At 66.8% G+C, this 56,187-nt stretch carries 54 protein-coding genes (2 of these 54 running past the window's edge); 29 read left to right on the top strand and 25 right to left on the bottom strand.

What is annotated here, in order from left to right:
- A protein-coding gene (locus ACQVDU_RS09815; protein WP_300591101.1) for a lysophospholipid acyltransferase family protein crosses the window boundary here: on the bottom strand, positions 1 to 379 show its 5' portion. Its footprint begins 338 nt before the window's first position; the window shows 379 of its 717 coding nt (coding positions 1–379); the start codon lies at positions 377 to 379; its stop codon lies beyond the left edge, outside the window.
- A gap of 188 nt (positions 380 to 567) precedes the next feature.
- Between ACQVDU_RS09815 and ACQVDU_RS09810 the strand changes: the two genes are divergently transcribed.
- Together ACQVDU_RS09810 and dxr are read left to right on the top strand one after the other, a co-directional pair.
- Entirely contained in the window at positions 568 to 1,518 is a 951-nt protein-coding gene (locus ACQVDU_RS09810) for an FKBP-type peptidyl-prolyl cis-trans isomerase (protein WP_443477009.1), read from the top strand.
- A 47-nt stretch (positions 1,519 to 1,565) separates the two neighbouring features.
- Complete coding sequence (dxr, locus tag ACQVDU_RS09805) at positions 1,566 to 2,651, top strand: 1-deoxy-D-xylulose-5-phosphate reductoisomerase (protein ID WP_443477008.1); 1,086 nt, start codon at positions 1,566 to 1,568, stop codon at positions 2,649 to 2,651.
- Here dxr and pflA read toward each other — a convergent pair.
- From pflA to ACQVDU_RS09785, 4 genes are all read right to left on the bottom strand, one after another.
- Positions 2,645 to 3,457 (bottom strand): pyruvate formate-lyase-activating protein, encoded by an 813-nt coding sequence (gene pflA, locus ACQVDU_RS09800; protein ID WP_300591475.1) that lies wholly within the window; start codon positions 3,455 to 3,457, stop codon positions 2,645 to 2,647. The genes dxr and pflA overlap by 7 nt on opposite strands.
- Before the next feature lies 1 nt (position 3,458).
- Entirely contained in the window at positions 3,459 to 5,729 is a 2,271-nt protein-coding gene (gene pflB, locus ACQVDU_RS09795) for a formate C-acetyltransferase (protein WP_300591474.1), read from the bottom strand.
- Between the two features lie 184 nt (positions 5,730 to 5,913).
- Positions 5,914 to 6,177, bottom strand: a complete 264-nt coding sequence (locus ACQVDU_RS09790) for a GlsB/YeaQ/YmgE family stress response membrane protein (protein WP_228177678.1) — start codon at positions 6,175 to 6,177, stop codon at positions 5,914 to 5,916.
- A 33-nt stretch (positions 6,178 to 6,210) separates the two neighbouring features.
- Entirely contained in the window at positions 6,211 to 7,857 is a 1,647-nt protein-coding gene (locus tag ACQVDU_RS09785; protein WP_443477007.1) for a Mur ligase family protein, read from the bottom strand.
- A 64-nt stretch (positions 7,858 to 7,921) separates the two neighbouring features.
- Here ACQVDU_RS09785 and ACQVDU_RS09780 point away from each other — a divergent pair, with 64 nt between their 5' ends.
- Entirely contained in the window at positions 7,922 to 9,241 is a 1,320-nt protein-coding gene (locus tag ACQVDU_RS09780; protein WP_443477006.1) for a M50 family metallopeptidase, read from the top strand.
- A 30-nt stretch (positions 9,242 to 9,271) separates the two neighbouring features.
- Here ACQVDU_RS09780 and ACQVDU_RS09775 read toward each other — a convergent pair whose 3' ends face one another.
- Positions 9,272 to 11,197 (bottom strand): anthranilate synthase family protein, encoded by a 1,926-nt coding sequence (locus ACQVDU_RS09775; RefSeq protein ID WP_443477005.1) that lies wholly within the window; start codon positions 11,195 to 11,197, stop codon positions 9,272 to 9,274.
- A 197-nt stretch (positions 11,198 to 11,394) separates the two neighbouring features.
- On the opposite strand from ACQVDU_RS09775, the gene ACQVDU_RS09770 reads away from it, so the two are divergent.
- Positions 11,395 to 11,679, top strand: a complete 285-nt coding sequence (locus ACQVDU_RS09770; RefSeq protein WP_300590312.1) for a 2TM domain-containing protein — start codon at positions 11,395 to 11,397, stop codon at positions 11,677 to 11,679.
- Between the two features lie 80 nt (positions 11,680 to 11,759).
- Positions 11,760 to 12,890, top strand: coding sequence for a flavodoxin-dependent (E)-4-hydroxy-3-methylbut-2-enyl-diphosphate synthase (gene ispG, locus ACQVDU_RS09765; RefSeq protein WP_292712156.1), 1,131 nt, complete (start codon positions 11,760 to 11,762; stop codon positions 12,888 to 12,890).
- An 8-nt stretch (positions 12,891 to 12,898) separates the two neighbouring features.
- Here ispG and ACQVDU_RS09760 read toward each other — a convergent pair whose 3' ends face one another.
- From ACQVDU_RS09760 to ACQVDU_RS09740, 5 genes are all read right to left on the bottom strand, one after another.
- On the bottom strand, positions 12,899 to 14,344 hold the full coding sequence (locus tag ACQVDU_RS09760) for a maltokinase N-terminal cap-like domain-containing protein (RefSeq protein ID WP_300590310.1): 1,446 nt from the start codon (positions 14,342 to 14,344) through the stop codon (positions 12,899 to 12,901).
- Positions 14,341 to 16,107 (bottom strand): maltose alpha-D-glucosyltransferase, encoded by a 1,767-nt coding sequence (treS, locus tag ACQVDU_RS09755; RefSeq protein ID WP_443477004.1) that lies wholly within the window; start codon positions 16,105 to 16,107, stop codon positions 14,341 to 14,343. Before treS ends, ACQVDU_RS09760 begins: the two co-directional genes overlap by 4 nt.
- 101 nt (positions 16,108 to 16,208) lie before the next feature.
- Positions 16,209 to 17,228 (bottom strand): 1-aminocyclopropane-1-carboxylate deaminase, encoded by a 1,020-nt coding sequence (locus ACQVDU_RS09750; protein WP_292711972.1) that lies wholly within the window; start codon positions 17,226 to 17,228, stop codon positions 16,209 to 16,211.
- Positions 17,215 to 17,928 carry a GntR family transcriptional regulator gene (locus tag ACQVDU_RS09745; RefSeq protein WP_300590306.1) on the bottom strand — a complete coding sequence of 238 codons (714 nt, stop codon included), beginning with the start codon at positions 17,926 to 17,928 and terminating at the stop codon, positions 17,215 to 17,217. The genes ACQVDU_RS09750 and ACQVDU_RS09745 overlap by 14 nt, the downstream gene beginning before the upstream one ends.
- A 54-nt stretch (positions 17,929 to 17,982) precedes the next feature.
- Positions 17,983 to 18,621 (bottom strand): pyroglutamyl-peptidase I, encoded by a 639-nt coding sequence (locus ACQVDU_RS09740; protein WP_443477003.1) that lies wholly within the window; start codon positions 18,619 to 18,621, stop codon positions 17,983 to 17,985.
- 104 nt (positions 18,622 to 18,725) lie between these two features.
- Here ACQVDU_RS09740 and gtfA point away from each other — a divergent pair, with 104 nt between their 5' ends.
- Both gtfA and ACQVDU_RS09730 read left to right on the top strand, forming a co-directional pair.
- On the top strand, positions 18,726 to 20,213 hold the full coding sequence (gene gtfA / locus ACQVDU_RS09735; protein WP_292711977.1) for a sucrose phosphorylase: 1,488 nt from the start codon (positions 18,726 to 18,728) through the stop codon (positions 20,211 to 20,213).
- Positions 20,214 to 20,279: 66 nt separating this feature from the next.
- A complete protein-coding gene (locus ACQVDU_RS09730) occupies positions 20,280 to 22,076 on the top strand; it encodes a proline--tRNA ligase (protein WP_443477002.1) in 1,797 nt (598 codons plus the stop codon).
- Positions 22,077 to 22,082: 6 nt separating this feature from the next.
- Here the strand turns inward: ACQVDU_RS09730 and ACQVDU_RS09725 are convergent, their stop codons facing one another.
- From ACQVDU_RS09725 to ACQVDU_RS09715, 3 genes are all read right to left on the bottom strand, one after another.
- Positions 22,083 to 22,586 (bottom strand): pyridoxamine 5'-phosphate oxidase family protein, encoded by a 504-nt coding sequence (locus tag ACQVDU_RS09725; RefSeq protein WP_300593512.1) that lies wholly within the window; start codon positions 22,584 to 22,586, stop codon positions 22,083 to 22,085.
- Positions 22,587 to 22,710: 124 nt separating this feature from the next.
- Positions 22,711 to 23,544, bottom strand: coding sequence for an NADH:ubiquinone oxidoreductase subunit 4 (chain M) (locus ACQVDU_RS09720; protein ID WP_443477001.1), 834 nt, complete (start codon positions 23,542 to 23,544; stop codon positions 22,711 to 22,713).
- Complete coding sequence (locus tag ACQVDU_RS09715) at positions 23,541 to 25,046, bottom strand: alanine/glycine:cation symporter family protein (RefSeq protein WP_443477000.1); 1,506 nt, start codon at positions 25,044 to 25,046, stop codon at positions 23,541 to 23,543. The genes ACQVDU_RS09720 and ACQVDU_RS09715 overlap by 4 nt, the downstream gene beginning before the upstream one ends.
- Positions 25,047 to 25,176: 130 nt before the next feature.
- Here ACQVDU_RS09715 and nusA point away from each other — a divergent pair, with 130 nt between their 5' ends.
- From nusA to rbfA, 4 genes are all read left to right on the top strand, one after another.
- Positions 25,177 to 26,166, top strand: coding sequence for a transcription termination factor NusA (gene nusA, locus ACQVDU_RS09710; RefSeq protein ID WP_341579523.1), 990 nt, complete (start codon positions 25,177 to 25,179; stop codon positions 26,164 to 26,166).
- 45 nt (positions 26,167 to 26,211) lie between these two features.
- The gene (locus ACQVDU_RS09705) at positions 26,212 to 26,499 is read left to right on the top strand and encodes a YlxR family protein (protein ID WP_300594931.1); all 288 of its coding nucleotides are present in this window, start codon (positions 26,212 to 26,214) and stop codon (positions 26,497 to 26,499) included.
- A 57-nt stretch (positions 26,500 to 26,556) separates the two neighbouring features.
- The gene (gene infB, locus ACQVDU_RS09700) at positions 26,557 to 29,340 is read left to right on the top strand and encodes a translation initiation factor IF-2 (RefSeq protein ID WP_443476999.1); all 2,784 of its coding nucleotides are present in this window, start codon (positions 26,557 to 26,559) and stop codon (positions 29,338 to 29,340) included.
- A 92-nt stretch (positions 29,341 to 29,432) separates the two neighbouring features.
- A complete protein-coding gene (gene rbfA / locus ACQVDU_RS09695) occupies positions 29,433 to 29,870 on the top strand; it encodes a 30S ribosome-binding factor RbfA (RefSeq protein WP_300594926.1) in 438 nt (145 codons plus the stop codon).
- Positions 29,871 to 29,889: 19 nt separating this feature from the next.
- Here rbfA and ACQVDU_RS09690 read toward each other — a convergent pair whose 3' ends face one another.
- Complete coding sequence (locus tag ACQVDU_RS09690) at positions 29,890 to 30,399, bottom strand: flavodoxin family protein (protein ID WP_300594923.1); 510 nt, start codon at positions 30,397 to 30,399, stop codon at positions 29,890 to 29,892.
- An 11-nt stretch (positions 30,400 to 30,410) separates the two neighbouring features.
- Positions 30,411 to 31,313: an A/G-specific adenine glycosylase gene (locus ACQVDU_RS09685; protein ID WP_443476998.1), complete on the bottom strand. Its 903-nt coding sequence runs from the start codon at positions 31,311 to 31,313 to the stop codon at positions 30,411 to 30,413.
- A gap of 93 nt (positions 31,314 to 31,406) precedes the next feature.
- Here ACQVDU_RS09685 and ACQVDU_RS09680 point away from each other — a divergent pair, with 93 nt between their 5' ends.
- The 5 genes from ACQVDU_RS09680 to ACQVDU_RS09660 all read left to right on the top strand — a co-directional run bounded on the left by ACQVDU_RS09680 (position 31,407) and on the right by ACQVDU_RS09660 (position 34,848).
- A complete protein-coding gene (locus tag ACQVDU_RS09680) occupies positions 31,407 to 32,081 on the top strand; it encodes a uridine kinase (protein ID WP_443476997.1) in 675 nt (224 codons plus the stop codon).
- Positions 32,078 to 32,983, top strand: coding sequence for a tRNA pseudouridine(55) synthase TruB (gene truB / locus ACQVDU_RS09675; RefSeq protein WP_300594914.1), 906 nt, complete (start codon positions 32,078 to 32,080; stop codon positions 32,981 to 32,983). Before ACQVDU_RS09680 ends, truB begins: the two co-directional genes overlap by 4 nt.
- Positions 32,980 to 33,348 carry a hypothetical protein gene (locus tag ACQVDU_RS09670; protein WP_443476996.1) on the top strand — a complete coding sequence of 123 codons (369 nt, stop codon included), beginning with the start codon at positions 32,980 to 32,982 and terminating at the stop codon, positions 33,346 to 33,348. Before truB ends, ACQVDU_RS09670 begins: the two co-directional genes overlap by 4 nt.
- Positions 33,349 to 33,412: 64 nt before the next feature.
- A complete protein-coding gene (locus tag ACQVDU_RS09665; RefSeq protein ID WP_443476995.1) occupies positions 33,413 to 33,874 on the top strand; it encodes a hypothetical protein in 462 nt (153 codons plus the stop codon).
- Positions 33,871 to 34,848 carry a bifunctional riboflavin kinase/FAD synthetase gene (locus ACQVDU_RS09660; RefSeq protein ID WP_443476994.1) on the top strand — a complete coding sequence of 326 codons (978 nt, stop codon included), beginning with the start codon at positions 33,871 to 33,873 and terminating at the stop codon, positions 34,846 to 34,848. Before ACQVDU_RS09665 ends, ACQVDU_RS09660 begins: the two co-directional genes overlap by 4 nt.
- 16 nt (positions 34,849 to 34,864) lie before the next feature.
- Here the strand turns inward: ACQVDU_RS09660 and deoC are convergent, their stop codons facing one another.
- A complete protein-coding gene (gene deoC / locus ACQVDU_RS09655; RefSeq protein ID WP_443476993.1) occupies positions 34,865 to 35,593 on the bottom strand; it encodes a deoxyribose-phosphate aldolase in 729 nt (242 codons plus the stop codon).
- Between the two features lie 93 nt (positions 35,594 to 35,686).
- Here deoC and ACQVDU_RS09650 point away from each other — a divergent pair, with 93 nt between their 5' ends.
- The 4 genes from ACQVDU_RS09650 (at position 35,687) to ACQVDU_RS09635 (ending at position 40,890) form a co-directional block, all read left to right on the top strand.
- Positions 35,687 to 36,307: a hypothetical protein gene (locus ACQVDU_RS09650; protein ID WP_443476992.1), complete on the top strand. Its 621-nt coding sequence runs from the start codon at positions 35,687 to 35,689 to the stop codon at positions 36,305 to 36,307.
- 186 nt (positions 36,308 to 36,493) lie between these two features.
- On the top strand, positions 36,494 to 38,644 hold the full coding sequence (locus tag ACQVDU_RS09645) for a DEAD/DEAH box helicase (RefSeq protein WP_443476991.1): 2,151 nt from the start codon (positions 36,494 to 36,496) through the stop codon (positions 38,642 to 38,644).
- A 136-nt stretch (positions 38,645 to 38,780) separates the two neighbouring features.
- Positions 38,781 to 39,809: a 6-phosphofructokinase gene (locus tag ACQVDU_RS09640; RefSeq protein WP_292712005.1), complete on the top strand. Its 1,029-nt coding sequence runs from the start codon at positions 38,781 to 38,783 to the stop codon at positions 39,807 to 39,809.
- A gap of 223 nt (positions 39,810 to 40,032) precedes the next feature.
- Positions 40,033 to 40,890 (top strand): DUF559 domain-containing protein, encoded by an 858-nt coding sequence (locus tag ACQVDU_RS09635; RefSeq protein ID WP_300591977.1) that lies wholly within the window; start codon positions 40,033 to 40,035, stop codon positions 40,888 to 40,890.
- A 92-nt stretch (positions 40,891 to 40,982) separates the two neighbouring features.
- Here the strand turns inward: ACQVDU_RS09635 and ACQVDU_RS09630 are convergent, their stop codons facing one another.
- Entirely contained in the window at positions 40,983 to 43,091 is a 2,109-nt protein-coding gene (locus ACQVDU_RS09630; protein ID WP_443476990.1) for a S9 family peptidase, read from the bottom strand.
- A 54-nt stretch (positions 43,092 to 43,145) separates the two neighbouring features.
- Between ACQVDU_RS09630 and ACQVDU_RS09625 the strand changes: the two genes are divergently transcribed.
- The 3 genes from ACQVDU_RS09625 to ACQVDU_RS09615 all read left to right on the top strand — a co-directional run bounded on the left by ACQVDU_RS09625 (position 43,146) and on the right by ACQVDU_RS09615 (position 45,932).
- Positions 43,146 to 44,054: a phosphodiesterase gene (locus ACQVDU_RS09625; protein WP_300591981.1), complete on the top strand. Its 909-nt coding sequence runs from the start codon at positions 43,146 to 43,148 to the stop codon at positions 44,052 to 44,054.
- A gap of 12 nt (positions 44,055 to 44,066) precedes the next feature.
- On the top strand, positions 44,067 to 45,539 hold the full coding sequence (locus ACQVDU_RS09620) for an aspartate ammonia-lyase (protein WP_300591983.1): 1,473 nt from the start codon (positions 44,067 to 44,069) through the stop codon (positions 45,537 to 45,539).
- A gap of 108 nt (positions 45,540 to 45,647) precedes the next feature.
- A complete protein-coding gene (locus ACQVDU_RS09615; protein WP_300591984.1) occupies positions 45,648 to 45,932 on the top strand; it encodes a hypothetical protein in 285 nt (94 codons plus the stop codon).
- Positions 45,933 to 45,958: 26 nt separating this feature from the next.
- Here the strand turns inward: ACQVDU_RS09615 and ACQVDU_RS09610 are convergent, their stop codons facing one another.
- The 5 genes from ACQVDU_RS09610 to ACQVDU_RS09590 all read right to left on the bottom strand — a co-directional run bounded on the left by ACQVDU_RS09610 (position 45,959) and on the right by ACQVDU_RS09590 (position 50,052).
- Positions 45,959 to 46,822 carry a fumarylacetoacetate hydrolase family protein gene (locus ACQVDU_RS09610; protein ID WP_443476989.1) on the bottom strand — a complete coding sequence of 288 codons (864 nt, stop codon included), beginning with the start codon at positions 46,820 to 46,822 and terminating at the stop codon, positions 45,959 to 45,961.
- Between the two features lie 140 nt (positions 46,823 to 46,962).
- Positions 46,963 to 47,682: a cytochrome c biogenesis CcdA family protein gene (locus ACQVDU_RS09605; protein WP_443476988.1), complete on the bottom strand. Its 720-nt coding sequence runs from the start codon at positions 47,680 to 47,682 to the stop codon at positions 46,963 to 46,965.
- Positions 47,683 to 47,690: 8 nt separating this feature from the next.
- Positions 47,691 to 48,203 carry a thioredoxin family protein gene (locus ACQVDU_RS09600; RefSeq protein WP_300590481.1) on the bottom strand — a complete coding sequence of 171 codons (513 nt, stop codon included), beginning with the start codon at positions 48,201 to 48,203 and terminating at the stop codon, positions 47,691 to 47,693.
- A 131-nt stretch (positions 48,204 to 48,334) separates the two neighbouring features.
- Entirely contained in the window at positions 48,335 to 49,354 is a 1,020-nt protein-coding gene (locus ACQVDU_RS09595; RefSeq protein WP_300590480.1) for a sensor histidine kinase, read from the bottom strand.
- Entirely contained in the window at positions 49,351 to 50,052 is a 702-nt protein-coding gene (locus ACQVDU_RS09590) for a response regulator transcription factor (protein WP_443476987.1), read from the bottom strand. Before ACQVDU_RS09590 ends, ACQVDU_RS09595 begins: the two co-directional genes overlap by 4 nt.
- Positions 50,053 to 50,221: 169 nt before the next feature.
- Between ACQVDU_RS09590 and ACQVDU_RS09585 the strand changes: the two genes are divergently transcribed.
- Positions 50,222 to 50,590, top strand: coding sequence for an FKBP-type peptidyl-prolyl cis-trans isomerase (locus ACQVDU_RS09585; protein ID WP_292712016.1), 369 nt, complete (start codon positions 50,222 to 50,224; stop codon positions 50,588 to 50,590).
- A 179-nt stretch (positions 50,591 to 50,769) separates the two neighbouring features.
- On the top strand, positions 50,770 to 51,333 hold the full coding sequence (locus tag ACQVDU_RS09580; protein WP_300590478.1) for a YceI family protein: 564 nt from the start codon (positions 50,770 to 50,772) through the stop codon (positions 51,331 to 51,333).
- Between the two features lie 70 nt (positions 51,334 to 51,403).
- Here ACQVDU_RS09580 and ACQVDU_RS09575 read toward each other — a convergent pair whose 3' ends face one another.
- Both ACQVDU_RS09575 and ACQVDU_RS09570 read right to left on the bottom strand, forming a co-directional pair.
- Positions 51,404 to 52,708, bottom strand: coding sequence for an MFS transporter (locus tag ACQVDU_RS09575; protein ID WP_300590485.1), 1,305 nt, complete (start codon positions 52,706 to 52,708; stop codon positions 51,404 to 51,406).
- Positions 52,708 to 52,929, bottom strand: coding sequence for a DUF167 domain-containing protein (locus ACQVDU_RS09570; protein ID WP_300590477.1), 222 nt, complete (start codon positions 52,927 to 52,929; stop codon positions 52,708 to 52,710). Before ACQVDU_RS09570 ends, ACQVDU_RS09575 begins: the two co-directional genes overlap by 1 nt.
- Before the next feature lie 145 nt (positions 52,930 to 53,074).
- Here ACQVDU_RS09570 and rpsO point away from each other — a divergent pair, with 145 nt between their 5' ends.
- The 4 genes from rpsO to ACQVDU_RS09550 all read left to right on the top strand — a co-directional run.
- Positions 53,075 to 53,344 (top strand): 30S ribosomal protein S15, encoded by a 270-nt coding sequence (gene rpsO / locus ACQVDU_RS09565; RefSeq protein ID WP_228177722.1) that lies wholly within the window; start codon positions 53,075 to 53,077, stop codon positions 53,342 to 53,344.
- A 158-nt stretch (positions 53,345 to 53,502) separates the two neighbouring features.
- Entirely contained in the window at positions 53,503 to 54,474 is a 972-nt protein-coding gene (efeU, locus tag ACQVDU_RS09560) for an iron uptake transporter permease EfeU (protein ID WP_443476986.1), read from the top strand.
- On the top strand, positions 54,455 to 55,687 hold the full coding sequence (efeO, locus tag ACQVDU_RS09555) for an iron uptake system protein EfeO (RefSeq protein ID WP_300591139.1): 1,233 nt from the start codon (positions 54,455 to 54,457) through the stop codon (positions 55,685 to 55,687). The genes efeU and efeO overlap by 20 nt, the downstream gene beginning before the upstream one ends.
- Positions 55,684 to 56,187 carry the 5' end (the start) of a Dyp-type peroxidase gene (locus ACQVDU_RS09550; protein WP_300591140.1) on the top strand. Its footprint extends 780 nt past the window's final position, so the window shows 504 of its 1,284 coding nt (coding positions 1–504); the start codon lies at positions 55,684 to 55,686; its stop codon lies off the right edge, out of view. The genes efeO and ACQVDU_RS09550 overlap by 4 nt, the downstream gene beginning before the upstream one ends.

Genomic DNA, 56,187 nt, shown 5'->3' with positions numbered 1-56,187 from the left:
CGTCGACCGAGCGTGTGCCCTCCGGATACAGCGCGACGGCGCTCCCCGCCTCGAGGAGGGCGCGCTGTTGATCCAGGGCATCGAGGGCGGCTTGACCTGCGCCACGACGAACCGGAATCGCTCCGATCGACGTGAAGAACTGGCGCGATGCCCACCCCGAAAGACCTGAGCCTTCGAAGTAGCTGGACTTCGCGAGGAAGTGAACCCGACGCGGTGCCGCGACCGGGATGGCGATCGAGTCGATGAAGGAGAGATGGTTGCTCGCGAAGATGACGGGTCCGCTCCGGGGTACCAGATGCTTGCCTTCGACGCGCGGTCGATAGATCAGACGTGCAAGCGGCGTGATCACCGTACGTCCGAGTACGTAAGCGACACCCATGCGTCGACGGGTCCGAGTGCCGTCAGACACGGGCTCCTCGGCTGCGGGGGCGGTGGGGTCGACGGTCACCCGTCGAGGCTACCGCCGCTTTCATTCCCCGATCGGAATGGCGCGGAGAGTGCGATTCCCAGCGGAGACAGAGGAATTGTGCGAAAGGATGGGGGATCCGCCCACAGCAGAGGATCATTGTGCGCTCACGCTCCCTTCTCGCCCTGACCGTCGCCGCGACCGCGGCACTACTTCTCGCTGGTTGTACATCGGCTGCCGAAAGCGACCCGACGGCGACAACCGTCGATAACGGTGGACTCTGCGCGGCAGCTGCAGAGTCGGGCCCCGTTTCCGAGTCCGTGACAGTCGAGGGCGAGTTCGGACAGGTCCCCTCCGCCTCGTTCTCGACCCCGATCGCTGTTGAGGCACTGCAGCGGACGGTCGCCATCACCGGCGACGGAACCGCCCTGACCGACGGGGCGTATGTCTCGTACGCCCTTACCGTCTTCGACGGTGACACGGGAGCTCAGGTGGATTCTGCGGGGTATGACGAGGCCGCGCCGCTCGCGCCGATTCCGGTGGAGGTCGGCACGGGTATCGATGAGTTCTTCGGATGCGCAACGGCGGGATCGCGGATCGTTCTGGCAGTTCCTGGCCAGGGCGAGACTGCAGCGCAGGTCTACGTCCTCGATGTGCTCGATGTCACGCCGGCCGATCAGTGGTGCCAGGTCGTGGACGCAGACGCCGCGATGCCGACCGTCACGTTCGACGAGAGCGGTGCACCCGCCATCGCGATCCCCGCATCCGACCCGCCGAGCGGTGTTGTCGTCGACGTTCTCACGGAGGGCGACGGAGCCGTCGTCGAGCCCGGTGACAGCGTTACGGTCAACTACACCGGCGTGAAGTGGAGCGATGGCACCGTCTTCGACTCCAGTTGGGAGAAGGGCTCGCCCGCGACCTTCCAGACCACGCAGGTCGTGTCCGGTTTCCAGCGAGCACTTGAGGGGCAGAAGGTCGGCTCGACCGTCCTCGTTTCGATGTCGCCCCTGTGTGGATACGGCGAAGCATCAGTGACCAACACCAACGCGCTGGCCGGCGAGACTCTCGTCTTCGTCGTGCAGATCATCTCGACCGAGCCCGCGGCGGGCTGAGCACGTCCCGACGCGGCGCAGCGCGAGGCCCTCGATAGGCTGAGGGCATGCGCCGCGTCATCATTCTCGGCTCCAGCGGGTCGATCGGCACGCAGGCACTCGACGTCATTCGGGGTAACCGGGACCGGTTCGAGGTCGTCGGTCTGGCGACCGGGAGTCAGCGCAAGGTCCTCGAGGCGCAGGCCCGCGAGTTCGGTGTTGAGAGCACGGCTGTCGGCATCCGTGAGGCAGAGCAGTTGGTTCGGGATGTCGAGGCTGATGTCGTCCTCAATGGCATCACGGGATCGGTCGGCCTCGGGCCGACCATCGCCGCGCTGGAGGAGGGGCGGACGCTGGCGCTGGCGAACAAAGAGTCGCTCATCGTCGGCGGCGAACTGGTGACAGCGCTCGCGCAGCCGGGGCAGATCGTTCCGGTGGATTCCGAGCACTCTGCGATCGCCCAGGCCCTGCGCTCCGGCGAGCGGGCAGAGGTCCGCCGCTTGGTGCTGACCGCGTCAGGCGGCCCGTTCCGTGGCCGTTCCCGCGAAGCGCTGGAGTCGGTGACGCCCGCCGAGGCGCTGGCGCATCCGACCTGGAACATGGGCCGGGTGGTCACCACGAACTCGGCGACCCTGGTCAACAAGGGCCTCGAGGTGATCGAGGCGCACCTGCTGTTCGACGTGCCCTACGCACAGATCGACGTGGTGGTGCACCCGCAGTCGGTTGTCCACTCGATGGTGGAGTTCAGTGATGGCTCCACGATCGCCCAGGCATCCCCGCCCGATATGCGCCTCCCGATCTCGCTCGGCCTGGACTGGCCGCATCGCATCGCCGGAGTCGGTGCACCTATCGACTGGAGCGTCGCCACCACCTGGAGCTTCGAGCCACTGGATGAGAAAGCCTTTCCTGCCGTCGCGTTGGCAAAGCGCGTGGGGCGCGCAGGCGGAACGTATCCGGCGGTTTTCAATGCTGCAAACGAGGTAGTTGTGGATGCCTTCCACGACGGGGACATCGGATTCCTCGACATCCTCGTGACCGTCGAGCGGGTCGTCGATGCCCATGATGCGCCGTCATCGCTCACCCGCGAGAGCCTCGCGGAGGCCGAACAGTGGGCCCGGCGCAGGGCGGCCGAGCTCGTGCGGTCAGGTCAGTAGGTCGTCAGGCCGCGCGCGCGGAATTGCCGGCGAACGCGTTCGATCAGCTCCGGTTCCGGGGCGCGGGTCTCAGCCAGGCTGTACGCACGCCCCAGGCGGTCCCACTTCGAGGCGCCCATCTGGTGGAACGGGAGAACCTCGACCCGCTCCACGTTCGACCACCGCGCGACGATACCAGCAACGGCGTCGACGTTGTCTTCGGCATCCGTGAGTCCCGGCACGAGAACGAAGCGGATCCACGTGGGAATTCCCCGGGCGGCGAGGCGATCACCGAAGTCGATGGTCGGTTGCAGCTCCCGTCCGGTGACCGTGCGGTAGGTCTCGGGGATGCCGGATTTCACGTCCAGCAGCACGAGGCTGACATCGTCGAGCATCGCGTCGGACGCGTTGCGACCCAGGTAGCCCGAGGTGTCGATGGCGGTGTGGATGCCTTCTGCAGCCGCTTCGTGAAGGATGCGGGCAACGAACGCGGACTGCTGCAGCGGTTCGCCGCCCGAGATCGTCAATCCGCCGCCGGTGGCCCGGAAGACGCCGGCGTAGCGGCGGATGCGGGTGACGATCTCGGCGAGCGTCGTGGGCGTTCCATCCTTCTGGAGCCACGTGTCGGGGTTCTGACAGTACTGGCACCGCAGCGGGCAGCCGGAGAGGAACAGCGTCATTCGGGTACCCGGCCCGTCGACGGCGGTGACGAGCTCCCAGGAGTGGACGCTTCCCACCTCGCCGGCGCGGGCCGCCTCAAGACGCGCGTGGTGCGTCTCAAGGCGGCCCGCGTGGACCGTCGGCTGCGGAAGCGCGACGGCGGTCATGTCACACCCCCGCGTGGAAGGTGCGGCTGATCACGTCGAGCTGCTGCTCGCGGGTGAGCCGGACGAAGTTGACGGCGTAACCCGAGACCCGGATGGTCAACTGGGGGTAGTTCTCCGGGTTCTCCATCGCGTCTTCGAGCGTTTCCCGCGTGAGGACGTTGACGTTCAAGTGGTAACCACCTGCAGCCATCTGGGCATCCAGGAGTCCGACGAGGTTCGCGACCCGCTCATCCTCGGTGCGGCCGAGGCCCGCGGGGACGACAGTCGTGGTCAGCGAGATGCCGTCCTGCGCCTGGTCGAAGGGGATCTTGGCGACCGAGAGGGTGGCTGCCAGCATTCCGTGCGTGTCGCGACCGTTCATCGGGTTCGCACCCGGTGCAAACGGGGCTCCGGCGCGGCGCCCGTCGGGGGTGTTGCCGGTGGCCTTGCCATAGACGACGTTCGAGGTGATCGTCAGCACGGACTGGGTGTGGACGGCGTCCCGGTAGGTCGGGTGCGAGCGCAGCATCTCCATGAACTCGGTCACGAGCTCCCGTGCGATGTCATCGACACGGTCGTCGTCGTTGCCGTAGGTGGGGAACTCGCCCTCCACGACGTAGTCGACCACGAGGCCAGTCTCGTTGCGGACGGGGGACACCCGAGCGAACTTGATGGCCGACAGGGAGTCTGCCGCCACCGAGAGTCCCGCGATACCGCAGGCCATCGTGCGCAGGACCTCCCGGTCATGCAGCGCCATCTCGAGCCGCTCGTATGCGTACTTGTCGTGCATGTAGTGGATGCAGTTCAGCGCGTCGACGTAGGTTGCGGCAAGCCACTCCATGAGCGTGCGGAACTTGCCGCGCACGTCGTCGTAGTCGAGCACGTCGCCGACCACGGCCGGCATCACGGGAGCGACCTGCTTGCCGCTGACCTCGTCGCGGCCGCCGTTGATGGCGTAGAGGAGGGTCTTGGCGAGGTTCACCCGCGCGCCGAAGAACTGCATCTGCTTGCCGACGCTCATGGGCGAGACGCAGCAAGCGATCGCCGCATCGTCTCCGCACAGGCCCCGGATGAGGGCATCCGATTCGTACTGGATGGAGGACGTGTCGATCGACACCTTCGCGCAGAACTCCTTGAACCCGCGGGGGAGGTCGTTCGACCACAGCACCGTCAGGTTCGGCTCGGGCGCTGGGCCCAGGTTGTAGAGAGTTTGCAGGAACCGGAACGCCGTCTTGGTGACGAGCGTCCGCCCGTCAACGCCCGTGCCCCCCAGCGACTCGGTCACCCATGTCGGGTCGCCGGAGAACAGGGCGTCGTACTCGGGCGTGCGCAGGAACCGCACGATCCGAAGCTTGATGACGAGGTCGTCGATGAGTTCTTGCGCTCCCGTTTCGTCGAGGACGCCGGCCTCGAGGTCGCGCTGAATGTAGACATCCAGGAACCCGGTGTTACGGCCGAAGCTCATCGCCGCGCCGTTTTGCTCCTTCACCGCACCGAGGTAGGCGAAGTAGAGCCACTGCAGGGCCTCGCGAGCGTTCGCTGCGGGACGCGCGATGTCGTAGCCGTACGTTGCTGCCATCCGGGTCAGTTCCTGGAGGGCACGGATCTGCTCGGCGTTCTCTTCCCGATCACGGATGATGCTCTCGGTCGAGAAGTGCATGTCGAGCTCGGCGTGCTCGGCCTTCTTGGCATCGATCAGGGCGTCGGTTCCGTAGAGCGCGACCCTGCGGTAGTCACCGATGATGCGGCCGCGGCCATAGGCATCCGGGAGTCCGGTGATGAGGTGACTGCTGCGTGCCCGGCGGACAGCAGGCGGGTAGACGTCGAAGACACCGTCGTTGTGGGTCTTGCGATAGGTCGTGAAGATCTTCTCCAGGTCGGCTGGCACGTCGTAGCCGTACGTCTCCAACGCTCCCTTGACCATGCGCCATCCACCATTGGGCATGATGGCGCGCTTGAGGGGGGCGTCTGTTTGCAGGCCGACGATCAGTTCGTCTTCACGAGCGATGTAGCCCGGTGCGTGCGAGGTGATCGTCGAGGGCGTGGTGGCGTCGACGTCGTACACGCCGCGCTCGCGCTCGGTGGGGAACATCGCGGTCAGCGTCTGCCAGACCCGCTGCGTCCGCTCGGTTGCGCCCGCCAGGAACGAGGCATCACCGCTGTAGGGCGTGTAGTTGCGCTGAATGAAGTCGCGGACGTCAATGGCGTCTTGCCAGGGGCCTGCGACGAATCCGTCCCAGGCCGCGGGGATCGCGTCTGCCTGGTCGACGGGGGTGGGGGTGACGGTGCTCATGGTGACGCATCTCCTTCGTGGGTGTCGAAGTGTGGGTCACTCGTCTCGGCGACGGGTTACGCCGCCGCGGGAGTGCTTCTGACACCGACGCTAGACCTGTGTCGCAGACCCGTCCGAAAGATGCACGAATCGCTACATCCGTGTGGTCTGACCACACAGATGTTTGTGGTCAGACCACAAGGGGTCAGCTGCGCTTGCGACCGAAGATCAGCCCGAACAGCAGCAGCACCACGATCGAGCCGATCAGGGCGAAGACCCAGCCCGAAAAGTTCCAGAACGTCGTGTACACGTCCAGCCCGAACAGCCCCGCGATCCACCCGCCGACCATGGCGCCGAGCAGGCCCAGCAGGATGGCGACGAACCAGCCGCCGACCTGCTTACCGGGAAGGATGATGCGGGCGATGATGCCCGTCAGGATGCCGAGAATGGCGAAGGCAAAGAAACCCACGGGAAGGTCCTTTCGAGTCGGGCGACGCTGTGGTCAGTCGGGGTAGGGGACAGGCCAGCGCGGCTCGGGAACCGGCCAACCGGCGTCCCGCAGAGCCCGACGTGACAGCTCCCGGGCAGAATAGGGGGTTCGCACGCCGCGGATGTCGCGGTAGTCCTGGTGGCCGGGTCCTGCCCACAGGATCGCGTCGCCGTCGCCGACCAGTGCCACGGCCTCGACGATCGCTCGCTCGGGGGGCGAGTATTCATAGATCTCGGCATCCGGTCGCGCGTTCCGAGCCCCCTCCAGCAGGGTCGCCCGAATCGAATCGGGGTCCTCGAACCGCGGGTGGTGGTCCGTGATGACCAGGATGTCGCTGCCCTCGACCGCGGTGCGGCCCATGTCGTGGCGTTTGCTCTTGTCGCGATCGCCGTCGGCGCCGAAGAGCATGAGGACCCGCCCCGGCGTGACGCGGCGGACGGCAGCGAGGGTCTTCTCGAAGGCGTCGGGAGAGTGGCCGAAATCGACGTAGATGGCGGGCCCCGACGGCCCCGACACGAGCTCAGTTCGCCCGGGGAGGTGGGCGCGGATGACCCCGTCGTCGAGGGTCTGGGTTATGCGGGCCCAGTCGTAACCTGCCTCCAAGATCATGACGATCGCCTGGGCTGCGTTGGCTGCCATGTGGCGGCCGATCACCGGGACCGTGGTCGAGAGCGAACGACCCTCGGGCCCCGAGAGGCGGAATCGGGTGCCGTCGGGCAGCTCGTCGAGGATCTCGACCGTCCAGTCGGCGGCTGTCGCGGCATCCGGATCGGCGGCGATCGCCGGGGTGACGATCGTGACGTACGGTACCTCGCAGGCCGCGACGACGTCCGCACCGAACGCGGAGTCCAGGCAGATCACGGCGCGGCGCGAGCGGTCGGGGCGAAACAGCGGCACCTTCGCCTGGAAGTACTCAGCCATGTCGGCATAGTCGTCGAGGTGGTCATGCGAGAGGTTGGTGAACCCGGCCACGTCGAACACGATGCCGTCGACCCGCTGCCGGCTGAGGGCCTGAGCACTGACTTCGATGGCGACGGCCTCGACGCCGCGTTCGCGCATGAGGGCGAGGAGGGCATGCATCTCGTAGGCCTCAGGAGTCGTGAGGCGGGAGACGATGACATCGCCGGCGATGTGGCGCTCGGCTGTCGATGAGAGCCCCGAGGTGACGCCGAGCTGGGTGAGGATGCCTTCCAGCAGATGCGACACGCTCGTCTTGCCATTCGTGCCGGTCGTGCCGAACAGGATCGGAAGTGCGTCGCCAGCCCCGGTCGCATAGACCCAGGCCGACAGGACTCCGAGGATCCCGCGCGGGTCGGGCACGACAATCGTCGGCAGACCGCTTCCCAGGGCGCGTTCGCGACCGGCGGCATCCGTGACGACAGCGACGGCTCCTCGCGCCGCGGCGTCGCCAGCGAACTCCGCGCCGTGGCGCGTCCCGCCTTGGACGGCGACGAAGAGGTCGCCGGGGCGGAGGTCGGCGGTCGCGAGGGTAAGACCGGTGACGGATGCCAAGGCGTCGGCCGCCGCATCCTGAACTCCGCCGTCTCCTCCGCGTCGCTCGATCGAGGCTCCGAGGTGTGCCGCGAGGTCCGCGAGGCGGTGCACGGGGGGGTTCTGCGGCCGGAGCACGGGCGGCAGGTTCGCGGGATCTGTCGTCATGGCGCCTCCATCTTCTCACCCGCGCACTGGGCTGACTCAAAGGCAGAGCCGATAGCGTGGCGGCGTGGATGTGGTCGCCTTCATCGTCGGTGTCGTCGTGCTCGTGGTGGGCCTGGCGATCTCGATTGCGCTGCACGAGATCGGCCACCTCGTTCCTGCGAAGCGATTCGGGGTGCGGGTCGGTCAGTACATGGTCGGTTTCGGACCCACGCTGTGGTCCCGTCGCCGAGGCGAGACCGAGTACGGCGTGAAGGCGATTCCGGTCGGCGGTTACATCTCCATGGCCGGAATGTACCCGCCCTCGCCGGCAGCCCGTGCCGCGGCAGCCGAGGGTGGCGCAGTTTCGGGTCGTGCCGGCGGCGGCTTCTTCGCGACGATGGTGCAGGATGCTCGCGCCGCGAACGACGAGACGCTCGACGGCGCCGACGATGACCGCGTCTTCTATCGACTGCCGGTGTACAAGCGCGTCATCATCATGCTCGGTGGGCCGCTCATGAACCTCGTGTTCGCGATCTTCCTCATGACCATCGTGCTCAGCGGCATCGGTGTGCAGACGGTGACGAACACCGTCGCAACGGTGAGCACGTGTGTTCCCGCCGAGGCTGGCCAAGAGTGCCAGGCCGGCAATCCGCCCTCACCTGCGGCGGCAGCAGGCATCCAACCCGCCGATGTCATCGTGTCGGTCGACGGTCAAGAGGTCTCGGATTTTGCCGCGGCAGCCGCCCTCATCCAGGCCGCTCCGGGTGAGAGCGTACCGATCGTGGTCGATCGCGGCGGTCAGACCCTCTCGCTGTCGGTGACACCTGCCGCCGTGACGCGCGAGGTCGTTGATGAGGATGGTCAGACCGTTGACACCCAGGTCGGCGTGATCGGCGTCACGGGGACTGTCGATTACGTGCGTCAGCCGATCTGGTCGGGCCCCATCGCCGCAGTCGACAACGTCGGCGCAGTCGCCGGAATTATCGTGCAGCTTCCCGTGAAGGTCTACGAAACGGCAGCGTCCCTGGTGACCGGCGCCGAGCGCGATCCGAATGGGCCGCTCAGTATCGTCGGTGCCGGCGCGATCGCGGGTGAAGTGGCAGCAACCGATGCCCCGGTCGTCAATCGCGTCGCGGTCATCCTCTCGCTCTTGGCGTCACTGAACATCGCGCTGTTCGTGTTCAACCTCATCCCGCTACTCCCGCTGGATGGGGGTCACATCGCCGTCGCGCTGTGGGGCGGCATCCGCAGCTGGTGGGCACGCATTCGCGGTCGCGCCGAACCCGCTCCGATTGACGCGACCAAACTCGTGCCTCTCACCTTCGTCGTGGTGATAGCCCTGATCGTGATGGGCGGCATCCTGATCATCGCTGACCTCGTGAACCCCATCTCGCTCTTCGGCTGAGGTGGTCCCGCCGCAATCTTGCCGCGGACATCACTGAGGGTCGAGTGCCCATCCGATCAGCTGGTGCAGCGTCGACATGCCGTCGCGCGAGAGAATCGACTCCAGGTGTCCCTGCACCGAAGCGAACCCCGTGCCGCGCAGGGCATAGACGTCGCCTGTCGCGGGGTCCGCTGCGATCTCCACACCGGCAATCGTGGTCGCTGGAGCGCAGCGCGCCGTGAACGTGTTGTAGAAACCGATCGAGGCGGGCTGGCCAAAGACATCGACGGTCAGCTGCAGGCCCTGGTGGGGCTGCGCCAGCGGAGCGAGTTCGATGCCGAGTTCGCTCGCAAGGATCTGATGGCTCAGGCACACCGCGAGCAGCGGTGCGGATGCCGCGCGGCGTCGCGCGATGATCTCGCGCAGCCGCGCCATCCGTGGCGACGAGGGATCCAGCGGATCACCGGGACCCGGGCCCGAGACGAGCAGCTCCGCAGCGTCAACCGCGTCATCGGTCACGGCATCCCAGGGGACGATCGCGACGCCCAGTCCGAGGTGGCTGAGCTGGTGCGCGAGCATCGTCGTGAAGCGGTCTTCGGCATCGACGACAAGCGCCCGGCGCCCCGCAAACGGCCCCGAGCCCACCGGCTCCTGAGGGTTCAGCCAGAACGGCGCGAGCCTCGAATTCCGGGATTCCAGGAGCGCGGCGATCGTCGGATTATCGGCCAGCCGCCTGGGTTCAGCAGTGGGGGCATCCTCGTCGAGAGTCACGACAGCGGGCTGGGCTTCGCGCGGGATCGCTCCGATCGCGCCCAGCACACCGGCTGCCTTGCCGTGCGTCTCGCTGACCTCGCCGTACGGGTCCGAGTGACGCACGAGCGTGGCGCCGACGGGCACTCGCAGGCGGCCGTCTTCGATGTACGCAGTGCGGATGAGGATCGGGGCGTCGAGGTCGTGGGTGACGACATCGGCTCCCTGACCGGAGGTGGCATCCGTGCGCGGCGTGAACAGCGCGGCGACTCCGGAGTAGTAGCCCCGCGGAGTCGTCTCATGCCGGGTGATGACGGTGCACGCGTTCTGCATGGGGGAGCCGGTGACCGTCGGTGCGAACATCGTCTCGCGCAGGATGTCGCGCGGGTCCAGCCTGCTCGACCCGCGCAGCATGTACTCGGTGTGCGTGAGGCGCGACATCTCTTTCAGGTGAGGGCCGGTGATGCGCCCACCGTCGGTGCACACGGCGCTCATCATCTTGAGCTCTTCGTCGACGACCATGAACAGCTCTTCGGTCTCCTTGGTGGAGCGCAAGAATTCGCTGAGGTTGTCGACGGTCGCCCCTCCCTCGGGATGGCGGAACGTTCCCGAGATCGGATTCATCGTGACGATGCCGGCCTCGGCGCTGACGTGCGCCTCGGGACTCGCTCCGACCGCGACGTGGCCGTCGGTCACCACCGCGAAGGTCCAATAGGCGCCGCGCTCATGCTCCAGCAGAGCCCGGAACCAGGCGAGTGCCGCGACCCGTGGGTCAGCGTCGACATCGGCCGTGAAATCGCGACGGATGACGAAGTTGGCGCCCTCGCCGCGACCGATCTCATCGGCGATGACCCGACGCACGATATCGGCATACGCCTCGTCGTCGATGTCGAACCCGGCGTTTCGGAGCGGAATGTCGTCGTGAGGGAGGGTGGCCAGCGCCTCATCGCGCGGATAGGTGGCACGCTCGGTGATCACCAGACACCGCAGCGGGGCATCGTCATCGTGGCAGGCGAACCCGCGTTCGCGGACCTGTCGGAACGGCACGAGTGCGAGAACCTCGCGGGGCGTCCCATCGGTTGCCAGCAGGGGGATGTCGCGCAACAGCTCGACATCGACGACGTCGCCGGTGAGCACTTCGACGGTGACGGCGTCGCGGGCGAGGATGGCGAACGGCAGGTCGCTGGTGGCGAGCCCGGCAAGCGGGGGAAGGGGAGTCCCGGTCATGGATCGGTCTTTCGTCGTGGGGCGGCCACCCTCACAAAGAAGACCGCCCCGGGGGCGGTCTCAGGATCAACGAGCACACCGCCTCAGACGGTGGGCCACCATGCGGTGCTCGCGAACATGCGCCGAAACTACCACAATGGCGCCAAAGACAGCCGCGCGCTCTAGTGCGGTGATGTCGCGGGCACTAGATTCTGGGCATGACGGACTCTCAAGATCCCACCCGCTCTGACGACCTGCGCCAGCGCGCTGTCGCGAGCCTGCGTGCTAAGCAAGGTTTCTGGTACAGCCTGGCCACCTGGGTTGTGCTCTCTGCGTTCTTCGTGCTGATCTGGGCGCTCACCGGAATGGGTGGCTTCTGGCCCGTATGGCCCATCGCCGGCATCGCCATCGGTGTGGCCTTTGCTGGTATCCGCGCCTACGGGCCCTCGCGTGGTGCCCTCACCGAGAGCAAGATTCAAGACGAGATGCGTCGACTGCAGTAACGCCGACCTACCAGGGCGAGGTCGGCCTGCCACCCAGCCAGAATGCGTAGGCTGGTCCCGTGCCAGCTGTGAACATCGGAATGCCGAAGGTCCCCGAAACCCTCGCTCCGCGCCGCAAGAGCCGTCAGATCAAGGTGGGCAAGGTTCTGGTGGGCGGAGATGCCCCCGTCAGTGTCCAATCGATGACGACGACGCCGACGACCAACATCAACGCGACTCTGCAGCAGATCGCCGAACTCACGGCATCCGGGTGTGAGATCGTGCGGGTGGCAGTGCCGTCCCAGGATGACGCCGACGTGCTGCACATCATCGCGGCCAAGAGTCAGATCCCGGTGATCGCAGACATCCATTTCCAGCCCAAGTACGTCTTTCAGGCGATCGACGCCGGTTGCGCGGCGGTTCGCGTGAATCCCGGCAACATCCGAAAGTTCGACGACCAGGTCGGAGCGATCGCGAAGGCTGCGCAGGCGGCTGGGGTGTCGCTGCGGATCGGCGTCAACGCGGGTTCTCTGGACCGGCGCCTGCTCGAGAAGTACGGCAAGGCGACCCCCGAGGCGCTCATGGAGAGCGCTGTCTGGGAGGCTTCGCTGTTCGAGGAACACGACTTCCACGACTTCAAGATCTCGGTCAAGCACAACGACCCCGTCGTGATGGTGAAGGCTTACCGGCTGCTGGCCGAGCGCGGTGACTGGCCGCTCCACCTCGGTGTTACCGAGGCGGGACCCGCCTTCCAGGGCACGATCAAGTCGGCCACAGCCTTCGGCATCCTCCTCGGCGAGGGGATCGGCGACACCATCCGCGTCTCGCTGTCCGCTCCGCCCGCCGAAGAGGTGAAGGTCGGGCACCAGATCCTGCAGTCGCTGAACCTGCGTGAGCGAAAGCTCGAGATCGTGTCGTGCCCGTCGTGCGGGCGCGCGCAGGTCGACGTGTACTCCCTCGCAGACAACGTCACCGAGGGACTCAAAGACATGACGGTGCCGCTGCGCGTCGCGGTCATGGGCTGTGTCGTGAACGGGCCCGGCGAGGCCCGGGACGCCGACCTCGGCGTTGCCTCGGGTAACGGCAAGGGTCAGATCTTCGTCAAGGGTGAGGTCATCAAGACCGTGCCGGAATCAGAGATCGTTGCCACCCTCATCGAGGAAGCCAACCGGCTCGCCGACGAGATGGGGCCGGACGCGCCGCTCGGCACTGCGCAGGTCGTTACGAGCTAGTCCACGCGCTACGAACCCGCGACCCGTTCCAGTGCCTCAAGCGGGATCGAGACCCAGGTGGGCCGGTTGCGGATCTCGTACATGACTTCGTAGACCGCTTTGTCGGCGACATAGGCGTCAAGCAGCACGCCGTGAGCGCCGGTGAGCTCGGCGCCCGCGTCGTCGACCGGAACATCATCGGATGCCGCAGCAGCGACGTATGCCGCGACGAAGTGTTCGCGAGCTCGGGCCGACCACTCTCGTGCGCGCTCTGCCCGCAGGGCCTGTCCGTCGTCGGTGTCGGCATCCGTCGCCCAGGACATCTCGATCATGGCGGCCGCGTAGTCGAACGAGCGGAGCATTCCGGCAACATCCCGCCAGGGCGAGTCCGGAAGAGAGCGTAGGGCAAAGGGCCTGCCCGGTTCGCCCTCGAAATCAACGATGCGCCACCCGTGCGAGGTGCGCAGCGTCTGACCGAGATGAAGATCGCCGTGCACACGCTGGACCTCGAGACCGTCGAGCGCCGCGACCGCGTCGTAGAGGCGATGCAGTTGCGGGACGTGAGCCTCGAGCCCGGGAACCGACCTGCGAGCTTCGTCGAGTCGCCCGCGCATCGCTCGGGCGAGGTCGGCGGCAGTGTCGCCACCGCGCATCCCGGCGGGAAAGCGATCCCGCATCAGGGCGTGAACCTGCGCGAGGGCTTCGCCCAGACGCGCGGCCTCGCCGGCAAAGTCACCGCCAGAGTCCTCCACGCGCTGCTCCGGATCGGCGAGCAGCGTTCGAACACTCGCGATGGCCAGTTCGAATCCGTCGGTCGCTGTGGCCAGGAACTCCTGCAGCATCGCCGTCTGCAGTAACTGCCCGTCGACCTCGATCTCCACCCAGCCGTACAGCTGCGCGATGTACTCGGAACCGCCGCGGGTGAGTTCCTCGTGGATTTCGATGTCGGGATTGATGCCGGGGCTCACCTTGCGGAAAAGCTTCATGATTGCGGTGTCATCGAACCGCGCCGATGAGTTCGACTGCTCACCGGTCATCGGAGAGGACACAAGCGTGTCATCGAGAGGGTCGCCGCCGGGCATCCGGTGGAAGCGGAGCCGGTCGATCTGAGCGGTTCCCGCCGATTCTGCGGAGATGAAGCCGTCCAACCAGATGCGCATCGCCTCGCGGTCGTGGATGGCGTCGTAGAGGTGCACGGGGTCGCCGTCGGCCTCGATCGCGCCGACATAGGCGTGGCTGATCCGCTCCTCGATATCGGGGTACCCGCTGAGGGGCACCTGATACAGCTCACTGCCGGCATCCTCGTCGCCGTAGGTGACTGTGATGAGGTAGACGGTGAGGGACGGTCTGCCATGCTGGGCGGGAACCTCGGCGATCGTGCGCACATCGTTGACCTCGAACGGGCGCCCCTTGCCCCCGAACCAGCGGGTCCGTACCAGATAGCTCTCCAGGAGAGCGGCGTCGGGAGCGGTCACAGCAGCCCCACCTCCTCGGCATCGTCGGCCGGTGCGTGCAGCTGGAACCAGAAGAACCCGTGACCGCCGAGGGTAAGCAGGTAGGGCAGCTCACCGATCCGGGGGAACGGAACGCCGCCGACGAGCTCGACCGGCACGAGGCCTTCGAAGCGACGGAGGTCGAGTTCGACCGGCTGCGGGAACTGCGACAGATTGTTGACGCAGATGATGACATCCACGGTGCCGTCGTCGTTGGTGTGCTCCCGGGTGTAGGACAGCACAGAGGGGTTCGACCCGCCGAGGTCGTTGAAGCTGCCGAGTCCGAACGCGGGGTGGCGCTTGCGGGCCTGGATCATCTGCCGGGTCCACTGCAGCAGTGACGATCGATTCTCCTGCTGCGCTTCCACGTTCACCGCGAGGTATCCGTGCACCGGGTCCTGCACGATCGGCAGCGCGAGCTTGCCCGGGTTGGCCGTGGAGAACCCGGCGTTGCGGTCCGAGGTCCACTGCATGGGTGTGCGCACGCCGTCGCGGTCGCCGAGCCAGATGTTGTCGCCCATCCCGATCTCGTCGCCGTAATACAGCACCGGTGCGCCGGGCAGGGAGAGAAGCAGCGCCGTGAACAGCTCGATGCGATCGATGTCGTTGTCCAGCAGAGGCGCCAGGCGACGACGGATGCCGATGTTCGCCTTCATGCGCGGATCTTGCGCGTACTCATTCCACATGTAGTCGCGGTCTTCGTCGGTGACCATCTCGAGGGTCAGCTCGTCGTGGTTGCGCAGGAAGATGCCCCACTGACATCCGGCTGGGATCGGAGGAGTCTCGGCGAGGATGTCACTGATGGGGTAGCGGGACTCGCGACGCACTGCCATGAAGATGCGCGGCATGACCGGGAAGTGGAAGCACATGTGGCACTCGTCGCCGCCGACATCCGGGTTTCCGAAGTAGTCGACGACATCGGCAGGCCACTGGTTCGCCTCTGCCAGGAGCACGCGCCCCGGGTACTCGCGATCGACGATGCGGCGCACCTTCTTCAGGAACTCGTGTGTCTCGGGGAGGTTCTCGCCGTTGGTGCCGGGCCGCTCATAGAGATACGGGACGGCATCCAAACGGAACCCATCGAGTCCCATATCGAGCCAGAACCGCATTGCGTCCAGCACCGCGTCGTGGACGCGCGGGTTGTCGAAGTTCAGATCGGGCTGGTGCGAGAAGAACCGGTGCCAGAAGTACTGCTGCCGCACCGGATCCCACGTCCAGTTGCTCGGCTCGGTGTCGACGAAGATGATGCGGGCATCCTCGTAGAGCTCGTCGGTGTCGCTCCACACGTAGAAGTCGCCGTAGGGTCCGTTCGGGTCGCGGCGGCTCTCTTGGAACCACGGATGCTCGTCGCTGGTGTGGTTCATCACGAAGTCGATGATGACCCGCATGCCCCGCTCGTGCGCGGCATTGAGGAACGCCTGGAAGTCTTCGGTCGTTCCCAGGCCCGGCTGGATGCCGGTGTAGTCGGCAACGTCGTAGCCGCCGTCGCGCAGCGGGGAGGGGAAGAAAGGCGGAAGCCACAGGCAGTCGACCCCGAGCCACTCCAGGTAGTCCAGCTTGTCGATGAGGCCCCGAAAGTCTCCGGTTCCGTCGCCGTCACTGTCCTTGAAAGATCGAACCAGGACCTCGTAGAAGACGGCCGTCTTGAACCATTCGGGCTCCGCGCTTCCGGGAGTATCGGGGAACGGCTCCTGCGTCAGGATCGGGATGGAAACGGTATTGGTCGTCGGTTCCGCGGCGGTCATCTGTTCCTCCCGTGGTTCCGGATGTCGGCGGGTGTGGCCTGGTCGTCTGCCTAACCTGCCACACGTGTCTGCACGACGCTATCCCCTTGCGCTCGGGCAGCTCAGTCCCATAGGCGCCAGTAGGCGTTGATGGCGGGCTGCCCGCCGAGATGGGCGTACAGCACAGTCGAGTCTTGTGGAATGTCGCGGCTGCGTACCAGGTCGATGAGCCCCGCCAGCGACTTTCCTTCGTAGACGGGGTCGGTGATCATGGCCTCGAGCTGGGCGCCGAGCGCCATGGCCGCCATCGTCGATTCGACCGGGATGCCGTACAGATCGCCAGCCCATCCTTCGAGCACTTGGATCTCGTCGTCTCGGAGGTCGCGACCCAGTTCGATGAGGCTCGCGGTGTTGCGCGCGATGCGGGCTACCTGGTCGCGCGTCTTCTCGAGCGTCGCTGACGCGTCGATCCCGATGACCCGGCGGCTCACTCCGGTCAGCTCCTCGAGCGCCGCGAAGCCAGCGATCATGCCGGCGTGGGTCGACCCGGTCACGGTGCACACGATGATCGTGTCGAAGAAGACTCCGAGATGCTTCTCCTGCTCAGCGACCTCGAAAGCCCAGTTGGCGAACCCGAGGCCCCCCAGGGGGTGCTCCGAGGCTCCCGCGGGAATCGGATACGGAACGCCTCCGGCGTCCTCGACTTCCTGTAGCGCGCTCTTCCACGAGTCGCGGATACCGATGTCGAACCCCGCGTCGTCGAGGCGGGAGTCTGCTCCCATCATGCGGGAGAGCAGGATGTTGCCGACCTTATCGTTGGTCGGGTCCTCCCACGGCACCCACTTCTCTTGCACGAGCCGGGCCTTCAGCCCGAGATGGGCAGCAACGGCGGCGACCTGTCGCGTGTGGTTGGACTGGTAGCCGCCGATGGATACGAGGGTGTCTGCTCCAGATGCGAGGACGTCCGGGACGATGTACTCGAGCTTTCGGACCTTGTTGCCGCCGTACGCAAGACCGCTCGAGACATCTTCGCGCTTCGCCCAGATCTGTGCGCCGCCCAGGTGCCCGCTCAGGCGTGCGAGGTGGTGGACCGGGCTCGGCCCGAAAGTGAGCGGGTGGCGGGGGAACTCATGAAGCTTCATGCGGGGGCTGTCTCGTTTTCTGCGGTGGCGGGGGTGTGCGGGGTGGGGCAGTGGAGTCGGACTCGGTGACGAGATGGGTCCAGATCGATTCGGCGATCTCGGCGGCTCCGGCAGCATCGCCGCGCGCACATCGTGCGATGAGCTGCTCGTGACGCAGCGTCGAGAGCTCGGCGCGCTCCGACGAGAACTGTGCCCGCTCGGCACGGAGCAGGACCGGTTCGTAGAGGCGCAGGACTGTTCGCACCGCGTCGCTGTCGGCTACCTCGACGAGGACGCCGTGAAACAGCTCATCCGCTGCGATTGCGCCGTCGATGTCCCCCCGGCCGACCGCGGCTCTGAACAGGCGGTTGGCCGCTCGCATCCGTTCAATCGCTTCCCGGTCCAGGCGAGGTACCGCGCCCAGAGCGGCCAATCGGTGCATGGCTGCTACAACGTCGCGGGCGTCGCGAATCGCTCGCGGCTCGATCGGCGAGATGATCGTCGCTCGCCCCGGGGTCGTGTGCACCAATCCGGCGTTGGCCAGTTCGAGCAGCGCTTCGCGCACGGGGGTGCGGCTGACCCCCAGCCAGTGAGCGATATCGCCGTCGCGGACCTGTTCGCCCGGCGCGAGGGTGCCGTCCACGATGGCCGCGCGCAGCCGTGCCTGTACCTCGTCACGCAGGAGGGGGCGGTGGGTGCCCGCTGTCGAGGGGACCGGCATGCAATATATTGCAGGTGACTCGAGCAGGACTTGTCAAGTTCGACCCGGCCCGGCTCAGGCCAGGTGTCCGCCGGGGATGTCGAGATCGCTGGTGTGCGTGAGCGTCGTCCTCATGGCGATCTCGAGCGCGCGCGTGATGTCGGCCCGGGGGAGCGAGGCGGCGCCTGGTGGTGCGCTCTCGGCGTCCCACGGCACATGGATGAAGCCAGCCCGCAGTCCCGGTGTGTTCGCGCTCAAATGAGCAAGCGTGAAGAAGACGTCGTTGCAGACGAACGAGCCAGCCGACAAGGACACGGACGCAGGGATGCCGCCTGCCGCGATGTCGTGGGCGATCGCCTTGACAGGGAGCGAGGATGTGTACGCAAGGGGCGCCCCGGGGATGCTGGGGGTGTCGACGGGTTGGTGTCCCGCGTTATCGGGAATGCGGGCATCGCGCAGATTCACGGCGATGCGCTCCGGAGTGATGGCATCGCGACCGCCGGCCAGGCCCGTGGCAATGACGACGTCGGGGCGGTTGGCGGCGACCAGCTCGATCAGCAGCGCGCTCGCCCGGGTGAAGTCGACAGGAAGTATCGCCGTGACCAGTCGCGCCGGCCCGGTCCACGCTGCGGCCAATCGAACTACCGCGTCGCCTGACGGGTTCGACTGGTCGCCAGCGAACGGTTCGAAGCCGGTCATTAGCACGGTCGACATGCCTTCACGGTACGTGGGGCAGGTCGGTAGAATATGCTGACACGATTTAGCAACGCGGAAGAGGTCGTCAAGACCGAGCCGCAGACGCCCCCGGAGTGCTGCTCATGACCCATCCGATCCAGCTCATCGCATATGCCGACCGCCTGGGAGGGACGATTCCCGCGCTCGGTGAGGTCCTACGCGATCGATTCGCGGGAGCCTTCGGCGGCGTCCACATCCTTCCTTTCTTCACGCCCTTCGACGGCGCCGACGCCGGATTCGACCCCGATGATCACACGACAGTCGACCCTCGGCTGGGCACGTGGGACGACGTCCGCGCCCTCTCTGACGACCTCGATGTCATGGTGGATGTCATCGTCAATCACGTGTCTGCCCGCTCGCCGCAGTTCCGCGACGTCATCCAGAACGGTGACCAGTCGCCGTACGCCCAGATGTTCCTGACGATGGGCACCGTGTTTCCGGAGGGCGCGACAGAAGCCGATCTGCTGCGGATCTATCGCCCCCGACCCGGGCTCCCGTTCACCCCGTACCCGTGGGGCGAGTCGACGCGGCTGGTGTGGACCACCTTCACCGCTGCGCAGGTCGATATCGATGTGCGCAGTGCTGCCGGTTCCGCGTACCTCATCTCAATCCTGGATGCCCTGCGGGATGCCGGCACACGGATGATTCGCCTGGACGCCGTCGGCTATGCGGTGAAGACGCCGGGCACCTCGTCGTTCATGACGCCCGAGACCTTTGCTTTCATCGATGAGCTGACCGCGCTGGCGCACGAGCGTGGGCTTGAGGTCCTCGTCGAGGTCCACTCGTTCTACCGACGCCAGATCGAGATCGCCCAGCGCGTCGACCGTGTGTACGACTTCGCACTTCCGCCCCTGGTGCTGTTCGCTGCCGCGACAGGAGATCACGCGCCGCTGGCGCGCTGGATCGCTGAACGACCCGAGAACGCCGTGACCGTTCTCGACACCCACGACGGCATCGGCATCGTCGACGTCGGTCCCGACCCCGCGACGGGGGAGCCCGGGCTCTTGGATGCCGGCCAGCTCGGCGCATTGGTCGAAGCGATCCACGACGCCACGGGCGGACAAAGCCGGGCGGCAACGGGCGCTGCGGCCTCGAACCTCGACATCTATCAGGTCAACAGCACTTTCTACGACGCGATGCGGCGCGACGATCGGGCGTACCTGGCAGCTCGTGCGGTGCAGTTGTTCGTGCCCGGCATCCATCAGATCTATTACGTAGGTGCCCTCGCCGGAACCAACGACATGGATCTACTCGAACGCACGGGGGTCGGTCGCGACATCAACCGTCACCACTACAGCGACGCCGACCTGGAGCGCGACCTCGAGCGGCCTGTCGTTGCAGCTCTGTTGGATCTGTGCCGATTCCGCTCCGACGCCCCCGGTTTCGACGGGGTGTTCCAGTCCCGGCTCGACGACGACGGATGGCTGCAGATGCGGTGGGAGTCGGCATCCGGGTGGTCCGAGCTGCGGGCGCGGCTGGACCAGGGCCAAGCCGAACTGCGCTGGGCGCGTGCTGACGGGCTCGAGCATGCCACCGCGGACCTGCTCGAGATCCCTCCCACCGATGCGTGAGGCTCGGACGGGTCCAGCGCACGGCTCGCCGCGCTGGTGCGGCGCCGCGGCCTAGACTTGACGCTCGTGGTAACTCGTCTGTCGCACTACTTCCTCCGCACGCTTCGCGAAGACCCCGCCGATGCCGAGGTCACCAGCCACAAGCTCCTGGTGCGCGCCGGCTACATCCGGCGCCAGGCTCCCGGCATCTTCGCCTGGCTGCCGCTCGGCCTGCGCGTGAAGGCAAAGCTCGAGCAGATCATCCGCGACGAGATGGCGGCTGCGGGAGCCTACGAAGTGCATTTCCCGGCGCTGCTGCCCCGTGAGCCCTACGAGTTGTCAGGGCGCTGGGAGTCTTACGGCGACGGTATCTTTCGCCTCCAGGACCGCAAGGGCGCCGACTACCTTCTCGCGCCGACCCATGAGGAGATGTTCACGCTCCTGGTGAAGGACCTCTATTCCTCGTACAAGGATCTGCCGCTGGCGATCTACCAGATCCAGGACAAGTACCGTGACGAGGCTCGGCCGCGCGCGGGGCTCCTGCGTGGGCGCGAGTTCACGATGAAGGATGCCTACTCGTTCGACTACACGGATGCCGGGCTCGAGTCGTCCTACCAGGCCCAGCGTGACGCGTACGAGCGAATCTTCCAGCGGCTCGGGCTGGAGTACGTCATCGTCAACGCCGACAACGGACTCATGGGCGGGGCCCGGAGCGAGGAGTTCCTCCACCCCACACCCGTCGGTGAAGACACCTTCGTGCGCAGCGCCGGGGGATACGCCGCCAACGTCGAGGCGTTCACGACGGTCGTCCCCGCGCCCCTCCCGCTCGCCGGCCTTCCCGATCCGGTGATCTTCGATTCGCCAGGCACCCCGACGATCGCGACGCTGGTCGATCACCTCAACGCGACCGAGGCTGCCCCGGCTCCCGGCATTGCCGGTCCCGCCACGGATGACGACACGACGTGGACGGCAGCACACACGCTCAAGAACGTCGTGCTGGCCCTGACTCACCTCGACGGCACGCGAGAGATCGTCGTGGTCGGCATCCCCGGAGACCGCGACATCGACGACAAGCGCGCCGAGGTGGCGTTTGCCCCCGCCGCCGTGGAGGCGGCGACAGCCGACGATTTCGAGAACAACCCGCTCCTCGTGAAGGGCTACATCGGTCCGTGGTCGCCGACGGGCGCGATCCTCGGCGAAGAGTCGGCGACCGGTATCCGGTATCTCCTCGACCCGCGCGTCGTGGAGGGAACGTCCTGGGTGACGGGCGCGAACATCGACCAGAAGCACGTCCACTCACTCGTGGCGGGCCGGGACTTCAGCGGCGACGGCTTCGTCGAGGTGGCGAACGTTCTGCCGGGCGACCCGGCGCCGGATGGCTCTGGTCCTGTTGAGCTCGCGCGCGGAATGGAGATCGGTCACGTCTTCCAGCTCGGCCGCTTCTTCGCCGAGACGCTGGGTCTGAAGGTTCTCGACGAGAACGGCAAGCTCGTCACCGTGACGATGGGTTCGTACGGCATCGGTGTTACGCGAATCCTCGCGATCATCGCCGAACTCAGCAACGACGAGAAGGGTCTCATCTGGCCGACCGCCGTGGCGCCCTTCGACGTGCACGTCGTCGCTACGGGCAGGGATGCCGTTGCTTTCGATCTTGCGGAGCAGGCCAGCGCCCGTCTCGAGGATGCCGGTCTCGAGGTCGTCTACGACGATCGACCGAAGGTGTCTCCGGGAGTGAAGTTCGGCGATGCGGAACTTATCGGCGTGCCACGCATCCTCGTGGTCGGCCGGGGAGCGGCGACCGGCGAGGTCGAACTCTGGGACCGCCGCACCGGCGATCGCGAGACGATGCTGCTTGACGAGGCCATCGCTCGCCTCGCCGCGTGAGAGGCCCTAGTAGCTGATCTTCGCGTGCCGGACGATGTCGTCGTCCGGTGTGTCGCGGGTCACGAGCGCCTTCAGCATCCCGGCGGCCTGTGCCAGACGGTTTTGTCCGGGTTCCCAGAACTCCACCTCGACCGGTGTGACTCGCAAGAGGGTGATGCCGGGCGTGTCGAGCCCGTCTTCGAACCACACCTCCAGCGACGGCGAATACAGCTCACGCATGAGTGCATCGTCGTGGACGACACCGGCGCGACCTGCGACCGACACATAGCGCATGGCTTTCGGGTCGCAGTACGACAGTCCGACCTCGTCATCTGCTTCGGCCTCGTCGACCTTCTTGGTGTGCTCGGCCGTGAAGAACCAGATGTCGCCGTTCTCGTCCATGCGGCGGGTGCTCATCGGCCGGCTCACGAGGTTGCCGCTGTCATCGCGTGTCGTGAGCATCGTGATGTCGATGTCTTCGACGAGTTCCTTGGCGCGGGCGCGGGCTTCGGTTCCTGTCAGTTCGGTCATGCCAGCAGATTGCGTCGTGGCCGCGGGCACTCGCGAGGGGATTGACAGCGGTCACGGCTCCGCGTAACGACGCGGAAGCCGACTGGGGCGGACCCGTGTCGCTTCCACTCGCGTCACCGTGCGCTCAGAGGCCGAACTCCGCGCGTACGTGGTCCCGCATCTCAACGTACTCCGGCCGATTCCAGAAGAAGAGCAGCTTCTGAGCGATCGTCGTGTCGTTATCGGGCTCAGGCTCCAGGACGAAGGTCATGAAGCTCTCGGCGAAGTCTTCGACCACATTGGTGGCGGCGTAGTCGCTCACGAAATCGTCCTCGTGATCGAGGTAGAACTCGTATGCGAGATCGGCGTCTGCGTTGGCAGGATCGGGTGCATCCGACCCGTACTGGGCCCAGAACTCCTGGTCGAAGGCCCACAGCGCCGAGTCTGGCTCTGCGCATCCTTCGTCCAGCTGAAGGGTGTCGCAGCTCCATGCCTCGGGGTCGGTTTGGCCCGGAGACAGGCTCAGGATGTGGGCGTACTCATGGATCAGGGTGGACAGCAGCAGGTCCTCGTCTGACGCGTAGGCGAGGTTGACCACGAGTGTCCATTGCTCGGGGTCGTCGGTTTGGAGCACGTAGGCGAGCGTGTCGCTGGACTCTGAATCCCCGACGCGGAAGTCGCGGATGACGCTGCCTGCAACCTCGGGGGTCACGATCCGCATGAACATGTCCCAGACCGACTCAGTGGTTTCGTTGCCGGTGGGGGAGAGCGAGGCATCCGGCTCGACGGTGTACACCTCGACGACGCCGAGATCCTCGTCATCCTCGGTGTAGACCTCGCCGTCGTCGTACTGACCGAATCCGTCGCTCTGGTCGACGGTGCCGATGTCGGTGAACGCGGTCAGCGAGCATCCCGACAGTGCCACGACGAGCGCGACGAGGGCGGCTGAGAGGGCGGGTGCGCTCAGGCGGCGTTTCACTGCTGTGCTCCGTGGAGGTGGTCGCGGTGTTTCTGGGACTGCCGCTTCTTGGTGATGAGATCGATTGGACCGGTCACCGTGAGCTCGTCTTCCCAGCACTCGATCCCCGAGACGCCGGGGAGCAGGTCACGGGTGAAGACCGGATCCCGACCCTCTCGGCGCTGGCGTGTGTAGTCGCGCAGCAGTCGGAAGGCGATGCCCGACAGCAGAGCGATCGCGACGAGGTTGATCAACGCCATGACCCCCATGACCCCGTCCGCGAAGCTCCACACCAGGTCGGCGGAGGCGAGCGAGCCGACGAGAACCGCGAGGACGACGGCAACGCGGTAGGCGGGGAGGACGCCACGTCGGGTGGTGATGAACTCGATGTTGGACTGGCCGTAGTAGTAGTTGCCGAGGATCGACGAGAACGCGAGCAGGAAGATGATGATGCTGAGCGCAATGTTCGACCACTCGCCGAGCGTGGAGACGAGCGCCCCCTGCGTGAGTGCGATTCCTCGCGATGCGCCCGCAAGGTCTGGGACCGACACCAGGATGATGAAGGCCGTGATCGAGCAGACGAGGAACGTGTCGAAGTAGACGCCCAGCGACTGCACCAGGCCCTGCTTGACCGGGTGGGTCACGGCGGCGCTCGCGCCCGCGTTTGGAGCCGAACCCAGGCCCGCCTCGTTCGAGAACATGCCGCGACGCACGCCCGTGAGCACGATGTAGCCAAACGTCGCACCCACGACCTCGTTGAAACCCCAGGCCTGGGTGAAGATCTCTGCGAACACGACGGGAAGCTGATCGATGTGGATGGCGACCACGGCAAGGCCCAGCAGCAGGTAGGCAAGTGCCATGAGGGGCACCAGGGTCTGGGTGACCGAAGCGATGCGACGGATGCCTCCGAAGACGACGAGCGCCGTCAACAGCGCCACCACCACCCCGGTGACCGGCCCCACCCATCCGGCATCCGTCCCGAAGCTCGACGAGACAGTGTCGGCGATCGTGTTGGCCTGCAGCGAGGAGAACGCGAAGGGGAAGCAGATCAGCAGGATGACGGCAAAGAGCACGCCCATCCACCGTGCGCGGAGGCCTCGCTGCATGTAATACGCGGGACCGCCACGGAAGCCGCCCTCGGCATCCCGCACCTTGAACAGTTGAGCGAGCGAGGACTCGATGAAGCTCGAGGATGCCCCGATCAGCGCCATGAGCCACATCCAGAAGACGGCACCCGGCCCGCCCAGCGCAATCGCCGTTCCGACCCCCGCGATGTTGCCGACACCTACTCTCGACGCTGCGGAGATCGTGAAGGCCTGGAACGACGACACGGACTGCGGCGCGCCGTCGGTTGTTCGCGGCGTCTTGTCGGTGAGGGTTCGGAACATCTCCGGGAACAGTCGGATCTGCACGACGCCCGAACGAACGGTGAAGTACAGGCCCAGCCCGACGACGATCGGAAGGACGATCCAGGTCCAGATCAGGTCGCCCCACTCGACGATGAGGGAATTGGCGGCATCCACGGCATCAGTATGTCGGTTCGGCGATGGAATGAGCGAGCACACGGGACGAGCGAAGGAGTGATCGGGTAACGTGGGATGATTCCGCGCGGCGTGTGATTCGCGACGGGTAGAGCTGAATAGGGAGGTCACGATGGACATCGATCTGACACTGCTCAGAACGGTCGAGCGCGAGAAGGACATTCCGTTCGACGAACTCGTTCGCATCATCGAGCAGGCGATTCTGACCGCCTATGCCAAGCACACCTCGCCCACCGGTGAGGCCCCGGAGGGTGCGCGCGCTCAGCTGGACCGCAAGACGGGTCATGTCGCGGTCTTCGTCCCACTGCTGGATGACGAGGGCGCAGTCATCGGCGAGGAGGAGACCACTCCCGAAGACTTCGGCCGGATCGCCGCCTTCGCCGCCAAGCAGGTCATCAGTCAGCGCCTGCGTGACATCGCGGACGACGCCGTCCTGGGCGAGTTCCGTGGCAAAGAGGGCGACATCGTCGCGGGTGTCGTCCAGCAGGGGCCGAACCCCCGGATGGTGCACGTGGACCTCGGCACCGTCGAGGCGATTCTGCCGCCCGAAGAGCAGGTGCCTGGTGAGGACTACGCGCACGGCTCCCGCCTGCGGGTCTACGTCACATCCGTCTCCAAGGGGACGAAGGGTCCGTCGATCACGGTTTCGCGCACACACCCGGGTCTGGTGCGCAAGCTCTTCGCCCTGGAGGTTCCCGAGATTCCCGCGGGCCTCGTCGAGATCGTCTCCCTCGCGCGCGAGGCCGGGCACCGCAGCAAGATCGCGGTGAAGGCCAACGATCCGTCGATCAACGCCAAGGGTGCGTGCATCGGGGAGTTGGGCCGGCGCGTACGCGCGGTGACCGAGGAACTCGGCGGCGAGAAGATCGACATCGTCGACTACAGCTCCGACCTCGCGACGTTCGTCGGCAACGCCCTCTCGCCCGCGAAGGTCACGTCGAGCTTCGTACTGGATGCCAAGACCAAGGCTGTACGGGCTTTGGTGCCGGATTACCAGCTGTCTCTTGCCATCGGCAAGGAAGGGCAGAACGCGCGTCTGGCCGCCAAACTCACGGGCGCCAAGATCGACATCCAGCCCGACAGCATCCTCGACGAGTCCTGATCAGCCATCGCCCTGCGTGGGCCGGCCCGGGAGGGCAGGTGTAGGATGGAACCCGTACGAACGTGCGTCGGATGTCGCACGCGTTCTGCCCGATCGGCGCTTCTTCGCGTCGTGGCCATCGAATCCGCACTCGTCTGGGACGAGCGGGCGTCGATGCCGGGGCGGGGGGCGTGGGTTCACCCGACCGGAGAGTGCATTGACGCGGCACTGAAGCGTCGAGCTTTCGTACGCGCGCTACGCGCCCAGGCTCCCCTGGATTCGCAAGCGCTCACGAAACGGCTGAACGAGAAACGGCTGAATGGCAATGGACACAAAGTGAACGGCTCGAAATGAGACCCGTCCGCAACTAGTGGTCCGCCCCTGTCTGGGCGGGCCCCAGACAGGAGAACTGTGGCAAAACCACGCGTGCACGAGATCGCATCCGAACTCGGCATTGACAGCAAGGTCGCTCTCGCAAAGCTGAAGGAGCTCGGCGAGTTCGTCAAGAGCCCTTCCTCGACGATTGAGCCGCCGGTCGCGCGTAAGCTCCGCGCGGCGTTTGAGGGCCAGGCTGCTGGCGCGTCCGCGTCCAGCGGTGCCGCTGCGCCTACGGGCACAGCAGGAGCGCGCCCCGCGCCGCGTCCCAGTGCGGCATCGGGCCGCTCGGGATCGCGCCCTGCAGCTACCCCCGGGGCAGCAACTCCGGGACCACGCCCCGGGCCGAAGCCGGCAGAAGAAACCGTGGCTCCGGCACCGGCTGCATCTGCCGCCCCCGCCGCGCCCACCAAGCCGAGCGCACCGGCATCCGAAAGCGCCCCGGCCGAGGCGGGATCTTCCGCCGCGCCGCCGCCGCAAGCTCCGCGTCCCGGCGGCGCACCGCGCCCCGGTAACAACCCGTTCGCGTCGCAGCAGGGCATGGGTCAGCGCCCGGCGGGACCGCGTCCCGGTAACAACCCGTTCGCGTCGCAGCAGGGCATGGGTCAGCGCCCGACTCCCGCCAACATTCCGCGGCCCCAGGCCCCGCGTCCCGGTTCGCCCGGACGCCCCGGTGGCCCCGGCCGTCCGGGCGGCGCGGGTCGTCCCGGCGGCGCCGGTCGTCCCGGCGCGCCGTTCCAGCAGCGTCCCGGCGGTCCCGGTCGTCCCGGCGGCGCTGGCGGTGGCTTCGCCCGTCCTGGCGCGCCCGCAGGCGGTGGCGGTTTCCCCGCCCGTCCCGGTGGTGGCGGCCGCGGCCGTGGCCCCGGCGGTGGTACCGCTGGTGCGTTCGGTAAGGGCGGCGGCAAGTCCAAGCAGCGCAAGTCGCGTCGGGCAAAGCGTCAAGAATTCGAGATGAGGGATGCCCCACAGGTCGGTGGCGTCAACGTCCAGAAGGGCAACGGCGAGATCATTCGCCTGCGTCGTGGCGCGTCGATCTCGGACTTCGCCGACAAGCTCGAAGCGATCCGCGGCTACACGGTGCAGCCCGGCACGCTCGTGACGATCCTGTTCAACCTCGGTGAGATGGCCACAGCAACCGAGTCGCTGGATGAGGCGACGTTCGAGGTGCTCGGCGCCGAGCTCGGCTACAAGATCCAGATGGTCTCGCCCGAGGACGAGGACAAGGAACTGCTCGAAGGCTTCGGTCTGAACCTCGAGCAGGAGCTGGCCGAAGAGGACGACGAAGACCTCGAGATCCGTCCCCCCGTCGTGACCGTCATGGGTCACGTCGATCACGGTAAGACCCGTCTGCTCGACGCCATCCGTCAGACCAATGTCGTCGCGGGTGAGGCCGGTGGCATCACCCAGCACATCGGTGCCTACCAGGTGTGGACTGAGCACGAAGACATCGAACGGGCCATCACCTTCATCGACACCCCGGGTCACGAGGCGTTCACCGCCATGCGTGCCCGTGGTGCGCAGGTGACCGACCTCGCGATCCTCGTGGTCGCCGCCGACGACGGCATCATGCCCCAGACGGTCGAGGCGCTCAACCACGCACAGGCCGCCGGGGTGCCGATCGTTGTGGCAGTCAACAAGGTCGACAAGCCGGATGCCAACCCGCAGAAGGTCCGCCAGCAGCTGACCGAGTACGGTCTGGTCGCCGAGGAGTACGGCGGCGACGTCATGTTCGTCGACGTGTCGGCGCGCCAGGGGACCGGCATCCGGGATCTGCTCGACGCTGTTCTGCTCACCGCGGATGCCGGCCTCGACCTGCGTGCGAACCCGAACAAGGACGCACGCGGTGTCGCGATCGAAGCCAAGCTCGACAAGGGCCGTGGTTCGGTGGCGACAGTGCTCATCCAGTCCGGAACGCTGCGGGTCGGCGACGCGATCGTCGCTGGCACCGCATATGGCCGTGTTCGCGCGATGGTCGACGAGAACGGTGACCCGGTCGAGGAGGCAGCGCCCTCGCGTCCGGTGCAGGTTCAGGGTCTGAACTCCGTGCCCCGTGCTGGTGACGTGTTCATCGTGACCGACGAAGACCGCATGGCCCGCCAGATCGCCGAGAAGCGTGAGGCGGCCGAGCGCAACGCTCAGCTGGCCAAGGCGCGCAAGCGCATCTCGCTCGAGGACTTCACCCGGGCGCTCGAAGAGGGCAAGGTCGAATCGCTCAACCTCATCATCAAGGGCGACGTGTCCGGTGCCGTCGAGGCGCTGGAAGAGTCGCTGCTCAAGATCGAGGTCGACGATTCAGTGCAGCTGCGCATCATCCACCGCGGTGTCGGTGCGATCACCGAGTCCGACGTGAACCTGGCGACGATCGACAACGCGATCATCCTGGGCTTCAACGTCCGACCGGACTCGAAGGCGCGCGAGCGGGCTGCCCGCGAGGGCGTCGACATCCGGTTCTACTCGGTCATCTACAACGCGATCGACGACGTCGAGCAGTCCCTCAAGGGCCTTCTCAAGCCGGAGTTCGAAGAGGTGCAGTCGGGTGTCGCCGAGATCCGCGAGGTGTTCCGCTCCTCGAAGTTCGGCAACATCGCCGGATGTATCGTCCGCAGCGGCACGATCACCCGCAATGCCAAGGCGCGCGTCATCCGCGAGGGTGTCGTCATCGCCGATGGCCTGGCAATCGAGTCGCTTCGCCGGTTCAAGGATGACGTCACCGAGGTTCGCACCGACTACGAGTGCGGTATCGGCCTCGGCAAGTTCAACGACATCCAGGTCGGCGACGAGATCGAGACGACCGAGCTCGTGGAGAAGCCGCGCGGCTAAGAACCGCTACACGCTGTGATTCAGGATGTCCCGCCCGCTCAGGTCGGGGCATCCTGAATCTCGGTGGTTATGCAAGCGCAAGGAGAGATGACATGACTGGGGAACGTCAGGCACGCATGGCCGACCGGATCAAGGTGCTCGTTGCCGAGCGTCTGGAGAAGGGGCTGCGCGATCCTCGCATGGGGTTCGTCACGATCACTGACGTTCGCGTCACGGGTGACCTGCAGCACGCGTCAGTCTTCTACACAGTCTTGGGCAGCGAGGAGGAGCGGACCTCGACAGCTGACGCGCTGCGAGCCGCGACCGGGATGCTCCGGAGCGAGGTCGGGCGAAAGCTCGGCGTGCGGCTGACCCCGACGCTGGAGTTCATCCACGACGGTCTGGCCGAGGATGCCGGACACATCGAGGACCTGCTTCGTGAGGCGCGCGAACGGGACGACGCCGTTGCGGGCCTTGCTGCATCTGCAACCTACGCGGGCGACGCCGACCCGTACGTGGCGCCGCGCGCTCTCGCCGACGACGAGGACTGAGTTCTCGGCTCCGATCAGTTCAGCCGTGCACCGGGGTGCGCACGGCTGATTGGAGTGAGCGACCCCAGTGGCGAGCTCGCTCTAATTCACCGGCTATGAGCGGCCCCTGGATGTCGGAGACATAGAAGCTCCGTGACGCGACAGGGACGAAGCCGCGCGTTCGGCCCTCCTTGGCCGCAGCCCGACTGGCAGAGCCCGGCACCCACCGCTGCTTGGTGTGCGTGTCAAACGTTGCAAGCGAGACCGGTGTGGTCACGCTGACAGCGCCCAGCCATTCGCGAAGACCGCGGGAGCTGGCTCGCACGGCCCCGCGTGAGACGGCGTCGTACCGCGTTGCTTGGCGCGACATCGAGAACGCGTGAGTCGGGCCACCGGCGACGACGAGCGCGACATCCGTCGGCACCGTCAGCAGCGCGCTGTCGACATCCGTGATCGACACATCCGACCACTCCGCCAGGCCTTCGGCCGTCGCGCGGGCGATATCGCGGGTGTTGCCGAACATCGACTCGTAGATCACCACTGTCTTCACGAGACGTGAGGCTACGGTGTCGCGGGGACCTCGGATAGGGACCTTCGCCCCCGTGGGAGACAGGCGGCACCGTCCTCGAGTTCGATGAGTCCATCGGTGATGAGGGAATCGATCGCCCGGTCGCGCTGCATCCGATCCGGCCAGTCCGGCGCGAGATTCTCGGCTGCGAGGGGGGAGGGCGCGACCTGCCGGAGCGCTCGCAGGACGAGCCCGCGAACCTGGCGGTCGCTTCCCTCGTAGGTGGCCTGTCGCGGGCGTCGGTCTCCGGTGTCGGGGTAGCCGGTAGCCCGCCATGCGCATCTCTGCGCGATCGGACACGCGTCGCACCGCGGACCTCGCGCCGTGCAGACTGTCGCGCCGAGCTCCATCGTCGCGGCGTTGAAGAGTGCAGCATCCGCGCGCTCGTCGGGCAGGAGGGCCGCCATGGCGTCGAGGTCTCGCCGGGACGGGGGCCCCGGCTGGGATCGGGCGTCGATCACGCGCGCGAGGACCCTGCGTGTGTTGGTGTCGACGACCGGATGCCGATCGCCGTACGCGAAGACCGCCACCGCGCGAGCCGTGTAGTCGCCGATGCCGGTCAGAGCCAAGAGGTCGTCCACGTCTCGGGGAACCACGCCTCCGTGTCGTGTGGTGATCTCTTCCGCTGCGCGGTGAAGCCACAGTGCGCGCCGGGGGTATCCCAGGTTCGCCCACTGTGTGACGGCCTCGGCGGGAGACGCCTCGGCAAGGTCGGCCGGTGTCGGCCAGCGCTCTAGCCACGCTTCCAGGTGCGGAATCACGCGGGCGACCGGCGTCTGCTGCAGCATGAACTCGCTGACAAGGATCGCCCACGCGCCGACTCCGGGCCTGCGCCAGGGCAGATCTCTCGCGTTGTGTCGAAACCACTCGTTGAGGTCGGACGCGAGCGGATGCACGACCTCCAGCCTATGCGTCCCGCGCGACGGTCGGAGAGATCGGTTTCGGCCGGGCCGAAGGGGGAGCCTGCGCTCGGAGAATAGGCTGGGAGTATGCGTCTGCCCGCCACACCGCCAGTGACGCTGATGCGTGAACTGGTCAGCGGGCTTCCCCGGCGGCAGCTGGCAGGCCGCTCGATCGTCGCTGTGGACGGGGCCGACGGCGCCGGGAAGACCGTGTTCGCCGACACCCTCGCGGCTGTCATGAACGACGTGGGCATGGTGGCAGTGCGCGCGTCGATCGACGGCTTCCACCGCCCTCGTGCGGAGCGCTACGCGCGCGGCAGGCGCTCGCCCGAGGGGTTCTACCTCGACTCCTATGACTACGCGACCTTCCGCCGGGTGCTGGTCGACCCGTTTCGCGAGGGCGGGCTGACCGGTGCGACCACCGGCTTCCAGGTGGCCGCGTTCGATCCTGAGCGCGACATCCCGGTTGAAGCAGAGTGGACGACAGTGCCGCAGGATGCCGTCCTGGTCGTCGACGGCATTTTTCTGCATCGGCCTGAACTCATCGACATCTGGGATTGGTCGTTCTGGCTGGAGGCACCCGCGGAGGTGCGCTTCGCCCGGATGGCGCAACGCGACGGCACAGACCCCGACCCGGCTGCTGCGTCGAACGAGCGCTATCGCGTGGGCCAGGAGATGTATGTCGAACGCGTCAACCCCGTGGCTCTCGCCGCCGTTCGCATCGACAACTCCGATCCGGCGAACCCGAAGGTGATTCGATGAGCGATCCGAGCGGCATCCTGCTCGTCGACAAGCCAGGCGGCATGACCAGTCATGATGTGGTGGCCCGCGCCCGCCGCGCCCTCGATACGCGCAAGGTCGGCCACGCCGGAACACTGGATCCGATGGCCACGGGACTCCTCGTGCTCGGTGTCGGCGCTTCGACACGCCTGCTGACCTTCATCGTTGGCCTGGACAAGACCTACGAGGCGACGATTCGGCTGGGAGTCTCGACCGCCACCGACGACGCCGAGGGCGAGATCACCGCGGTGGCGTCTGCCCAGGCGGTGACGGATGCAGACATCGGTGCCGGCATCGACGCGCTCACCGGAACGATCGATCAGGTGCCCAGTGCCGTCTCGGCGATCAAGGTCGACGGGCGCCGCGCGTACGACCGCGTCCGCGCGGGGGAGCAGGTCGAGCTCGCGGCGCGTACCGTGACGGTATCGCGATTCGAGGTTCGGCACACGCGCCGGCGCGCGACGGATGCCGACAGCGCGCCGATACCGGTGATCGACCTCGACGTTGTGGTCGATTGCTCCAGCGGAACCTATATCCGTGCCCTCGCTCGAGATCTCGGCGCCTCGCTCGGGGTCGGAGGACACCTGATCGCGTTGCGACGCACCCGCATCGGCCCGTTCCTCGTCGCCGATGGGGCGGGACTCGACGACATAACTGCCGCTCGGCTGCTGGCGCCGGCGGCAGTCGCGACGGCGGTTCTCGGCGCAGTCCCGGTCACCGGGGAGGAAGCGCGCGACCTCCGCCACGGCAAGCGGATCCTCGATGCCGCGGACCGACTGTCCTCAGGGACAGCGGCCATCGGCCCTGACGGGCGGCTGGTCGGCATCCTGGAGCGGCGCGGCAACGATCTGAAGAGTGCGATGAACATGGCGGAGGGTTCATGATCCTGTGGTTCACCTACGTGCAGGTGGCAGTGGCGGTCCTGGGAGGTCTGCTCTGCGTCATCCTGGGTCTTGTCGGGCGTCGCCCGAGCGACTACACGGTCGGGGCTCTCGCACTGCTGGAGCTGCTGCTGGTGGCACAGGTCGTCATCGCGATCGTGGCGCCCTTCGTCGGTAACCTGCCGACCGGGAGCGTGCTCGAGTTCTGGGTCTACCTCGTCTCGGCGGCGCTCCTTCCGCCGGCAGCTGTGATCTGGGCGCTGCTCGAGCGCAGCCGATGGAGCACGGTCATCATGGGGATCGCTGCGCTGTCGGTTGCCGTGATGGTGTGGCGGATGCAGGTCATCTGGACGATCCAGGTCGGTTGAACGCCCCGCGCGGGTCGCTGCTCGCCCCGAGACCGGCTGCGTGGGACGTAGGATGAATGCCGCTATGACTACGCCTTCCCGACCCCGCATGACAGGAATCGGACGGGTACTCGTGATCGTCTACGCGATCATGGCCCTGGCGGCCACCGGTCGCTCGTTCGTTCAGATTGCGCGCGAGTTCGACGAGGCCCCTGTCGCTTACACACTGTCGGCGCTGGCCGCTGTGGTCTACATCGTCGCGACCCTCGCGCTCATCTTCGCCGGACGCCGTGGCTGGTACCTGGTCGCGTGGATCGCGATCTCGTTCGAACTCGCCGGCGTGCTCATCGTGGGGACGCTCAGCTACCTCGTCCCCGAGATCTTCGGGCACCCGTCGGTGTGGTCCTATTTCGGGGGAATCGGCCCGGGCGGGTATATCGGATACGTCTTCGTTCCGCTCATCCTGCCGTTCCTGGGGCTGTGGTGGCTCTGGTCGCACCGGCCTTCCCGCGTTGCCGCTCTCGACGAGGTCGCCGCCGCGTCATGATCGTCTTTCGAGATCCGGCCGAGGTGCCGCCGGGCTTCGGCCCGAGCGTTGTTGTCATCGGCAAGTTCGATGGCGTGCACTCCGGTCACCGCGCAGTGATCGCCCGCGCACGAGTGAAGGCAGTGTCGATGGGTGCCACCGTCGTCGCCGTCACGTTCGACCGGAATCCGCTTGCGCTGCTGGCCCCCGACAAGTGCCCCGAGAACCTCATCGGGGTGAACCAGAAGGTCCGGCTGCTCGCCGACACCGGCGTTGACGCCGTACTGGTGTTGCGCTTCGACGAAGATCTCGCGTCTCTGGAGGCTGACGAGTTCGCGCGCCTCGTGCTCGTTGACACTTTGGCGGCGCAAGCCGTGCTGGTAGGTGCCGACTTCCGCTTCGGGCGCGGCGGCGCAGGCACGGCGGAGTCCCTCACCGCTTTGGGTCTCACTCACGGTTTCGATGTGGATGTCGTCCATGACGTGCGAGCTGCCGACCGAGGCAGGCGCGTCTCGTCGACCTGGATCAGGGAGCTGTTGAGCTCCGGGGACGTCGCGGGCGCCCGCAAGTTGCTCGGGCGCGACCATTCCGTCGTCGGCGAGGTCGTCCACGGGCTCAAGCGCGGACGAGAGATCGGGTATCCGACAGCGAACCTCAGCCCCGACCTCGAGGGGTTCGTCCCGGCTGACGGGGTCTACGCCGGATGGCTGATCGACGAAGCGGATGCCAGTGGTCTGCGCCCCGGCATCCGCTACCCGGCAGCGATCAGCATCGGCACAAACCCGACGTTTGATGACGTCGCATCGCGGCAGGTCGAGGCTTACGTCCTCGACGAGACCGACCTCGACCTCTACGGCCATCACGTCGAAGTGAGGTTCGTTGAGCGCATCCGTGGCATGGGAGCGTTCGAGGGCATCGACGCCCTCGTCGCCCAGATCGCCGACGATGTCGAGCGCACCCGCGAGATTCTCGCGCGGGATCAGTCCACTGACTGATCCCGACGGCTGAGAGCTAGTAGGAGGACTCGTCCACCGCGCCGCTGGCCGTTCCTCCGGCGGCGATTCTCCGAAGCTCGCCAAGGATCGTCGCGCTGCCGCTTGTGCCCAGTCGGGTTGCGCCAGCCTCAAGCATCATCAACGCGTCCTGGAGGCTGCGTACCCCACCGGATGCCTTCACCTGCGTGTCCGGCCCCACGGTGCGCCGCATGAGACTCACCGTTTCGACCGTCGCGCCACCGCCGGCGAAGCCCGTCGAGGTCTTCACGAAGTCGGCTCCCGCCTCTTCTGCAAGGCGGGACCCCCGCTCGATCTGCTCGTCGTCGAGGAGGGATACCTCGAGGATGACCTTGGTGACAGCGCCGCCCGCGGCCTCGACGACGGCACGGATGTCGTCACGGACCACATCGTCGAATCCCGAACGCAGCGCGCCGATGTTGACCACCATGTCGAACTCGGTAGCGCCGTCCGCGGCGGCCTGTCGGGTCTCCGCTACCTTCGCGGCGGTCGAGGTGGTTCCGTGGGGGAAGCCGATGACGGTGCCGACGGCGACGCCGGAGCCGTCGAGGAACTGCACAGCATGGGCGACATCGGAGGGGCGGACGCACACGCTGAAGACCTTCCAGTCCCGGGCGATCGTCAGCTGCGCGTCGACGTCGTCGCGCGTGAACTCGGGCTTCAAGATCGCGTGGTCGATCGTGGCTGCCAGCTGTGCCTCGGTGATCTGGTCGGTGGTGTCGCTCATGCCTTCAGCCTACGCACCGGTCGGCGCGGGGGACAGCAGAACAGGCAAGCGCGGGGTATCGTCGCTCCTGCTGTCGAGCCCAAGGAGAACAGGATGCGTTCGAGATCCCTCGCCGCCGTCGTGCTGATCGCAGGTGTCCTTGTCCTCGCGGGCTGCGATGCGCTGCCGACGGAGACCCCCGAACCGACGGCATCCGAGTCCACGACTCCTCCCGCTCCCAGCGCAAGCTCGACACCCGAACCCTCGCCGACCGCGGACGCGGGGTTCGGGGTGCCGGATTCGTGCGAAGCGCTGTATTCGCCCGCAATGTTCGCCGAGCTGAACGGCACCAACCCGCCACTGAACGACCCCGGCATCACGATCTACGCGACGGAGAACGTCGCAGCCCTGGAGATTCTGAACTCCGGGATTCCGACGTTGCGGTGCTCGTGGGGTGCCGCCGGGGCGCCGGGCCTGGTGACCAACGTCTCGCTCGTCTCAGCTGACCAGTCCGCGGCACTGCTGAACGCCTTCGCCGGCTCAGGTATGGCGTGTGAGGAACTCGGCGCAGGGACGGTGTGCCGCATCGAGCAGCAGGCCATCGACCGCGACGACAACATCGTCACCATCGGCGAGACGCACTATCTGCGCGGCACCGGCTGGGTCGCCACCCACTGGGTGAATTTCGCACCGGAGGGCTACACCGAGGACATCGTCGCCACCCTGTGGCAGTGATGATGCGCCTCGCACTCGCGCTAGACTAGGGGCGACGCCGCGTCAGATTGCACAGCTCGCAGAAGCGAGTGCCCGTGTTCTCGTGAGCCGCAGGCGTCGATGTTCAAGTGAGATCGCGTCTGTTCCAGACGCATATCCGACGCCATGACGGCGGCGGTCACAGATGTATCAACGCTCAGGAGGAGCATGCCGGCTACGGCAACCGCCGCTCAGCGGCGCAAGAGATCCTCGTCCGCGCGCCGCGACGACGAGGCCCCGATCATCCCGATCCTCGCGCGCAAGGTGCGCGAGGTCGAGGCAAAGGCACAGCGCGGCAAGCTCGGGCCCACCAACCGTGTGAAGTTCCAGGTGATCGCGTTCCTGGTTCGTGAGGAGCGTGCCCGCGTGAAGGCCGACTCGTCTATCGCGGATGCCGCGCGCGCCGAGCTGCTCAAGCGTCTTGACGGCGTCGCGACGATCCTCGCCAAGACCGCTGCGCGGGACACGTCCCTCATCCAGCTGCTCGAGGTCGATCAGGCGACATCGCCCGTGGCCCGTCGCATGCGCCGTGACTGGCTGCTCGAATCGGGCGCGGAACTTCCGCCGGACGAACTGATCATCACCGATACCCCGGCTCCCGCGCAGCAGGTCGTGCCCGCTGCGCTCGCCGAGCGCCAGGTGGTGCCGGCCTCGATCGAGGCGCGACAGATGGCTAACCCGTTCCTCGCTCCGGATCTGACAGTCCGGGCTCCTCGGGACACCCCCCGGCGCCGCTTGGACGGGTGGGAGCTCATGGGCCCCTTGTACAAGGCGTTCGAGACCGGTGCCGGAGGTGCGGCGGCATCCATGGAGCTCCCGCCGGTTCCCGAATTCGATCGGCTCTCGCCGCGCGGACTCGAGATCATGCCCCACCAGTCACGCTTCCTGGAATCGGTCCGCGAGGGGCACCGCACGTTCCTCCTAGCCGACGAGCCGGGCCTCGGCAAGACTGCGCAGTCGGTGCTCGCGGCATCCGTCGCCGGCGCCTACCCGCTGCTTGCCGTCGTGCCCAACGTCGTCAAGATGAACTGGGCTCGCGAGGTGGAGCGGTGGACGCCGCACCGCCGCGCAACGGTCATCTCGGGCGACGGTGAGGACCTGGATGCCTTCGCCGACGTCTTCATCGTCAACTACGAGATTCTCGACCGGCACCTGTCATGGCTCGGTTCGATCGGGCTGAAGGGCATGGTCGTTGACGAAGCCCACTTCATCAAGAACCTCACGTCGCAGCGCTCGCAGAACGTGCTCGCGCTGGCCAGTCGCATCAAGGAGCAGGTGCACAATCCGCTGCTGCTCGCGCTGACCGGAACGCCGCTGATCAACGACGTCGAAGACTTCGATGCCATTTGGCGCTTCCTCGGCTGGACGACCGGCGACAAGCCCGGTGCGGAGCTGATGGCCAAGCTCGATGAGACGGGGCTCACCCCGGCAGACAAGGCTTTCTATCCCGAAGCGCGCTCCGCCGTCATCTCGATGGGGATCGTGCGGCGCAAGAAGAAGGATGTCGCCGCAGACCTTCCCGACAAGCTCATCGCCGACCTGCCGGTCGAGCTCGACGACGAGTATGGGCGCTCGATCCGCCAGGCCGAGCGCGAGCTCGGTGAGCGTCTGGCAGCCAAATACCGGCGCATCATCGACGCGCGCGGCGATCGGGGACTTGCCCCCGGCGAGATCGACGGCGACATCGTCCGGCTCGTGGCTGAGGGCGAACTCGAAGAGTCGAAGGCCGCCGGTTCCGGCAGCGAGAACGTCTTCACGATGGTCCGGCGTATCGGCCAGGCCAAGGCCACTGTCGCTGCCGACTACGCAGCGCAATTGCAGCGGTCGGTCGGCAAGGTCGTGTTCTTCGCGAAGCACATCGATGTCATGGATGCTGCCGAGCGCCACTTCGCTCAGGCGGGCCTTCGGACCGTCTCGATCCGCGGCGAGCAGACCACGGCAGCACGGCAACAGGCGATCGACGCTTTCAACGAGGACGCCCATGTCGCGATCGCGGTGTGTTCGCTCACGGCGGCCGGTGTCGGACTGAACCTGCAGGCGGCGTCGAACGTCGTTCTCGCGGAGCTCAGCTGGACGGCTGCCGAGCAGACGCAGGCGATCGACCGCGTGCACCGCATCGGACAGGACGAGCCGGTCACGGCGTGGCGGATCATCGCGGCGCACACGATCGACACGAAGATCGCCGAACTGATCGACACCAAACAGGGTCTCGCGCTGCGTGCCCTCGACGGTGAGGCTGTCGACCCGGCATCGAGCGACTCCGTGCAGCTCGCGGCGCTCATGCACCTGCTGCGGCAGGCGCTGGGCGAGGTCGACTAAACGCCGCGCACCATCCCCACGGGGGCTCGCCGAGTAATCACGGCGGCCCGGGGATGGATGCCGCGGGGCGTGGACGCTAGTGTCGGTGGAGGCAACGTCGCCACCTTGCATCCGGAAACACCAACAGGGACGGCACATGAGAATCGGCATCCTCACCAGCGGCGGCGACTGCCCCGGTCTGAACGCGGTCATCCGCGGCGTGGTCCTCAAGGGCACGACGGCGTACGGGCTCGATTTTGTCGGCATCCGTGACGGATGGCGCGGCGTCGTCGACGGCGACTTCTTCCCCCTCTCGCGCCACGACGTGAAGGGCCTGTCGAAGGTCGGCGGCACGATCCTCGGCACCAGCCGCACCAACCCGTATGAGGGGCCGCGAGGGGGCGCCGAGAACATCGCTCGGACGCTCGAGGATGCCGGTATCGACGGCATCCTGGCGATCGGCGGTGAGGGCACGCTCGCGGCAGCCGACCGCCTCTGGAAGGACGGCATCAACGTCCTGGGTGTCCCGAAGACGATCGACAACGACCTGCGCGCTACCGACTACTCGTTCGGGTTCGATACCGCAGTGAACATCGCCACCGACGCCATGGACCGCCTTCGCACGACCGGCGATTCGCACCAGCGGTGTATGGTCGCCGAGGTCATGGGGCGCCACGTCGGATGGATCGCCCTGCACGCAGGCATCGCGGCGGGGGCGCACGTGATCTGCATCCCCGAGGTGCCGATGTCGATCGACGAGATCTGCCGGCAGGTCACGAGCGCCCACGATCGCGGGCGCGCGCCTCTGGTCGTGGTGTCGGAGGGATTCACCATCACGGGCATGGATGAGGCGCACAGCCACAAGGGCCTGGACGCGTTCAACCGTCCCCGACTGGGCGGTATCGGTGAACTCATCGCCCCCGAGATCGAGCGCATCACGGGAATCGAGACGCGTGCAACGGTGCTTGGCCACATCCAGCGCGGCGGATCGCCCTCCGCGTTCGACCGCGTCCTCGCGACACGCCTCGGTCTGCACGCTGCCGACGCGCTCGTCGACGGTGCGTGGGGTCAGATGGTCGCGATGCGCGGAACCGATATCGTCCGCGTTTCGTTCGAAGAGGCGCTGGGCGAGTTGAACACCGTTCCGCTCTACCGCTACGAGGAAGCCGCCGCCCTCTTCGGCTGATTGGCTGCTCGCGGCATCCGCCTGCGCGCACGACTCCGCTCGCGCACGAGCGTAGGACGTCTTCGGAGCGTAGGACGTGTTGACGTCGATTCGTCCTACCCTGGGGATTTCTCCTGCGTCAGGTTCACGCGCAGCATTCCTCCCCGGCGGGCGTGTCGGGCGCGGCATCCACGGTTGTGCGCATCGGTCCGTTCGCGCCGGGTGCGCGCGCAAGAGTCAACGGATGCGGAGCGTGGATGATGTGGTGCGATGGCTCGACCGACGCGGCGGCGTCGCGCACTCGCGATCGGTCGCCGCGGCAGGCTTTACTGTGCACGTCGTCCGTGTTGCTGTCGCGTCAGGGGCCGTTGAGCGAGTACGTCGGAGCTGGCTCGTGCTCCCGGGCAGTGCCTCGGCTCGACGCGCAGCTGCGACGGCTGGTGGACGTCTCACCTGCCTGAGTGCAGCCTCGGCGTTGGGATTGTGGACTCCGCTCCACGACGAGGTTCATATCGCGGTAGCGCGAACGGCGTCCCGCGTCCGTGTGCCCGGGGTGCGGCTGCACTGGGGCAGCGGCCCCGCACCTACCTCGACGATTCAGACGGACGAGCCGTTGGTCAACGTGCTGTTCCACGTCGCGCGCTGCGTGCCGCTCGCTGACGCGGCAGCGGTGTGGGAGTCGGCGCTGCGCAGCGGCCGCGCGGATCGGCGCGTGCTGGAACGCGTCCAGTGGGGGAGTGAGCGCGCCCGGCGGCTGGCATCGGTCGCTTCACGGCTGTCGGACTCGGGTATCGAAACCCACTTCATCCATCTGATGCGCAACATCGAGGTAACGGTCGCGCAGCAGGTCTGGGTGGACGGGCATCCGTTGGACGGACTGATCGGTGATCGGCTCGCCGTCCAGCTCGACGGGTTCGCCCATCACCAGGCATCCGATCGCCGCCGGGATCTTCGGGCTGACGCCCGACGCGCCCTGCGAGGGTTCACCGTCCTGCGCTTCGACTACCACCAGGTCCTGTTCCAGCCGGAGTACGTGACGGCGACGGTGACGGATGCCATCGCCCAGGGCCTCCACCGGCACCCGCTCGTATCGCGCAGGTAGGAGAAATCACCGAGGTAGGAGGTGTTGGCGTGGAACCGTCCTACGCCGGTGATTTTGCCTACCTGCGTGAGGGGCCGGGGTGTGACGCGGGATCAGTCCTGCGCAACCCCGAGGACGTCGAAGATCCACGCGAGTTCGTAGGCTCGCTCGCGCCACGAGTTGTAGCGTCCACTGACGCCACCGTGCCCCGCCGACATCTCGCACTTCAGCAGCGCATCGGCGCCTACCTCGCGGAGTCGGGCGACCCACTTGGCAGGCTCCACGTACATAACGCGGGTGTCGTTGAGTGAGGTGACCGCAAGGATCCGCGGGTAGTCGACGCCGTCGCGGACGTTCTCGTAGGGCGTGTAACCCTTCATGTACGCGTAGACGTCGGCATCGTCGAGCGGATTGCCCCACTCGTCCCACTCGATCACCGTCAGCGGCAGCGACGGATCGAGGATGGTCGTCAACGCATCGACGAACGGAACGACAGCCAGGATGCCGGCGAACAGCTCCGGAGCGATGTTGGCTACCGCACCCATGAGCAAGCCGCCGGCGCTGCCGCCCTCGGCAACGAGATGATCCGCGTCCGTGTAGCCGTTGTGGACCAGGTGGCGGGCTGCCGCGACAAAATCGGTGAAGGTGTTGCGCTTGCTCAGCAGCTTGCCGTCCTCGTACCAGCTGCGCCCCATCTCGCCGCCGCCGCGCACATGGGCGACAGCGAACACGACGCCGCGGTCGAGCTCCGAGAGTCGCGCGATCGAGAACGCTGGATCGATGGAGTGCTCATACGATCCGTAGCCGTACAGGTGCAGCGGGCGAGGTTTCTCGCCGGGCTCGCCGAACGAGCGTCGCCACACCAGGGATACGGGGATCCGCGTGCCGTCTTTTGCGAGGGCCCAGACGCGGCGCTGACCATAGTCGGCAGGGTCGTAGCCGCCGAGCACCGGCTGTTGCTTGCGGATGCGGCGCTCGTCGGTGGCGACGACGAGGTCGACCACCGTCGAGGGCGTCACGAACGATCCGAACGCGATTCGGATCATCGGCGGTGCCCACTCGGGGTTTCCCGCTGTCCCGACGTCGTACAGTTCCTCATCGAAGACGATCTCGGTGGGCGTCGCCGTGGCATAGTCGAACGTCGCGAGCCGAGAGAGCCCATCGCGCCGGTAGCCCAGCACTGCCCAGTCGCGGAAGGTCGAGATGCCGAGCAGGCGCCGACCGGGCTGATGCGCGATCACGACCTCGCGCTCACCCTGCGGGTCGTCGGCGCGAACCCGCACGAGCTCGAAATCGAGCGCGCCGTCATTGTGCAGAATGTAGAGCACGTCTTCACCGTTCACGATCGCGTGGGAGCTCGAGTACTCCACGCCCTCCCGTCGCGGCCACACGACGCGGGGCTCTCCCGACAGGTCGTCGGCATCCATCAGCCACTCTTCCGAGGTGATGGAGGAGCCGAGTTCGATGACCAGGTAGCGGTCGCTGCGCGTGAATCCCGCGCCGACCCAGTACCGGTCATCGGGTTCGTGGAAGAGCGTGCGGTCCTCGGATGTCGCGGTGCCGACCTCGTGGAGCCACACGGTGTCGGGTCGCCAGGCCTCGTCGACCGTCGTGTAGACGATGTGGTGGCCGTCGGGGGAGAAGCTTGCTCCCGCGAACGTGTCGGGGATCTCGTCCGGCAGCAGTTCGCCGGTCTCGAGGTCGCGCACACGGATCGTGTACCGCTCGTCACCGAGGGTATCGACGGCATAGAGCAACCTCGTCGCATCGGTGGAGACCTCGAAGCTGCCGAGGGCGAAGAAGTCATGCCCCTCGGCTTCGCGGTTGGCATCGAGCAGCACTTGCTCGCCCGGAACAGCGGCGTCGGGGGAGAGGACCGGCGGATCCCAGTCCTCCGGCGAGGCCAAGGGCGCTCGGCAATGGATGCCATACTGCTGCCCTTCGACGGAGCGGGTGTAGTACCACCACTGTCCGCGACGCACCGGCACCGACATGTCGGTCTCGAGTGTGCGCGAACGAATCTCCTCGAAGATCTGGTCGCGAAGCGGTGCAAGGTGGGCGGTGCGTGCCTCGGTGAAGGCGTTCTCTGCCTCGAGGTGGGCGCGAACGTCGGCGTCATCCTTCGCGCGGAGCCATTCGTAGGGATCCTTGACCTCGTCACCATGATGCGAACGCAGGACGGGGCGGCGGGCGGCGCGGGGTGCTTCAGGGACGGATGTCACCCGACCCACGCTAGTCGAGAGGGCCGCGTCGCCGGTGCGACGTATGCTGGCGACATGGCTTCGGCTCCCGTGCGTTTCGGTCAGTATCCGCCCGCACTGCGGACGATCGTGCACCTGAGCGACACCCACTTCCTCGACAGTGATCGGCGCCTCGGCGGGCGATTCGACACCGAAGCGAACCTCGGCCAGACCCTGCACAAAGTGCGGAGCCTCGGCATCCGTCCCGACGCGATCGTCGTTACCGGCGACCTCACGGACGAGGGTGAGGCCGGCGCCTACCGTGACCTGCGTGCGCTCCTGGAGCCCCTCGCCCAGGAGCTCGAGGCCCCGTTGGTTTGGGTGGCGGGCAACCACGACGAGCGCCCGGCGCTTCGCGAGCAGTTGTTGGATGCCGAACCGACGCAAGAGCCGGTGACCGGCGTCTGGGATCTTGGCGGGCTGCGCCTCATCGCCCTCGACACCTCGGTGCCCGGTTGGCATCACGGCGACCTCGACGAGGCCCAGCTTCGGTGGCTCCACGAGCAGCTCGCGACCCCCGCGCCGCTCGGGACGCTCCTCGCGATGCACCACCCGCCGATTCCGTCTCACTTGCCCTTCTTCGACATCCTCGAGCTACGTGACCAGCAGCGGCTCGCCGAGGTCATCGCGGGCACCGATGTTCGCGGCATCCTCGCCGGTCATCTGCACTACTCGACGAGCGCGACCTTCGCGGGCATCCCCGTGTCTGTCTCGGCAGCCACCTGTTACACCATGGATCTCGCCCGGCCCGCGCATCAAGTCAACGGCATGGATGCCGGGCAGTCCTTCCACCTCGTACACGTGTATGAGGCGACGATCACGCACGCCGTCGTGCCGGTCGTCGACGCCGACACCGGCGACTACTTCTCCGAGGAGTGGATCGAACGGATGGCGGCACTCACCCCCCACGAGCGCCTCGAGGCCTTCTCTCGAAAGCGCTCATGAACGGCAGGAACTATGACGCACCACACGGCCGCTCCGGCGCGCACTGAAACTGATTCTCTGGGGTCGATGGAGATCCCGGCTGACGCGTATTGGGGCATCCATACCGCCCGCGCGCTCGAGAACTTCCCGATCTCACGACGCCCGATTTCGGTCTACGCCGACCTCGTCCGCGCCCTCGCGATGGTCAAGCAGGCGGCGGCTCGAGCCAACGCCGAGATCGGCGTTCTCGATCGCGAGAAGGCGTCGCTCATCGACCGAGCCTCGCAGCTGGTTATCGACGGTCAGTTCCACGACCAGTTCGTGGTCGGGGTGGTTCAGGGCGGTGCGGGAACCTCGACGAACATGAACGCGAATGAGGTCATCACCAACATCGCGTTGGAGCTAGCCGGCAGGCCCAAGGGCGACTACGCGTTCCTCTCGCCGATCGACGACACCAACCGCAGCCAGTCCACCAATGACGTCTATCCGACGGCCATCAAGGTCGGTTTGAGCCTGGATCTGCGGACACTCTTGGAAGAGCTCGATCTGCTGCGTCAGTCGTTCCTTCGCAAGGCGACGGAGTTCCATGACGTTCTGAAGGTCGGCAGGACCCAGCTGCAGGATGCCGTCCCCATGACTCTCGGGCAGGAGTTCCACGGCTTTGCGACCACCCTGGGCCAGGACTATCAGCGGCTCACCGAGAACGCGCATCTGCTCTTCGAGGTCAACCTCGGTGCGACGGCGATCGGCACCGGGATCACCGCCCACCCCGACTATGCGGCGGCGGTGCTGCGTCATCTTCGCGAGATCACGGGGCTGGACCTGGAGACCGCATCCGACCTCGTCGAGTCGACCAGCGACACGGGGGCGTTCATGTCGTTCTCGGCATCCCTGAAGCGCAACGCCATCAAGCTCTCGAAGATCTCAAACGACCTGCGTCTGCTCTCGTCGGGCCCGCAGGCGGGGCTCGGTGAGATCTCGCTGCCCGCGCGCCAGGCGGGATCCAGCATCATGCCCGGCAAGGTGAACCCCGTCATCCCGGAGGTCGTCAATCAGGTGGCCTTCGCGGTAGCCGGCGCGGACCTGACCGTCACGATGGCCGTCGAGGGCGGTCAGCTGCAGCTGAATGCCTTCGAGCCGATCATCGCTCACTCGATCTTCCAATCGATCACCTGGATGCGACGCGCTATGCGGACGCTGCGCGTGAACTGCGTCGATGGCATCGCCGCCAATCGCGAGCGTCTCGCGGCGTCGGTCGGAGCCTCGGTCGGTGTCGTGACCGCGCTGACACCGTTCATCGGCTACGCGGCCGCTGCAGCACTGGCCAAGTCTGCTCTGGTGTCTGGCCGTAACATCGCTGATCTGGTGGTGGAGGGTGGACTCATGTCGCGCGACGAAGTGACCAAGCAGCTCTCACCCGAGCGGCTCTCGGGACTTCAGGCCGTGACCGCCGCGATGCCGATCATCGGGTTCGAGACCGCTCCCACGGGAGACACCGACCTGTAATACGGAGCCACCGCATTGCGGAAGCTGGGAATATGCCGCTAGATTGCGGCGAGGTCGCTCAATGGCGTGCGACCACCCCTCACCCGCAATGGACGCAAGGAGTCGCCCATGTCCGATTCACCCGCCTACCAGCCTGCTCCGCAGGCACCCGCCGGCGCGCCGGCAGTCGTGCCCGGCAAGACGCTCGGCATCGTCGCACTGATCCTCGCCTTCTTCTTCCAGCTCCTCGGCCTGATCCTCGGGATCGTCGCGCTGAATCAGAGCAAGGGATCGGGCTACAGCAACGCCCCCGCGAAGTGGGCGATCTGGCTGAGCATCATCTTCATGGTGCTGGGCATCGTCATCGCGATCATCGTCGTGTCGACGGCGTCGGTGGTCGTCTACTCGAACTGACCGATCAACAACGACGCACTGCCGGATCAGTCGATGATCCGGCAGTGCGTTTTCAGTTCCCCGATGCCTTCGACGCCGACAGTCACCGTCGAGCGGTCGCGAAGGAACACCTGCGGATCCCGCGAATAGCCAGCACCGCCCGGGCTGCCGGTTGAGATGAGGGTTCCCGGCAGCAGGGTGACGGATGCCGACAAATGCGCGATCAGCGTCGACACGGGCCTGACCATCTGGCTCGTGGAGGCATCCTGGAGCGTGTGTCCGTCCAGGACCGTCCAGATGCGCAGATCCTGCGGGTCGGGGATCTCGTCGGCTGTCACGGCAACGGGGCCGACCGGGGTGAAGCCGTCGAACGACTTACAGCGCGACCACTGCGCCTCAGCGAACTGGATGTCACGCGCTGTGATGTCGTTGACGACGGTGTACCCCCAGACATGATCAAGGGCCGATTCGGGTGTCACGTCCTTCGCAGGCCGGCCGATGATCACTCCGAGCTCGGCCTCATAGTCCACCGACTCGCTGAGTGTGCGCGGCCAGCTCGTCGTGCCGTCGTGCCCTGCCAGGGAGTTCGGCCACAGCACGAACACTGTCGGCGCCGTATCGGTCTTCAGCCCCAGTTCGCTGGAGTGCGCCGCATAGTTCAGGCCGACGGCGAGGATGACGGGTGGCTGCGGTACAGCGGGCCCGTAGACCGCGCCGTCAAGGGCAAGACGGGGAGCTGTCGATGCCGCCTCGCGAACCCGATCGAGCAGCTCATCGCCGCCCTCGATGAGCTCGTTGAGGGTGACCGGCGCCCCGTCGAAGAGCAGCGACACCACGGCTGCCCCGTCATCATCGACAGTGACGAGCTGCGGCGTGGCCGACCCGGGGAGGGAAACATGGGCGAAGCGCATTCACCCACGCTAGCGCTGAACAAAGACTCAGCGCCCGGTGCCGCGGCGATGCCTGCGAGTCGAAATCCGGGCGCTGAGTTGAACTAGTATCAGCTTCTCGCCGCATCCGCGCGCTGTCAAGAGCCCCCGTGCGATGGTCCTCAGCGACCGATGTCCGATCCGATCTCCCACGGCGCGATGGGCGAGAAAGTGAGGATCCAGGCTTCGATGTCTTGCATCAGCCCGGTCGCGATGAGGATGCCGACGACGATGAACAGGATGCCCAGTCCCCGCCGGAACCAGCCGTGCGGGTCAGCTGCCCAGCGCATCCGGCGGACGGCGCGCTGCCCGGCCAGGGCGATCACGAGCAGTACTGCCATGAGCCCCACGACGTAGGCGCCGAGCAACGCCAGCCCTCGTGCCGGCTCCGCGGGGAGCACCGTCACGATCACATACGCGAAGAGAGGGCTGCACGAGGTGAACACGGGGCCGAGCGCAGCGCCGGTGAGGATCGCGCCGAGGGTTCCACCGCGGCGGTGGGCGGCGTCCAGGTTCCGCGCGGAGGCGCCGGTCAGTCCGGTGCGCTGGGAGATACGGTCCCACGCTGCGGGGAACACCGAGAAGAGGCCGAGGACGATGAGCAGGATGCCGCTGGCGATCTGCCACACCTGGGTGGGGATGTCGATGAGCGCTGTGGTCGCTCGCAGCAGCAGCGTGAAGACCGTGACACTCGCTCCGAGCGACAGGGTGATGATGATGGCGCGGCGGGTGGCATCGCGGTTCGATGCGCCCTGCAAGGAGCCGCCCACGATGATCGGCAAGAGCGTGAGCGAGCAGGGAGCGAGCGTCGTCAGAGCTCCGGCCAGCAGTGCGCCAGCCATCGCGGTGATCATCCGGCGTTCGCCTGCGCCTTGATGTCTTCGCCGGTGACCGAGCCCGTCCACTTCGCGAGCTGTGTGCCGTCGGCGCTGACCTGCACGAACGTGTGCTGCTGAGTGATTCCGTACTCTCGCTTGAGATCGGTGGCGGTGTCGTAGTCAATCTTTACGACGGTGAGCCCGTCCGGGACCCCGGCGGTGGTGAGAGATTCTTCGGTCGCGCGGCAGCTTGGACACCAGTCGGCGTGGAAGAAGTAGACAACTGCAGTGTCGGCGCGGTCGGCCATCTGGTTCTGGTACTCCTCGAGAGTGAGGTAGGCGCCGGCGGTCATCGCATCGGCTGACATGTCGTCCATCGGCTCGCTCGTGGTCATCTCGTCCGCGGAGCCGACCGACATCTCGTCGTCCATGTGGGTCGATGACGGCGTTGCTGGCGCGCCGGTTGACGTCGGGGTTGCGCAGGCGGTCAGCGAGAGGCCAGCGACGAGGATCAGTGCGGCGGCAGTGGTGGATGAGCGGCGCATGAGGACTCCTGTGCTCGGTCGGAAGATCATCGGTGAGCCTCAGTCAAGGGGACGGCGAGGCCTCTCGCCACGAAAGCGCGGCGCTTGTCACGGGTCCGTACGAACTGCCGCAACCTGCCGGGCGGCCCGAGCTAGGACTGACCCGAGGCGTCGCCCTTATCTGCCGGCAGCCGCAGGCTCACGGTGCAGCCGTCTGCTGGGGCTGTCCCGACGATCGTCACGGCCCCGCCGTGAGCTCGGGCTACCTCGTCGGCGATCGCAAGGCCGAGGCCCATTCCGCTGCCGGATCGGGCCGCGTCCCCGCGCCATCCGGGTTCGAGAAGGTGTGGCAGATCGCCTGCCGGTATGCCGCCGCAGCCGTCTGTGACCGAAACCACGGCCCAGGCGTCTGCCCGTGTCGTCGTGAGCAGCACGCGACCTCCCGCGGGGGTGTGCTGCACGGCGTTTCTGATGATGTTCGTGACGGCGCGGGTGATTTCACGGACCTCGACCTCGACGACGTCGCCGCCAAGGGCCGCCGCTTCGATGTGCACGCCCTGGGCGGCTGCCAGCGGTGAGACGGAGGCAACGGCGTCCGACACGATGTCATCGAGCGCTGCCGTCGTGATTTCACGTCTGCTCTGACCGTGAAGCCGCGAAAGTTCCACGATGTCGTCGACCATCGCGTCGAGTCGGTCGACTTCGCGCACGATGCGCGCGGGCGGGTCGTCGGGCGAGCCGTCCTCTGCGACAGACTCCGCCAATGCCCGGATGCCGGCAAGCGGCGTCCGCAGGTCGTGGGAGAGCCAGCGGACAGTCTCTCGTCGGGAGTCTTCGACCTCACGCGCGCGCTGTCTGTCGGCGCGCTCGGCGGCTGCGTCCCGCTCGACCGCGCGCGCCCGCCGGGCAAGGACGAGGCCGACAAGGAGGGCAAGGGGGGCGCAGGCGGCCAGCACGATGAGCAGCGTCTGGGACGTGTGATCGTCGATGAGCATCTGTCGAGTCGCGACAGCAACACCGGCGGCGAGCGAGGCGACCACGACGAACGGCGCTGCGATGGCAGCCACGACCGGCCGGGAGCGGGGGAGTGCCGCCACGATCGCCGTACCCGCCAGCCCGACGCCTGCCGTGGTCAGGATCGACAGGAGCACCGCGTTCTCGTCCGGGGTCACGTCGCGCCCCCCGACTCCGCCGCATCCCAGCGATATCCCTTGCCGAACACCGTCGCCAACCGGGTCGGGCGGGAGGCTTCGGACTCGACTTTTTCGCGGAGGCGCCGCACGTGCACCGTTACGGTCGAGGGATCTCCGACGTTCCAGCCCCAGACCTCGCGGATGAGATCTTCGCGGCTGTGAACGACTCCCGGGTGCTGCAGGAACCACACCAGGAGATCGAACTCGCGCGCTGTGAGAGCCAGGGCTTCCTCGTTCCGGAGAGCGCGGCCGGCGGCGACCTCGACGCGGAGATCGCCGTCGACGAGGATGTCGGGTGTTTCAGGGGGAGCGGTGGTGACCCGGCGCAGCAGGGAACGGATGCGTAGATCGAGTTCCCGCAGGCTGAAAGGCTTCGTGATGTAGTCGTCGGCTCCCGCGAGCAGCCCCTGAACCCGTTCGTGCTCCTGCGTGCGCGCCGTCACCATGATGAGGGGAAGGTCGCGCCGCATCGCGCGCAGTCTTCGCGTGACCTCGAACCCGCTCGAGCCCGGGAGCATCAGGTCGAGCAGCACGAGGTCGACGCCGGACTCGGCGAATCGCGCAACTGCTGCGTCGCCGTCGGCAACCGCTACCACATCGTGCCCGGCGCGGGTCAGGTAAGCGGCGACAGTTTCGCGCATCGTCCGGTCATCTTCGACCAGCATCAGGCGCACCACGGCCCCACTATAGGCATCCGGTCGTCTCGCGACACCCGCGGGGGCGGAGTCGTCAGGAGTTCGTAATCACCACCGCAATCGACAGTGCGTCCCTCCGGATGCTCGGCGTCGTACCGGTCGTGGCGGCGCCGCATTGCGCGCCGCGACCGGCTCTGGTGGGATGGTGAGCATGACTGATGACCGCACCAAGCCCGACATCGACGCCCCGCAGGGCCCCGCTCCCTCCGAACTCGTCATCCGTGACCTCATCGTGGGTGAGGGAGCCGAGGCGAAGCCGGGCGACAGCGTCACCGTGCACTACGTCGGCGTCGAGTACGACTCGGGTGAGGAGTTCGACTCGTCGTGGAACCGCGGTGAGAGCATCCAGTTCCCGCTCCGCGGACTCATCCAGGGCTGGCAGGACGGGATTCCGGGGATGCGTGAGGGCGGTCGCCGCGAATTGGTGATCCCGCCTCACCTGGCGTACGGCCCCGCCGGTGGCCACTTCCTGGGCGGCAAGACCCTCATTTTCATCATCGACCTCGTCTCGGTCGGCTGAGTATTTCTGACTTTTCGCACGGCGGCGGATGCTTCGGCATCCGCCGCCGTTTCGTCGCTGCGATGACCGGGAGATGACGCGCTCGCAAATTTTTCCATTCACGGGAATAGAGCGCCCGAGCTGCGGTGTTGGGGCTCTTGTCGCCGCGTGGCGGCCCAGAGAACTCCCGAGGAGAGAGCATGACCGAAACGACAACCGTCGAGATCCCCGGCTACCGCGTCGGCACGTGGCAGCTTGATGCGTCGCACAGCGAGGTCCACTTCACCGTCCGGCACATGATGATCTCGAAGGTGCGCGGCACCTTCGGTGTCAAGAGCGCGACGTTCGTGACTCCCGCAAACCCGCTCGAGACCACCGTGACCGCGTCGGTCGATGTGACCTCGGTCGACACGAAGGATGAGGGCCGCGACAAGCACCTCGCCTCGGCGGACTTCTTCGACGCCGAGAAGTACCCCACGATGGACTTCGTCTCGACCGGTGTGCGCATCGAGAACGGCGACTTCTTCGTCGACGGTGACCTCACGATCCGCGGCATCACCAAGCCCGTGACCTTCGAGGTCGAGTTCGGTGGCTTCGGCAATGACCCGTGGGGCAACTACAAGGCCGGCGCAACGGCCAAGGCTGTCATCAACCGCGAGGACTTCGGCCTCACGTGGAACGCCGCGCTCGAGACCGGTGGCGTGCTCGTGGGCAAGGACGTGACGATCGAGCTCGATCTTCAGGGCGCGCTCCAGGCCGACTGAGGCAACGCACGACCTTTCAGTGGGGCGGATGCTGCGGCATCCGCCCCACCGTCGTTTGCGGCGAGCCTGATCAGGGGACGGGGTTGTCGGCGTCGTACGCGCGGAACCCGGGACTCACGCGCACGAGGGTGGTCACGATCGCCAGAATCAGCAGTCCGCCGAGGAGCGGTGGGAACCAGAGAGTCGTGAACGTCGCAAGGGTTCCGGCGTAGAGCGCGCCCACTCGGGGTCCGCCGGCGACGACGACGATGAAGATGCCCTGCAGGCGCCCGCGGATAGCGTCGGGGACGGCCGATTGCATCATGGTCGACCGATAGATCGCGCTGACGTTGTCGGCCCCGCCCGCCACGGCTAGAACGAGGACCGCCGCGATGAGCAGCCCGACGCGAGGAGCTAGTTCTGCGCCACCGGTCGTGCCACTCGTGAGCGCCGCGATCAGCAGCACGATGCCGAACGCACCGATAGCGACGCCGTAGACGAGGATCGCGCGTTCGATCCCCAGGCCGTGTCTGCGGTAGCGCCCAATGCGCCCCGAGAGCAGGCTCGAGACGAACGCGCCCGCGGCGAAGGCCGCAGTAAGAACGCCAGTCGTGATAGCGCCGCCGCCCAGGAGCACTGCCCCGATCGCCGGGAAGAGGGCGAGCGGCTGCCCGAAGGTCATCGCAGTGATGTCGAGGATGTATTGCAGGCGGATGTTGGCAGCGCGTCGGAGAAATGCGACGCCGTCGCGCAGGGACTCGAGTCCTGGTCGGACGATCTCGCCTTCGGGGACGATGCGAGGGAGGGTCCACAGCCCGAGGAAGAGGGAGGTCATCAAAACCACGTCGGCCGAGTAGGTCCACGCGTAGCCGACCGTCGCGACCAGTATGCCGGCCAAAGCGGGTCCAGCCATCACCATGATCCCGACGGTGATCCCCTGCAGTGCTGCGGCAGCCGGAAGGAGTTGCCGGGGGAGCAATCGGGGAACGATCGCTGAGCGCGTGGCGAGTACCACCGAGTTCGCGGCGGAGTTGACGATGCTGAGCGCGTAGAGCGACCACACCGACTCGAGCTGGGTCCACGCGAGGATCGCGAGCAGAGCGGTAGAGGCGAAGGTGATGGATGCCGCCAGCAGCGCGACCAGGCGCCGGTCGAAGGCGTCGGCGAGCATTCCGCCGTAGAGTCCTGCCGCGACCATCGGGACAAGCCCGACGACGGCGATCATGGAGACGGCGAAGGTGCTCTGCGTGAGGTCGTAGACGTGGAGCATGACCGCGACGATCGTGAGCTGCCCGCCAAGGCCTGCCAGGGTCGACCCGATCCACAGCCGCGCGAAGGCGGGGCTTGCGCGGAAGGGGCGGAGATCAAGGAACTGGTCGCGCGAGAGCCGCGCCATCACAGGTCGACCTCGACCTGTTTGACGCGCGCCGAATGTCCCCGAACGATCGAGACCCGGCTCGGCGAGGTGCCGAAGTGTTCTGCCAGCACCCGGGGGAGAGCGGCGTTGGCCTCGCCTTCGTGTGCCGGTTCCCGCAGATACACGACGAGATCGGATCCCACCGTCTCGACCAGGGGACCGCGCCGGCTCCCGGGCTTTGTCCGGACGGTGATGCGCACCCGACGAGGCTACTCTGCGCACGCGCTCGCAGGCTCTGGCTCGGGCTGGTAGAGTTGTTCGGTTGCCGTTAGATCGGCCGCGGAGAAAGAGAGCTCGCACAGCAGGTGACGGGCACCGCGCAACGAAGAGAGAGGGGATCGTTCTATGGCACTGGAAGCAGAGACCAAGAAGGCGATCATCGAAGAGTACGCAACGCACCCCGGTGACACCGGATCCCCCGAGGTGCAGGTCGCGCTCATGACGCAGCGCATCAAAGACCTCACCGAGCACCTCAAGGAGCACAAGCACGACCACCACTCGCGTCGTGGCCTGTTCCTGCTCGTGGGTCAGCGCCGTCGTCTGCTCGGCTACCTCCAGGACATCGACATCGAGCGTTACCGCAAGCTGATCGAGCGTCTCGGGCTTCGCCGCTAAGCGCGAACCGCGTCCATCGCTTTCTCGAAGGGTCGTCCCACGGTGTGGGGCGGCCCTTCGTCATTGACGGGTGCGGGCGGGAATTGCTCAGCCGACGGCGGGGGAGTAGTCTCTCGGATGGCTTAGGTAAGCCTTACCGAATCGTTCCGAGGATCCGCGTGCTCGCTAGCTTTCTCATCGGCCTTCGCGAAGGCCTCGAAGCCGCCCTCGTTATCGGCATCCTGGTGGCCTATCTGACGCAGCTGAAGCGTCGCGACGTGCTGCCGCGCTTGTGGTTGGGAGTCGGGGGTGCGATCGCGCTGGCCCTTGCTATCGGAGCATTCTTCACGTTCGGTGCTTATGCGTTGACGTTCGAAGCACAGGAGATCATCGGGGGCCTGCTGTCGCTGGTCGCCGTGGCGATGGTCACGTGGATGATCTTCTGGATGCAGGCCCACGCGCGGACACTCGCCGGGGGACTACGCAGCGGCGTCGACCGGGCGATCGCGACCGGGGGACTGTGGGGAATCGTCGTTCTGGGCTTTGTGTCGGTCGCTCGCGAGGGCGTGGAGACGACTCTTCTGCTCTGGTCGATGGTGCAGTCGTTCGGAAACGCGCCCGAGTCGCTCGCCGGCGCCGTTCTCGGCATCCTCTGTGCCGCGGCGCTTGGCTGGCTCGTTGCCCGCGGGATGCTACGCCTGAACCTCCGGCTGTTCTTCACCTGGACCGGCGCCTTCTTGATCCTTGTCGCCGCTGGCGTCCTGGCCTACGGGATCGGCGACCTGCAGGAGGCCGGGGTGCTCCCGGGTCCCACCACGGCTCTCGCACCCATCGATGCGGCAGGGGCGGTGGCCCGCGGATGGGCGGGATTCCCCTTCGGCTGGGCGTTCGATCTCACCGGCATCCTCGACCCCACGAGCCCGGGCGCCGTCATCCTGCAGGCGACCATCGGCTTCACCGCCCGCATGAGTTGGCTCCAAGTGATCGCATGGGTGCTCTACGTTGCGGTCGTCGGCACGGTGTTTCTTGTCCGCGCGTTCCCCGCACGCCCGCGTCCCGCGGCGACCCCGACGGACGCTGCCGACTCGAGCCTTCTTTCGTCCGCAGTCAGTCCCCACAGCAAGGAGACCCATGAACACCCTCTCTCGTAGTCTGGCCCTGGTCGCCGTGACCGCAGCCGGTTCGCTCGTGCTCGCCGGATGCGTCGTACGGGCCGACCAGGCAGGCGGCGACGCGATCACCGTCACCTCGACGGAGGACTCCTGCGAGATCTCCTCGGCCAGTGCGGCCAGCGGCACGCTGAACTTCGCGGTGACGAACGCGGGGTCGGAAACCACCGAGTTCTACCTGCTCGCCAGTGACGGACTCCGGATCGTCGGGGAGGTCGAGAACATCGCGCCCGGTGCGTCCCGGACGCTCACCGTTCTCACCCAGCCCGGCGATTACTACACGCTGTGCAAGCCCGGAATGATCGGCGACGGTGTCGGCCGAGCAGCATTCACGGTGACCGGAGATTCCGTGGCGGTGGATGGCGAGGATGCTGAGCTCAAGCAGCAGGCGGTCGATCTCTACGCGGCATTCGTGAAAGACCAGGTCGGTCAGCTCGTGCCGGCTGTCGACGAGTTCGTCGCTGCCTATGTGGCGGGCGACGACGAGACAGCGAAGCAGATGTTCCCGCAGGTCCGTGCGTATTACGAGCGCATTGAGCCGGTTGCCGAGGCGCTCGGCGACTTGGACCCGCGTATCGACTACCGGGAGGTCGACGCGGTCGCGGAGGGGCTCGACTGGACGGGGTTCCACCGCATCGAGAAGGATCTCTGGGTGCCAGCATCCGATGCTCTCAACTCCGATGGTGTGACCCCGGCATGGCAGGACTGGGAGCCATCGACGCCCGAGCAGAGGGCGGAATTCGGTGACCTGCTGATCGCCGATGTGCAGGAGCTGTACGACTATGTGCACGGCAACGAGTTCATCGACGCGCTTGAGTCGCAGGGCATCGCGGGCATCTCCAACGGCGCCATCGCACTGCTCGATGAGGTGGCGACCGGCAAGATCAGCGGCGAGGAGGACTGGTGGTCGGGAACCGATCTGTACGACTTCGCCGCCAACGTCGAGGGGTCGAAGATGGCGTTTTCGCTCGTGCGTGACTTCGCCGTCTCAAGTGGCCCCGACGGTGAGCAACTCGTCGCCCAGATCGACGAGGGTTACGCGCAGCTGGAAGCGGAGCTGGCAACCTTCGGGTCGCTACAGGACGGCTTCGTCTCCTACAGCACCCTGACGGATGCCGACACCCGTGCTCTCTCGGATCGCATCAACGCCCTAGCCGAGCCGCTGTCGCAGCTCACGGTGACCGTGCTGCAATGAGCGAAGAACCGGCATCCGAAACGCCGCGGGCGGGCCTGAGCAGGCGAGGTCTGCTGGGGCTCGCGCTCGGCGCTGGTGCGGCGGGCGTCGCGGTTGGTGCCGGAGCGGCATCGGCCATCGCGCTGACGCGGCCGGATGCCGCGTCAGTCGCCGACACCCACCAGTTCTATGGCGCCCACCCGGCGGGCATCACCACCGACGTGCAAGACCACCTGCACTTTGCTGCGTTCGACGTGATGGAGGGCGCTTCACGGCAAGATCTCGTCGAACTCCTGCAGGACTGGAGTTACGCGGCGGCACGTATGATGCTCGGTTTGGAAGTCAGCGCGACCGGTGCTGTCGGCGGTTCGCCCGAAGCCCCGCCCGACGATACGGGCGAGGCGCTCGGACTTCCCGCCAGCAACCTCACGATCACGATCGGCTTCGGCCCAACGTTGTTCAGCACGGCCGAGGGGGTCGATCGTTTCGGTCTGGCGTCACTGGCACCGGGCTCGCTCGCC

The organism is Microbacterium sp. F2, assembly GCF_052274505.1.
Taxonomy (GTDB): domain Bacteria; phylum Actinomycetota; class Actinomycetes; order Actinomycetales; family Microbacteriaceae; genus Microbacterium.
This window is presented reverse-complemented; position numbering and strand designations above follow the sequence as displayed.

Excerpts from the sequence above, each read along its gene's own strand:
- dxr (WP_443477008.1), top strand. The coding sequence starts at position 1,566 with ATGCGCCGCGTCATCATTCTCGGCTCCAGCGGGTCGATCGGCACGCAG.
- pflA (WP_300591475.1), bottom strand. The coding sequence starts at position 3,457 with ATGACCGCCGTCGCGCTTCCGCAGCCGACGGTCCACGCGGGCCGCCTT.
- pflB (WP_300591474.1), bottom strand. The coding sequence starts at position 5,729 with ATGAGCACCGTCACCCCCACCCCCGTCGACCAGGCAGACGCGATCCCC.
- ACQVDU_RS09785 (WP_443477007.1), bottom strand. The coding sequence starts at position 7,857 with ATGACGACAGATCCCGCGAACCTGCCGCCCGTGCTCCGGCCGCAGAAC.
- ACQVDU_RS09775 (WP_443477005.1), bottom strand. The coding sequence starts at position 11,197 with ATGACCGGGACTCCCCTTCCCCCGCTTGCCGGGCTCGCCACCAGCGAC.
- ACQVDU_RS09770 (WP_300590312.1), top strand. The coding sequence starts at position 11,395 with ATGACGGACTCTCAAGATCCCACCCGCTCTGACGACCTGCGCCAGCGC.
- ispG (WP_292712156.1), top strand. The coding sequence starts at position 11,760 with ATGCCGAAGGTCCCCGAAACCCTCGCTCCGCGCCGCAAGAGCCGTCAG.
- treS (WP_443477004.1), bottom strand. The coding sequence starts at position 16,107 with ATGACCGCCGCGGAACCGACGACCAATACCGTTTCCATCCCGATCCTG.
- ACQVDU_RS09750 (WP_292711972.1), bottom strand. The coding sequence starts at position 17,228 with ATGAAGCTTCATGAGTTCCCCCGCCACCCGCTCACTTTCGGGCCGAGC.
- ACQVDU_RS09745 (WP_300590306.1), bottom strand. The coding sequence starts at position 17,928 with ATGCCGGTCCCCTCGACAGCGGGCACCCACCGCCCCCTCCTGCGTGAC.
- ACQVDU_RS09740 (WP_443477003.1), bottom strand. The coding sequence starts at position 18,621 with ATGTCGACCGTGCTAATGACCGGCTTCGAACCGTTCGCTGGCGACCAG.
- gtfA (WP_292711977.1), top strand. The coding sequence starts at position 18,726 with ATGACCCATCCGATCCAGCTCATCGCATATGCCGACCGCCTGGGAGGG.
- ACQVDU_RS09725 (WP_300593512.1), bottom strand. The coding sequence starts at position 22,586 with ATGACCGAACTGACAGGAACCGAAGCCCGCGCCCGCGCCAAGGAACTC.
- nusA (WP_341579523.1), top strand. The coding sequence starts at position 25,177 with ATGGACATCGATCTGACACTGCTCAGAACGGTCGAGCGCGAGAAGGAC.
- ACQVDU_RS09705 (WP_300594931.1), top strand. The coding sequence starts at position 26,212 with ATGGAACCCGTACGAACGTGCGTCGGATGTCGCACGCGTTCTGCCCGA.
- rbfA (WP_300594926.1), top strand. The coding sequence starts at position 29,433 with ATGACTGGGGAACGTCAGGCACGCATGGCCGACCGGATCAAGGTGCTC.
- ACQVDU_RS09680 (WP_443476997.1), top strand. The coding sequence starts at position 31,407 with ATGCGTCTGCCCGCCACACCGCCAGTGACGCTGATGCGTGAACTGGTC.
- truB (WP_300594914.1), top strand. The coding sequence starts at position 32,078 with ATGAGCGATCCGAGCGGCATCCTGCTCGTCGACAAGCCAGGCGGCATG.
- ACQVDU_RS09670 (WP_443476996.1), top strand. The coding sequence starts at position 32,980 with ATGATCCTGTGGTTCACCTACGTGCAGGTGGCAGTGGCGGTCCTGGGA.
- ACQVDU_RS09665 (WP_443476995.1), top strand. The coding sequence starts at position 33,413 with ATGACTACGCCTTCCCGACCCCGCATGACAGGAATCGGACGGGTACTC.
- ACQVDU_RS09660 (WP_443476994.1), top strand. The coding sequence starts at position 33,871 with ATGATCGTCTTTCGAGATCCGGCCGAGGTGCCGCCGGGCTTCGGCCCG.
- deoC (WP_443476993.1), bottom strand. The coding sequence starts at position 35,593 with ATGAGCGACACCACCGACCAGATCACCGAGGCACAGCTGGCAGCCACG.
- ACQVDU_RS09650 (WP_443476992.1), top strand. The coding sequence starts at position 35,687 with ATGCGTTCGAGATCCCTCGCCGCCGTCGTGCTGATCGCAGGTGTCCTT.
- ACQVDU_RS09645 (WP_443476991.1), top strand. The coding sequence starts at position 36,494 with ATGCCGGCTACGGCAACCGCCGCTCAGCGGCGCAAGAGATCCTCGTCC.
- ACQVDU_RS09640 (WP_292712005.1), top strand. The coding sequence starts at position 38,781 with ATGAGAATCGGCATCCTCACCAGCGGCGGCGACTGCCCCGGTCTGAAC.
- ACQVDU_RS09635 (WP_300591977.1), top strand. The coding sequence starts at position 40,033 with ATGCGGAGCGTGGATGATGTGGTGCGATGGCTCGACCGACGCGGCGGC.
- ACQVDU_RS09625 (WP_300591981.1), top strand. The coding sequence starts at position 43,146 with ATGGCTTCGGCTCCCGTGCGTTTCGGTCAGTATCCGCCCGCACTGCGG.
- ACQVDU_RS09620 (WP_300591983.1), top strand. The coding sequence starts at position 44,067 with ATGACGCACCACACGGCCGCTCCGGCGCGCACTGAAACTGATTCTCTG.
- ACQVDU_RS09615 (WP_300591984.1), top strand. The coding sequence starts at position 45,648 with ATGTCCGATTCACCCGCCTACCAGCCTGCTCCGCAGGCACCCGCCGGC.
- ACQVDU_RS09610 (WP_443476989.1), bottom strand. The coding sequence starts at position 46,822 with ATGCGCTTCGCCCATGTTTCCCTCCCCGGGTCGGCCACGCCGCAGCTC.
- ACQVDU_RS09605 (WP_443476988.1), bottom strand. The coding sequence starts at position 47,682 with ATGGCTGGCGCACTGCTGGCCGGAGCTCTGACGACGCTCGCTCCCTGC.
- ACQVDU_RS09600 (WP_300590481.1), bottom strand. The coding sequence starts at position 48,203 with ATGCGCCGCTCATCCACCACTGCCGCCGCACTGATCCTCGTCGCTGGC.
- ACQVDU_RS09585 (WP_292712016.1), top strand. The coding sequence starts at position 50,222 with ATGACTGATGACCGCACCAAGCCCGACATCGACGCCCCGCAGGGCCCC.
- ACQVDU_RS09580 (WP_300590478.1), top strand. The coding sequence starts at position 50,770 with ATGACCGAAACGACAACCGTCGAGATCCCCGGCTACCGCGTCGGCACG.
- ACQVDU_RS09575 (WP_300590485.1), bottom strand. The coding sequence starts at position 52,708 with ATGGCGCGGCTCTCGCGCGACCAGTTCCTTGATCTCCGCCCCTTCCGC.
- rpsO (WP_228177722.1), top strand. The coding sequence starts at position 53,075 with ATGGCACTGGAAGCAGAGACCAAGAAGGCGATCATCGAAGAGTACGCA.
- efeO (WP_300591139.1), top strand. The coding sequence starts at position 54,455 with ATGAACACCCTCTCTCGTAGTCTGGCCCTGGTCGCCGTGACCGCAGCC.